Source organism: Paraburkholderia sp. RL17-347-BIC-D (assembly GCF_046027915.1).
Taxonomy (GTDB): Bacteria; Pseudomonadota; Gammaproteobacteria; order Burkholderiales; family Burkholderiaceae; genus Paraburkholderia.
This window is the reverse complement of sequence record NZ_JARESS010000022.1, coordinates 113,467-158,930: the sequence shown is the minus strand read 5'-3', so window position 1 is coordinate 158,930 and position 45,464 is coordinate 113,467. Positions and strand designations below refer to the sequence as shown.

General features: G+C 63.4%; 43 protein-coding genes (1 of these 43 running past the window's edge). 18 read left to right on the top strand and 25 right to left on the bottom strand.

Features of this window, described 5'->3' with window-relative positions; translation table 11 throughout:
* Positions 1–59: 59 nt before the first annotated feature.
* Genes kynA through kynB form a run of 3 tightly spaced genes read right to left on the bottom strand, consistent with a single transcriptional unit; the run spans position 60 to position 2,921 of the window.
* Complete coding sequence (kynA, locus tag P0D96_RS27170; RefSeq protein ID WP_408286744.1) at positions 60–992, bottom strand: tryptophan 2,3-dioxygenase; 933 nt, start codon at positions 990–992, stop codon at positions 60–62.
* 10 nt (positions 993–1,002) lie between these two features.
* Entirely contained in the window at positions 1,003–2,253 is a 1,251-nt protein-coding gene (gene kynU / locus P0D96_RS27165) for a kynureninase (RefSeq protein ID WP_408316419.1), read from the bottom strand.
* A 29-nt stretch (positions 2,254–2,282) separates the two neighbouring features.
* Complete coding sequence (kynB, locus tag P0D96_RS27160; RefSeq protein ID WP_408286747.1) at positions 2,283–2,921, bottom strand: arylformamidase; 639 nt, start codon at positions 2,919–2,921, stop codon at positions 2,283–2,285.
* A 131-nt stretch (positions 2,922–3,052) separates the two neighbouring features.
* Here kynB and P0D96_RS27155 point away from each other — a divergent pair, with 131 nt between their 5' ends.
* Complete coding sequence (locus P0D96_RS27155; RefSeq protein ID WP_012434188.1) at positions 3,053–3,568, top strand: Lrp/AsnC family transcriptional regulator; 516 nt, start codon at positions 3,053–3,055, stop codon at positions 3,566–3,568.
* 124 nt (positions 3,569–3,692) lie between these two features.
* Here P0D96_RS27155 and P0D96_RS27150 read toward each other — a convergent pair whose 3' ends face one another.
* Positions 3,693–4,202, bottom strand: coding sequence for a flavin reductase family protein (locus tag P0D96_RS27150; RefSeq protein WP_132373332.1), 510 nt, complete (start codon positions 4,200–4,202; stop codon positions 3,693–3,695).
* Positions 4,203–4,459: 257 nt separating this feature from the next.
* Between P0D96_RS27150 and msrA the strand changes: the two genes are divergently transcribed.
* Positions 4,460–5,008 carry a peptide-methionine (S)-S-oxide reductase MsrA gene (msrA, locus tag P0D96_RS27145; RefSeq protein ID WP_408179836.1) on the top strand — a complete coding sequence of 183 codons (549 nt, stop codon included), beginning with the start codon at positions 4,460–4,462 and terminating at the stop codon, positions 5,006–5,008.
* A 28-nt stretch (positions 5,009–5,036) separates the two neighbouring features.
* Here the strand turns inward: msrA and P0D96_RS27140 are convergent, their stop codons facing one another.
* From P0D96_RS27140 to pdxH, 3 genes are all read right to left on the bottom strand, one after another.
* Positions 5,037–6,455, bottom strand: a complete 1,419-nt coding sequence (locus tag P0D96_RS27140; protein WP_408316417.1) for a DUF72 domain-containing protein — start codon at positions 6,453–6,455, stop codon at positions 5,037–5,039.
* A 71-nt stretch (positions 6,456–6,526) separates the two neighbouring features.
* Positions 6,527–7,741, bottom strand: a complete 1,215-nt coding sequence (locus tag P0D96_RS27135) for a class I SAM-dependent methyltransferase (RefSeq protein ID WP_132373335.1) — start codon at positions 7,739–7,741, stop codon at positions 6,527–6,529.
* A gap of 141 nt (positions 7,742–7,882) precedes the next feature.
* Positions 7,883–8,524, bottom strand: coding sequence for a pyridoxamine 5'-phosphate oxidase (gene pdxH / locus P0D96_RS27130; RefSeq protein WP_132373336.1), 642 nt, complete (start codon positions 8,522–8,524; stop codon positions 7,883–7,885).
* 230 nt (positions 8,525–8,754) lie between these two features.
* Here pdxH and tcdA point away from each other — a divergent pair, with 230 nt between their 5' ends.
* Complete coding sequence (gene tcdA, locus P0D96_RS27125) at positions 8,755–9,612, top strand: tRNA cyclic N6-threonylcarbamoyladenosine(37) synthase TcdA (protein ID WP_408316414.1); 858 nt, start codon at positions 8,755–8,757, stop codon at positions 9,610–9,612.
* Between the two features lie 84 nt (positions 9,613–9,696).
* On the opposite strand, the gene trxA is transcribed toward tcdA, so the two are convergent.
* Positions 9,697–10,545 (bottom strand): thioredoxin, encoded by an 849-nt coding sequence (trxA, locus tag P0D96_RS27120; protein WP_132373338.1) that lies wholly within the window; start codon positions 10,543–10,545, stop codon positions 9,697–9,699.
* A gap of 91 nt (positions 10,546–10,636) precedes the next feature.
* Entirely contained in the window at positions 10,637–11,512 is an 876-nt protein-coding gene (locus tag P0D96_RS27115; RefSeq protein WP_408179832.1) for a pirin family protein, read from the bottom strand.
* Between the two features lie 189 nt (positions 11,513–11,701).
* On the opposite strand from P0D96_RS27115, the gene P0D96_RS27110 reads away from it, so the two are divergent.
* Positions 11,702–12,604 carry an EamA family transporter gene (locus P0D96_RS27110; protein ID WP_408316412.1) on the top strand — a complete coding sequence of 301 codons (903 nt, stop codon included), beginning with the start codon at positions 11,702–11,704 and terminating at the stop codon, positions 12,602–12,604.
* A gap of 86 nt (positions 12,605–12,690) precedes the next feature.
* On the opposite strand, the gene P0D96_RS27105 is transcribed toward P0D96_RS27110, so the two are convergent.
* Both P0D96_RS27105 and tsaE read right to left on the bottom strand, forming a co-directional pair.
* Positions 12,691–14,271 carry an N-acetylmuramoyl-L-alanine amidase gene (locus tag P0D96_RS27105; protein ID WP_132373341.1) on the bottom strand — a complete coding sequence of 527 codons (1,581 nt, stop codon included), beginning with the start codon at positions 14,269–14,271 and terminating at the stop codon, positions 12,691–12,693.
* A complete protein-coding gene (gene tsaE, locus P0D96_RS27100; protein ID WP_408316410.1) occupies positions 14,253–14,843 on the bottom strand; it encodes a tRNA (adenosine(37)-N6)-threonylcarbamoyltransferase complex ATPase subunit type 1 TsaE in 591 nt (196 codons plus the stop codon). Before tsaE ends, P0D96_RS27105 begins: the two co-directional genes overlap by 19 nt.
* A gap of 17 nt (positions 14,844–14,860) precedes the next feature.
* Between tsaE and queG the strand changes: the two genes are divergently transcribed.
* From queG to xerD, 3 genes are read left to right on the top strand one after another with little or no spacing between them, the layout of a single operon-like run.
* Positions 14,861–16,099 carry a tRNA epoxyqueuosine(34) reductase QueG gene (gene queG, locus P0D96_RS27095; protein WP_408316408.1) on the top strand — a complete coding sequence of 413 codons (1,239 nt, stop codon included), beginning with the start codon at positions 14,861–14,863 and terminating at the stop codon, positions 16,097–16,099.
* Between the two features lie 57 nt (positions 16,100–16,156).
* Positions 16,157–16,627, top strand: a complete 471-nt coding sequence (locus P0D96_RS27090) for a methylated-DNA--[protein]-cysteine S-methyltransferase (protein WP_132373344.1) — start codon at positions 16,157–16,159, stop codon at positions 16,625–16,627.
* Complete coding sequence (xerD, locus tag P0D96_RS27085; RefSeq protein ID WP_408316406.1) at positions 16,624–17,559, top strand: site-specific tyrosine recombinase XerD; 936 nt, start codon at positions 16,624–16,626, stop codon at positions 17,557–17,559. Before P0D96_RS27090 ends, xerD begins: the two co-directional genes overlap by 4 nt.
* Positions 17,560–17,584: 25 nt before the next feature.
* On the opposite strand, the gene P0D96_RS27080 is transcribed toward xerD, so the two are convergent.
* Positions 17,585–19,147 (bottom strand): class I adenylate-forming enzyme family protein, encoded by a 1,563-nt coding sequence (locus P0D96_RS27080; RefSeq protein ID WP_408316404.1) that lies wholly within the window; start codon positions 19,145–19,147, stop codon positions 17,585–17,587.
* A 194-nt stretch (positions 19,148–19,341) separates the two neighbouring features.
* Between P0D96_RS27080 and ybaK the strand changes: the two genes are divergently transcribed.
* Positions 19,342–19,833: a Cys-tRNA(Pro) deacylase gene (gene ybaK, locus P0D96_RS27075; protein ID WP_408316402.1), complete on the top strand. Its 492-nt coding sequence runs from the start codon at positions 19,342–19,344 to the stop codon at positions 19,831–19,833.
* Positions 19,834–19,958: 125 nt separating this feature from the next.
* Complete coding sequence (gene plsY / locus P0D96_RS27070) at positions 19,959–20,603, top strand: glycerol-3-phosphate 1-O-acyltransferase PlsY (protein WP_408316400.1); 645 nt, start codon at positions 19,959–19,961, stop codon at positions 20,601–20,603.
* 119 nt (positions 20,604–20,722) lie between these two features.
* Here the strand turns inward: plsY and P0D96_RS27065 are convergent, their stop codons facing one another.
* Positions 20,723–21,208, bottom strand: coding sequence for a YajQ family cyclic di-GMP-binding protein (locus tag P0D96_RS27065; protein WP_007180572.1), 486 nt, complete (start codon positions 21,206–21,208; stop codon positions 20,723–20,725).
* Positions 21,209–21,416: 208 nt separating this feature from the next.
* Between P0D96_RS27065 and murB the strand changes: the two genes are divergently transcribed.
* Positions 21,417–22,457 carry a UDP-N-acetylmuramate dehydrogenase gene (gene murB, locus P0D96_RS27060; RefSeq protein ID WP_408316398.1) on the top strand — a complete coding sequence of 347 codons (1,041 nt, stop codon included), beginning with the start codon at positions 21,417–21,419 and terminating at the stop codon, positions 22,455–22,457.
* A 135-nt stretch (positions 22,458–22,592) separates the two neighbouring features.
* On the opposite strand, the gene P0D96_RS27055 is transcribed toward murB, so the two are convergent.
* Positions 22,593–23,819 carry an argininosuccinate synthase gene (locus P0D96_RS27055; protein WP_132373350.1) on the bottom strand — a complete coding sequence of 409 codons (1,227 nt, stop codon included), beginning with the start codon at positions 23,817–23,819 and terminating at the stop codon, positions 22,593–22,595.
* Positions 23,820–24,069: 250 nt separating this feature from the next.
* Positions 24,070–24,999: an ornithine carbamoyltransferase gene (argF, locus tag P0D96_RS27050; protein ID WP_132373351.1), complete on the bottom strand. Its 930-nt coding sequence runs from the start codon at positions 24,997–24,999 to the stop codon at positions 24,070–24,072.
* Between the two features lie 450 nt (positions 25,000–25,449).
* Here argF and P0D96_RS27045 point away from each other — a divergent pair, with 450 nt between their 5' ends.
* The gene (locus P0D96_RS27045) at positions 25,450–25,794 is read left to right on the top strand and encodes a DUF3579 domain-containing protein (protein WP_132373352.1); all 345 of its coding nucleotides are present in this window, start codon (positions 25,450–25,452) and stop codon (positions 25,792–25,794) included.
* A 202-nt stretch (positions 25,795–25,996) separates the two neighbouring features.
* Here the strand turns inward: P0D96_RS27045 and rpsT are convergent, their stop codons facing one another.
* Positions 25,997–26,275 (bottom strand): 30S ribosomal protein S20, encoded by a 279-nt coding sequence (gene rpsT, locus P0D96_RS27040; RefSeq protein WP_020069158.1) that lies wholly within the window; start codon positions 26,273–26,275, stop codon positions 25,997–25,999.
* Positions 26,276–26,790: 515 nt separating this feature from the next.
* Here rpsT and murJ point away from each other — a divergent pair.
* Entirely contained in the window at positions 26,791–28,341 is a 1,551-nt protein-coding gene (gene murJ / locus P0D96_RS27035) for a murein biosynthesis integral membrane protein MurJ (protein WP_132373353.1), read from the top strand.
* Positions 28,342–28,346: 5 nt separating this feature from the next.
* Positions 28,347–29,189 (top strand): SirB1 family protein, encoded by an 843-nt coding sequence (locus P0D96_RS27030; protein ID WP_132373354.1) that lies wholly within the window; start codon positions 28,347–28,349, stop codon positions 29,187–29,189.
* Positions 29,190–29,309: 120 nt separating this feature from the next.
* Here the strand turns inward: P0D96_RS27030 and P0D96_RS27025 are convergent, their stop codons facing one another.
* From P0D96_RS27025 to lpxK, 5 genes are all read right to left on the bottom strand, one after another.
* Positions 29,310–30,068: a 3-hydroxyacyl-CoA dehydrogenase gene (locus tag P0D96_RS27025; RefSeq protein WP_168795051.1), complete on the bottom strand. Its 759-nt coding sequence runs from the start codon at positions 30,066–30,068 to the stop codon at positions 29,310–29,312.
* A gap of 279 nt (positions 30,069–30,347) precedes the next feature.
* Positions 30,348–31,013 (bottom strand): adenylate kinase, encoded by a 666-nt coding sequence (adk, locus tag P0D96_RS27020; RefSeq protein WP_132373356.1) that lies wholly within the window; start codon positions 31,011–31,013, stop codon positions 30,348–30,350.
* Positions 31,014–31,227: 214 nt separating this feature from the next.
* Positions 31,228–32,028, bottom strand: a complete 801-nt coding sequence (gene kdsB / locus P0D96_RS27015; protein WP_408179842.1) for a 3-deoxy-manno-octulosonate cytidylyltransferase — start codon at positions 32,026–32,028, stop codon at positions 31,228–31,230.
* A 148-nt stretch (positions 32,029–32,176) separates the two neighbouring features.
* Entirely contained in the window at positions 32,177–32,380 is a 204-nt protein-coding gene (locus P0D96_RS27010; protein WP_007180583.1) for a Trm112 family protein, read from the bottom strand.
* Entirely contained in the window at positions 32,361–33,377 is a 1,017-nt protein-coding gene (gene lpxK / locus P0D96_RS27005; protein WP_408316396.1) for a tetraacyldisaccharide 4'-kinase, read from the bottom strand. The genes P0D96_RS27010 and lpxK overlap by 20 nt, the downstream gene beginning before the upstream one ends.
* A 567-nt stretch (positions 33,378–33,944) precedes the next feature.
* Here lpxK and xseA point away from each other — a divergent pair.
* The 4 genes from xseA (at position 33,945) to P0D96_RS26985 (ending at position 39,090) form a co-directional block, all read left to right on the top strand.
* Positions 33,945–35,324: an exodeoxyribonuclease VII large subunit gene (gene xseA, locus P0D96_RS27000; protein WP_408316394.1), complete on the top strand. Its 1,380-nt coding sequence runs from the start codon at positions 33,945–33,947 to the stop codon at positions 35,322–35,324.
* A 219-nt stretch (positions 35,325–35,543) separates the two neighbouring features.
* The gene (gene sodB, locus P0D96_RS26995) at positions 35,544–36,122 is read left to right on the top strand and encodes a superoxide dismutase [Fe] (RefSeq protein WP_132373360.1); all 579 of its coding nucleotides are present in this window, start codon (positions 35,544–35,546) and stop codon (positions 36,120–36,122) included.
* A 383-nt stretch (positions 36,123–36,505) separates the two neighbouring features.
* Positions 36,506–37,063 (top strand): glycine zipper family protein, encoded by a 558-nt coding sequence (locus P0D96_RS26990; RefSeq protein ID WP_132373361.1) that lies wholly within the window; start codon positions 36,506–36,508, stop codon positions 37,061–37,063.
* A 260-nt stretch (positions 37,064–37,323) separates the two neighbouring features.
* On the top strand, positions 37,324–39,090 hold the full coding sequence (locus P0D96_RS26985) for a PQQ-binding-like beta-propeller repeat protein (RefSeq protein ID WP_408316392.1): 1,767 nt from the start codon (positions 37,324–37,326) through the stop codon (positions 39,088–39,090).
* A 210-nt stretch (positions 39,091–39,300) separates the two neighbouring features.
* Here the strand turns inward: P0D96_RS26985 and P0D96_RS26980 are convergent, their stop codons facing one another.
* Both P0D96_RS26980 and clpP read right to left on the bottom strand, forming a co-directional pair.
* Positions 39,301–40,743: an NYN domain-containing protein gene (locus P0D96_RS26980; RefSeq protein ID WP_408316390.1), complete on the bottom strand. Its 1,443-nt coding sequence runs from the start codon at positions 40,741–40,743 to the stop codon at positions 39,301–39,303.
* A gap of 243 nt (positions 40,744–40,986) precedes the next feature.
* Complete coding sequence (gene clpP, locus P0D96_RS26975; protein ID WP_408286776.1) at positions 40,987–41,634, bottom strand: ATP-dependent Clp endopeptidase proteolytic subunit ClpP; 648 nt, start codon at positions 41,632–41,634, stop codon at positions 40,987–40,989.
* 300 nt (positions 41,635–41,934) lie between these two features.
* On the opposite strand from clpP, the gene P0D96_RS26970 reads away from it, so the two are divergent.
* Complete coding sequence (locus P0D96_RS26970) at positions 41,935–42,921, top strand: sigma-70 family RNA polymerase sigma factor (RefSeq protein ID WP_408316388.1); 987 nt, start codon at positions 41,935–41,937, stop codon at positions 42,919–42,921.
* Here the strand turns inward: P0D96_RS26970 and P0D96_RS26965 are convergent.
* Both P0D96_RS26965 and mdtD read right to left on the bottom strand, forming a co-directional pair.
* On the bottom strand, positions 42,877–44,151 hold the full coding sequence (locus P0D96_RS26965; protein WP_132373366.1) for an EAL domain-containing protein: 1,275 nt from the start codon (positions 44,149–44,151) through the stop codon (positions 42,877–42,879). The genes P0D96_RS26970 and P0D96_RS26965 overlap by 45 nt on opposite strands.
* Before the next feature lie 251 nt (positions 44,152–44,402).
* Positions 44,403–45,464, bottom strand: partial view of a multidrug transporter subunit MdtD gene (mdtD, locus tag P0D96_RS26960; RefSeq protein ID WP_408316423.1) — the 3' portion only. Its footprint extends 324 nt past the window's final position; only the last 1,062 of its 1,386 coding nucleotides appear in the window; its start codon lies off the right edge, out of view — the gene reads right to left on this strand; its stop codon occupies positions 44,403–44,405.

Below are 45,464 nucleotides of genomic sequence, written 5' to 3'. Positions count from 1 at the left end.
AAAAGGCCAACACCCCAAGAGCACAGAAAAAGAAAGCGCCGCGCAGGCAAAAAATCTATCTACAGCATAGTCCGCACATGCCAAAGCTCCGGAAACAAAACCACATCCAACATCTTCCGAAGATAAGTTGCCCCACTGGTGCCACCAGTCCCTTGCTTAAACCCAATAATCCTCTCAACGGTAGTGACATGCCTGAACCGCCACTGCCGAAAAGCATCCTCGAGATCGACAAGCTCCTCAGCCATCTCATAGAGCTCCCAATGTTGAGAAGGATTCCGATAAACCTCCAACCAGGCCGCTTCAACGGAAGCATCATGCACAGTAGGCTGACTCCAATCCCGCTCCAACCGAGAAGGTGAAATCGCAAACCCCCGCCGAGCGAGCAACCGCACAACTTCATCATAAAAAGAAGGCGCTTCCAACGAAGCCTTAACCTCAGCAAGTACATCAGCCCGATGCGCATGCGGCTTCAGCATCTGCTCATTCTTATTCCCAAGCAAAAACTCAATCTGCCGATACTGATACGACTGAAACCCGGAAGAACTCCCCAGATAAGGCCGCATCGCCGTGTACTCAGACGGCGTCATCGTCGCGAGAACGCTCCAGGCCTGTACGAGCTGCTCCATAATCCGCGACACACGCGCAAGCATCTTGAACGCCGGCGGCAATTCATCACGATGCACAGCCTGCAACGCCGCGCGCAACTCATACAGCGCAAGCTTCATCCACAACTCGCTCGTCTGATGCTGAATAATGAACAGCATCTCGTTGTGATCCGGCGACAACGGATGCTGCGCATCCAGCACCGTCCCCAGCGACAGATAATCGCCGTAACTCATCGACTCCGAAAAATCGAGCTGAGCGTTATGCCAGCCATCGCCGGAATCAGCGGCAGGGGAGGCCGCTTGAGCCGCAACACTCCCATGCCCAAACGGACATCCCTGCGCCGGTTTCTCTTCCGGCAGGCCCGGCGTTTGCATGTGATCGGTCATCGCGCGCTCCTCAGGTCACTGCGCCGCGCGCGGCGAATTCGGGTGCCCGCCAGGTCTCCTTCACGAGCACCTCGCGCAACGTTTCCACCGCATCCCACACATCGACAAAGCGCGTATACAGCGGCGTCAATCCAAACCGCAACACATGCGGCTCACGATAATCGCCGATCACCCCACGCGCGATCAGCGCTTGCATCACCTCGTATCCATGCGGATGTTCAAAACTCGCATGCGACCCACGCTGCGCATGCTCACGCGGCGTAACGAGCTTCAACGGAAATTCGCTGCAACGCGCTTCGACCAGTTCGATGAACAGATCGGTCAACGCTAGCGACTTCTCGCGAACCGCCTGCATATCGGTTTGCAAAAACACATCGAGTCCGCACTCGACGAGCGACATCGACACCATCGGCTGCGTGCCGCACAGAAAGCGTCCGATGCCGTCATCCGGCTGATACGTCGGATCCATCTTGAACGGCGCGCGATGTCCCCACCAGCCGGACAGCGGTTGCGCGAAGTCATTTTGATGGCCCTTGGGCACCCACACGAACGCGGGCGAACCCGGGCCGCCATTCAGATACTTGTACGTGCAGCCAACCGCATAGTCCGCGCCGACGCCGTTCAGATCGACCGGCACCGCGCCCGCCGAATGCGCGAGATCCCACAGCGCGAGCGCGCCTTTGTCGTGGATCAGCTTCGTGAGCGCGGCCATGTCGTGCATGTAGCCGGTGCGGTAGTTGACGTGCGTGATCATCACGATGGCGGTGTCGTCGCCGATCGCGGCAGGCAGTTCGGAAGGATCGTCGACGAGGCGCAGTTCATAGCCGCGGTCGAGTTGCTCGATCAATCCCTGCGCGATGTACAGGTCCGTCGGGAAATTCGAGCGCTCGGAAACGATCACGCGACGTTTCGGATCGCGCGCATTCGCGACCCGCACAGCCGCCGACAGCAGCTTGAACAGATTGATCGAAATCGTATCGGTGACGACCACTTCGTTTTCCGCCGCGCCGATCAGCGGCGCGAGCTTGTTGCCGAGGCGGCGCGGCAGCTCGAACCAGCCGGCGGTGTTCCAGCTGCGGATCAGGCCTTCGCCCCATTCGGCGCCGATCACGGTCTGTGCGCGCTGCGCGGCGGCCGCGGGCGGCACGCCCAGGGAATTGCCGTCGAGATAAATGGTGGTCGACGACAGCGCGAACTGGTCGCGCAACGTCGCGAGGGGGTCGGCGCTGTCGAGCGCCAGTGCTTCGTCACGGTGGTTCATGGTGATTCCGTCAGTCAGATCAGAGATGTTCATTGAGACTCGGGCAGCGCGCGCAGGATCGCGCGCACCGGGCTTGCATCGAGTGTGGTCAGCTTGAGCGGCAGCGCGATCAGTTCGTAGTCGCCGGGCGCGACGTCGTCGAGCACGATGCCTTCGAGAATCGCCATGCGATGCGCGCGAATCCGGTGGTGAGCATCCATCGTCTTCGACTCCTGCGGATCGAGCGACGGCGTGTCGACGCCGATCAGCTTCACACCGCGCGCGGCCAGCAGGTCGATGGTGTCCGGCGCGACCGCGCAGAACGCGCTGTCCCATGCGGTGGTCGGCGCGTTTCTGTAAGTGCGCAGTAAGACTCGCGGCGGCAAGTCGTCGAGCGAGCCGACGAGGTGTTGTGGCGTCACAACAGGCGATGCGCCGATGCAATGAATCACACGGCATCGGCCGAGGTACGCATCGAGCGGCACTTCGCCGATGGCGGCGCCTTCGGCGTCGTAGTGCAGCGGGGCGTCGGTGTGCGCACCGGTGTGCGGCGACAGCGTCAGCCGCGCGACGTTGACGGGCGAGCCCGCCTCCATGCGCCACACGCGCTCGATGCCCACCGGCGTGTCGCCCGGCCAGACGGGCGTGGCGGTATCGACGGCGGGGGTGATGTCCCAAAGTGTTGGCATAGTCGCATCGGCAGTTTATTGTCTATCCGGGAATGATAGGTGGCTTGCCGCGAAATGTGATTGCGAAAAAATCTCCTTCTGAGCCGTGTCTTGGAACATAATTTGAGACAAACGGGAAAGGGAGACCGAATATGAACGCGATCTCGCTCGACGCCACCGATTGCCGTATCTTGACGGTGCTTCAGCAAGAAGGACGGATCAGCAATCTCGACCTCGCGGAGCGCATTTCGCTCTCGCCGTCAGCCTGTCTACGACGCCTGCGCCTGCTTGAGGAGCAGGGCGTCATCGAACATTACCGCGCGTGTCTTAACCGCGAAGTGCTGGGTTTCGAACTGGAAGCGTTCGTGCAGGTATCCATGCGCAACGACCAGGAGAATTGGCACGAACGCTTCGCGGAAGCGGTGCGCGACTGGCCGGAAGTGGTCGGCGCGTTTGTCGTGACCGGCGAAACGCACTATCTGCTGCGAGTCCTCGCGCACAACCTCAAACATTATTCGGATTTCGTGCTGCAGCGTCTCTACAAGGCGCCGGGTGTGATGGATATTCGTTCGAATATCGTGCTGCAGACGCTCAAGGAAGATTCGGGCGTGCCGGTTTCGTTAGTGAAGAAAACCGGTGGGCATAGCGCCGCGCATAACGATCGCTGACCGAGAGGACGGCCGCGCCGGCAGAACGGCGCGGGCATTTGTTTGAGACGGCGAAGTCCTCGCGCCGCCCGTCATTCCCAAACCACTTGAACCGCCCGCGCCGAATCCAACCGCGGCACCGCGTTCAAAGCGGTTTGAGTCCGTGAAACCGACCGTTCTGAAAAACCAGCGGCGAAGTCTCCGCAGCATTTTCGTGCACGCCGCAGCGCTCCACTTCACCGACGAAAATCACGTGGTCGCCCTCTTCGTAACGGCTGCGGTTATGGCACTCGAACCAGGCGAGCGCGCCGTCGAGCACCGGCATGCCGGTGTCGCCTTCCGCGTGCGACACGCCTTCGAAGCGATCGCCCTTCACGGTCGCAAAGCGCTTGCACAGTTCGAGCTGCGACGCGGCCAGCACATTGACCACGTAGTGACTGTTGGCGCGGAACACCGGCATCGATGCCGAGCGCGTGGCCAGACTCCACAACACCAACGGCGGGTTGAGCGAAACCGAATTAAATGAGCTGGCCGTGATGCCGATCAACTGGCCGGACGACGCGCGCGTTGTAATGACGGTGACGCCGGTGGCAAATTGGCTGAGCGCCTGCTTGAAGGCGTTCTGGTCGAAATTAGGCGGGCTGGCGCGCTTCATCGGGCGCAAGCCCCTGGCGCAAACCGGGTGAATCCCGGACTGAACCCATCGCGCGCACGGCTGGAAACAAATGATTCGAAAGTCATAGTGAAAATCGTCGATTTGTCCCAATTTTAACTGCAATCGCGGCGGATTGGCCGCGACCCCAGCCGGCGCATGAAAAAGCCGCTAAGCTGGAAAGCTCGGATGGTGGCATGAGCGTTGCGGCGAACCGTGGACCGGCATCGGCCGACTATGAGTTTCAAGGAGCGAGCAGCATGAGTCAGACAGGCGAAGTCGCCACCCTCGGTGGCGGGTGTTTCTGGTGCCTCGAAGCGGTGTACCTGGGCGTCGACGGCGTGAGCGCGGTGGAGTCGGGCTATGCGGGCGGCCAGACCCAGCGCCCGACCTACGAGCAGGTGTGCGACGGCGTGACGGGCCACGCCGAAGTCGTGAAGGTCGACTTCGATCCGGCGAAGATCAGCTATCGCGAGATTCTCGATATCTTCTTCGCGATCCACGATCCGACGCAGTTGAACCGGCAGGGCAACGACGTCGGCACGCAATACCGCTCGGTGGTCTTCACCCATTCGGATGCGCAGCGGGAAGCGGCGTTGCAGGCGATTCGCGAGATCGGCGAACAGCGCATTTACGATGCTCAGATCGTTACGCAAGTGCTGCCGCTCGACGGCAATTACTGGCCGGCCGAGGCTTATCACCAGAACTATTTTGCGCAGCACCCGAATCAGGGGTACTGCTCGTTCGTGGTGGCGCCGAAGGTGGCGAAGTTTCGTCAGAAGTTTGCTCACCGGATCAAGGCGAGCTAATGGGACGAGCGGCTGCTTGGCGCGTTGCTCAAACGGCGGAGTCAGGCCGCTGCTCGTTCTCGTCGGATGGCGGAGGTTCACTGTCGTGCTCATGCTCATGAGCGAGCCGCGCATACGCCTCGATAATCGCCCGCGCCAGCTCCACGCAGCTGAGCGGCGCTGATCCTTCCGCTTTATTGTTGATCGCGATCACCACCGGCTGGCCGGCCAGCGCGTAGCGCGCGGCCAGTTCGGCGAGTGACGCGCGGGTCGCCGGGTCGTGGTCGACCAACTGGTTGAACGGTTCGTACTTGGCCTTCGCCCGTTCGTATTTGAAGCCGCCGTGCAGGCTCCAGCGCACGATCAGCGGCCCAGCCGGTTCGCCGTCCAGCAACGCGAGCGCCGCGGCCTGACGCAGCGGATCGGGCATACGCGCATGAATCCCGACGCAATAACGCACGCCCGCCATTTTGAGCGTGCGGATGAAGCGCGGCGTGAGCAGGCTTCCGTCACGGATTTCAATCGCGTAGCAGGCGCTGTCCGGCAGCTTCGGCAAGGCCATCAAAAATTCAGCCAGCCGTTCGATGAATACCGCCGGCTGCGCAAGCATCTGATCCGGCAGCGGCGAAAGCTGGAACACCAGCGCGCCAGCCTTGGCGCCGAGTCCTTCGAGACACGGCGTGACGAAATCGTCGATCGCCATTTGCGCGTTCAGAAAACACGGATTCATCGAGACCGGCTCGCCGCGTTCAGCGCGCACGGTGGCGTCAGTGATCGTCATCGGCGCTTTGACGATGAAGCGGAAGTGCTCGGGCACTTGCTGCGCGTAGCGCAAATACTCAGTGACTGTGAGCGCCTGATAAAACGACCGGTCGATGCTGACCGTCTTCAGTAGCGGATGCGCGCCGTAGGCCGTGAGACCCTCGCGCGACAGTTTGCTGTTGCTGTACTCGTCGCCGTAGACGATGCCGTTCCAGCCTGGAAACGACCACGTCGAGGTGCCGAGGTGGATCTGCGGCGGCAGTTGCGCCGCGAGCGCGAGCAGTTCCGGCGAGGGCGGGGCCGCGAGGATTTCGCGGGTGCGGCGTTTTTTGGGGGCGTCGGAGGGGGCGGGCGTGGTGTTGGCTTTGGGCGGGGTGACGGCATCTTCCGGCGCTGCCGCTTCGTCTTCCTGCCACAGGGAGCCGGCGCTTGCGGCGTTCTTCGCGCGCGGCTGACGCCGGCGCTCGGGCTGCGTCGCGGCTGCGGATGCGGCGGCTGTATCAGCGGGCGAGGTTACCCGCTCCATTGGCTGGTGACCAGTGTCAGCATCTGCCCCAGCCGTCCCACGCGGTAACTTCACACCGCCATCGCCCTTCGCCGAGGCTTCCACCGGCATCCCGAACAGATCGAACTGCACGGCTTCGCCATCGGCGCCAGACTCGCCTTCTACCGGCTGATCAACTTCGCTTGTCCCGCTCTGGTCCATCGGTGTTCGACCTGCTGTTCAAAGGTTGCACCGCGTCGCCCGCTTATGCACGGCGCCGCGGCGCAACCGTATCACAGCGGTTTGTCGTACATGAAGCGGCGCGACCACGGCAAGGTTTTCGCGCTGCGGCCGGCTTTGCGGCACACCACCTGGTAGATCGACACGTCGTCGTTTTCGAACGCGTAGGCGCAACCGGCGAGGTACACGCGCCAGATGCGGAATTTTTCGTCGTCGACGAGCTTGCGGGCTTCCTCCGCATGCGCTTCGAAATTCTCCGCCCAAATGTCCAGCGTGTGCGCATAGTGACGGCGCAGGCTTTCGACGTCAACCGCTTCGAGCCCGCCGCGCTGCATCGATTCGAGCGCAAGGCTGATATGCGGCAGCTCGCCGTCCGGAAACACATAGCGGTCGATGAATTCGCCGCCGCCGAGCGCGGTCTCGCCGCTGTCCGCATCGCTCGACGTAATGCCGTGATTCATGGCGATGCCGTCGTCGACCAGCAGGTCGCGGATCTTCTCGAAGTAGCCCGGCAGATTCTTGCGGCCCACGTGCTCGAACATGCCGACACTAGTGATGCGATCGAATTGCCCTTCGACGTCGCGGTAATCCTGCAGACGAATCTCGATCTGGCCTTCCAGCCCCGCCGCTTTGACGCGCGCGGTGGCGAGGTCGAACTGGTTCTGCGAGAGCGTCACGCCCACGCACTTCGCGCCGAATTTCTGCGCCGCGCGCAGGACGAGCGCGCCCCAGCCGCAGCCGATATCGAGCAGGCGCTGCCCCGGCTGCAACTGGATCTTGGTGAGGATGTGGTCGATCTTCTTGATCTGCGCGGTGGCGAGATCTTCGTTGCCGTTCTCGAAGTACGCGCACGAGTACACCATGTTCTCGTCGAGCCACAGTTTGTAGAACTCGTTCGAGACGTCGTAGTGATACTGGATCGCCTTCTTGTCCGACGCTTTCGAATGATTGAAGTAACGCCGCACGCGCGCCAGCTTGCCCGCGCTCGTGACGGTATTGCGCGCCAGCTGGTAGCCGATATTGATGATGTCCGACAGCTTGCCCTCGATGTCGATCTTGCCCTTCACGTACGCCTCGCCGAGATTGTCGAGGCTCGGTTCGAGCAGATAGGGCAGCGCCGTGGCGCTTTTGACATGTAGCGTGACCTGAGGCGCGGCGAACTGCCCGAAGTCATGTTGCTGACCGTCCCACAGCACGAGGCGTGCAGGAACGTTAGCCCTGGTTTTTACATCTTCCACCCACTGCGCCAGCTTCTTCTCCCAGAACATGTGATCTCTCCGTGTCCGTTGAATTAAAGCAAAGCCTGTGTGGATCGCAACTCAATGCGGCGCGACTCCCATGCCGCGAGATGCCATCCGGCCGCCGCGCGCTGCTGCGTTGGCAACGCGGTGGCGGCGTTGTATTCCGATTCAAGGCGATAGGCGGGAGATTTGCCAATCGCTGTGTTCGCCTGAACGCGTGTAGAGCAAACGGTCGTGCAATCGCGACGGCCGGCCCTGCCAGAATTCGATTGCTTCGGGCACCAAACGATAACCGCCCCAGTGCGGCGGACGCGGTGGCTGGTCGCCGTATTGCAGTCTGATTTCGCGTTCGCGTGTTTCGAGCTGCGAACGGCTTTCAATTAGCTGACTCTGATTCGAAGCCCACGCACCGATGCGTGAATCGAGCGGGCGCGACGCGAAATACGCGTCGCTTTCTTCCGCGCTGGTTTTGACGATGCGGCCTTCCACGCGCACCTGGCGTTCCAGTTCGATCCAGTAGAACAGCAGGCTGGCGTAGGGATTGGCGGCCAGTTCGCGTCCTTTACGGCTTTCGTAATTGGTGAAGAACACGAAGCCACGCTCGTCGACGCCCTTGATCAGCACGATGCGCGCCGACGGCCGGCCACGCGAGTCGACCGTGGCCAGCGTCATGGTATTCGGCTCGGGCAGTTTGGCGTCGACCGCTTGTTGAAACCACGTATCGAACTGACGAAACGGGTTGCGGTTGATATCGGCAACGTCCAAAGAACCCAGCGAATAGTTTTTTCGAAGTTCGGCGAGTGAGGTCATGTTCTTATGCGAACGCTACAGTTCAATCAGTATAGCTAAGGCGCTGATTTTTTGCCCGCAGCCATGTCAAGGTCTCGCGCGGTGCTTGCATGCATGCCGGCCCGCGCGTGGCCCTTCGGCGTGGGGCTGTTCGCGGCGATGCAACTCGACGCGTTCAGGCAGAATACGAGGTTACGTACGCCTTTGCGTCGCCACTTCGTGTTTTAGCCCGACCAACGAGCCCTGCCATCATGTCCAGCACCACCGCGCAATCCGATCTTACTACCAGCCTCGACGGGAAAGAAACCGCCGACCGCGCGCGGCGCTTCGGCGGCATCGCGCGTCTGTACGGCGCGCCGGCGCTCGCCGCGTTCGAAGGCGCGCACGTCGCGGTGATCGGCATCGGCGGAGTGGGGTCGTGGGTGGCGGAGGCGCTGGCGCGCAGCGCGGTCGGCAAGTTGACGCTGATCGATCTCGACAACGTCGCCGAGAGCAACACGAACCGGCAGATCCACGCGCTCGACGGCAACTACGGAAAACCGAAGGTCGAAGCCATGGCCGAACGCATCGCGGCGATCAATCCGTTTTGCGACGTGCGCTTGATCGAGGACTTCGTCGAGCCGGACAACTTCGACGCGACGCTCGGCGGCGGCTTCGATTACGTGATCGATGCGATCGACAGCGTGCGCACCAAGACCGCGTTGATCGCATGGTGCGTGGAGAAGAAACAGCCGTTGATCACAGTCGGCGGCGCGGGTGGCCAGTTGGACCCGACGCGCATTCGCATCGACGATCTCGCGCTGACGATCCAGGACCCGTTGCTGTCGAAAGTGCGCGGCCAACTGCGCAAACAGCACGGGTTTCCGCGTGGCCCGAAGGCGAAGTTCAAGGTGAGCGCGGTGTATTCCGACGAACCGTTGATCTACCCGGAAGCCGCTGTCTGCGATATCGACGAGGAAGCCGAGCACGTCACCACGTCGCCGGGCCACACGGGGCCGGTCGGTTTGAACTGTGCGGGATTTGGTTCGAGCGTATGCGTGACGGCGAGCTTCGGTTTTGCCGCGGCCGCGCATGTGTTGCGGGCGTTGGCGAAGCAGGCGACGGTTTGAAGTGATTCACCGCCACGGTAGATGCCGCGGCGCATTCAGGCGCTGCCGGGACGCCGCGCCTGAATATCGATTGAGCCAATCAGATCAGAACAACGAAGCGCTCAGCTTGCGCCGCCATTGCGATACCAGCTCCGGCTGATGCGCAGCCAGATCGAACACCGACAGCATCGTCTTGCGGCCGATATCGTCGCGGAACGTGCGGTCGCGTTGCACGATCGCGAGCAGATGTTCGAGCGCTTCCGCGTATTTGCGGCGGGCGATGAACGCGCTAGCCAGATCGAAACGCGCTTCGAGATCGGCGGGGTCGGCGGCGACCTTTGCCTCCAGTGCGTCCGTTGGCGGCAAGTCGGCTGCGGCGTCCACCGCGTCGAGGCGAGTCTTGATCGCGTTGAATCGCGCGTCGATGCCTTGCGTCGTTTTCGGCGACAGCAGATCGACTTCGTTGCGCGCTTCGTCGATACGATTGTCTTCGAGCAGCATTTCAATGCGGTCCATACGCGCTTCGTCGAAACCCGGGTCGTAGGCGAGGGCGGCTTGCAGCGCGTCGTACGCATCTTCGCGACGGCCTTCGTCCAGCGCGGTGTGCGCTTCGAGACGCGCGGCGTCCGCGCCTTGCGGCACCAGCCGCTCGAGAAACTCGCGCAACTGGCCTTCAGGCAGCACGCCGACGAACTGATCGACCGGCCGTCCGTCGGCAAAGGCCATGACGTGCGGAATGCTGCGCACCTGGAAGTGCGCGGCCAGTTCCTGGTTCTCGTCCACGTTCACCTTCACGAGCTTCCACTTGCCGGCAGCTTCGGCTTCGAGCTTTTCCAGCATCGGGCCGAGGGTCTTGCAGGGGCCGCACCAGGGCGCCCAGAAATCGACCAGCACGGGGGCCAGTGTCGACGCCGCGATGACGTCCTGTTCAAAAGTGGCCAGAGTGGTGTCCATTGCGTCCTCGTCGATAAAACGGTCTGTTGACTATTTGGGGCCGAACACTGCGGAATCAATGCTGCCCGAAGCCGCTTGCGCTCATCTGTGCTTATTTGCGCTGGGGCAGCGGAATCCATTCGGTTTCGCCCGGCACTTTGCCCATTTCCTGATTGGTCCACGCGAGCTTCGCGGCTTCGATTTTCTCGCGCGAGCTGGCGACGAAATTCCACTCGATAAAGTGCTCGCCGTCCAGTTTTTCGCCGCCGAGCAGCATGACGCGCGCGCCGTGGGTGCTCGCCAGCGTCACCGTTTCGTCGAGCGCGAGCACCGCCATCTGGCCGACTTCGAGCGGCGTGCCGTCGATCTCCAGATCGCCGTCGACGAGATAGACGCCGCGTTCCTCGTGTTCCGGTTCGAGCGCGAAGGCGCCGCCCGGCGCGAATTCGCCGGCCACATACAGCGTGCCGGAAAACGTCGCGACCGGCGAGGTTTCGCCGAACGCCGTGCCCGCGATCACCCGCAGCGTGACGCCGTTGCGCTCGACCACCGGCAGCGTTTCGGCCGCGTGATGCGCGAACGACGGCTCGATCTCTTCGTCTTCGAGCGGCAGCGCGACCCACGTCTGAATGCCGTGCATGCTCTGGCCGCTCGCGCGGTCCTCGTCCGGGGTGCGCTCGGAGTGGACGATGCCGCGCCCGGCCGTCATCCAGTTGACGTCGCCGGGGACGATTTTCTGCTCCGAGCCGAGGCTGTCGCGATGCATGATCGCGCCTTCGAACAGATACGTCACCGTGGCGAGGCCGATATGCGGATGCGGCCGCACGTCGAGGCCGACGCCGGGTTCAAGCGTGGCCGGGCCCATGTGGTCGAAGAAGATGAACGGGCCGATCAGGCGCGCCGCCATGGCCGGCAGCACGCGCCGCACGGTCAGACTGCCGACGTCGCGCAGATGCGGTTTGAGGACTGCTTTGATCGAGGAGGACATGGGCAGGCTCGGCTGGAGTGTGGGTGGGGATTTTGGCTTAATAGACGATTCTACTGCGGTGGGCGCAATGACGACGGCTCGGCGACACGTCGACGCTCCGGCAACCTCCGGGATTCCGTAGCGCGGGCCGTCACCGCGTGCTGCCGCCTCCGCTAAACTGCCGGATCGAACAATCAATTGGAGACTGGGATGTCGCCCAGGGATTTGCTGCTCGCGCTGGTCGTGGTCGTTGCGTGGGGCGTCAACTTCGTCGTGATCAAGGTGGGTCTGCATGGCGTGCCGCCGATGCTGCTCGGCGCGCTGCGCTTCATGCTCGCCGCCGTGCCGGCGGTGTTTTTCATCAAACGGCCCAACCTGCCGTGGCGCTGGCTGATCGCGTACGGCGCGACCATTTCGCTGGGGCAGTTCGCGTTTCTGTTCTCAGCCATGTATGTCGGCATGCCGGCTGGACTCGCCTCGCTGGTGTTGCAGGCGCAGGCGTTTTTCACGCTGATTTTCGCGGCGATGTTCCTGCATGAGCGGTTTCGTTTGCCGAATGTCGTGGGTTTGCTGATCGCGGCGGGCGGACTTGCCGTGATCGGCATGCAAGGCGGCCACGCCATGACGCTGGCCGGCTTTGTCCTTACCTTGTGCGCCTCGTGTTCGTGGGCGCTCGGCAACATCGTCACGAAGAAGGTCGGCCAGGTCGACCTCGTCGGACTCGTGGTGTGGGGCAGCCTGATCCCGCCGCTGCCGTTTTTCGCGCTGTCGTACGTGTTCGAGGGTCCGCAGCGGATCGTCGCCGCGCTTTCCGGCATCAGCGCGATGTCGATCTTCGCCATTGTCTATCTCGCGTTCATTGCCACGCTGATCGGCTACGGGTTGTGGAGCCGTCTGCTGTCGCGCTATCCGGCGAGTCAGGTCGCGCCGTTTTCGCTGCTGGTGCCGATTGTCGGTCTCGCATCGGCGTCGCTGTTTCTCGACGAGCAACTGTCCGCGGCGCAGATCGCCGGCGCTTTGCTGGTGATGGCAGGCTTGGCCGTGAACGTGTTCGGCGGCTGGGTCGTCCAACGGTTGTCACCCGCGCGTCGCGCGACCGGCACGTCTGAGTGAGAACAAAAACGCGGACGAGCATGAAGACGAAAAAACGGCCGCTCATCGAGCGGCCGTTCTTCATTGCATCAAAGCAGACGCGAGCATCACGTCATGCGATTCTTCGCGAGCGGTGGATTCGCCGCGAAATAGCGCTTGATGCCGGTCATGATCGCATCGGCCATCTTCTCGCGATACGCGTCGTCGTTCAGGCGGCGCTCTTCGTCCGGGTTGCTGATGAACGCGGTCTCCACGAGGATCGACGGAATGTCCGGCGCCTTCAGCACCGCGAACCCGGCCTGTTCGACCGAGCCCTTGTGCAGCTTGTTGATGCCGCCGATTTCCTTCAGCACGAAGTTGCCGTAACGCATCGAGTCGCGAATCTGCGCGGTGGTCGACATATCGAACAGCGCGCGGTTCACGGTGGCGTCGGCGGACTTGATGTTGATCCCGCCGATCTGATCCGACGAGTTCTCCTTGTTCGCCATCCAGCGCGCCGCGGCGCTCGAGGCGCCGTGCTCGGACAGCGCGAACACCGACGAACCCTTCGCGTCGGGGGTGGTGAACGCGTCGGCATGGATCGACACGAACAGGTCCGCGCCGACGCGCCGCGCCTTTTGCACGCGCACGTTCAGCGGCACGAAAAAGTCGGCGTCGCGGGTCATCATGGCGCGCATGTTCGGTTGCGCGTCGATCTTGGCGCGCAGCTTCTTCGCGATGTCGAGCGCGACATGCTTCTCGTACGTGCCCGAACCGCCGATCGCGCCCGGGTCTTCGCCGCCGTGGCCCGGATCGATCGCGACGGTCAACAGACGCACCGTGTTGCTCTTGCCGGACTTGGGATTGGTGAAGGCGTAGGTATCGTCGCTGCCGGCATCGTCCGCGCCCAGCGTGCTGGCGCTGTTGCCCTTGTTGCGGGCGATGGCCGTGGGCGGCGCCACTGGCGCAGCGGGCGTGGCGGGCTTGCCGAGGATCGGCGGAACGGGTGTGGGCGCGACATGTACCGGCGGACGCGGCACGCTCGGCGCGGACCCACTGCCGCTGTTCTGCGCGTAACGCTCGAAGAACGCCTCGCTGTTGTCGGCGGTGGGCGGCGTGGTGCCCGGACCACTCAGCGTGGCGGGCGGCGGCGCGGCGTTCTCTTCGTTCAACGTCTGCTGCTTGTGTTCCGTCTGCGCGAGCAGATCCATCAACGGATCAGGCGCGACCGCGGGATACAGGTCGAACACCAGCCGGTACTTGTACGCGCCGACCGGCGGCAGCGTGAACACCTGCGGCTTCACCGAACCCTTCAGGTCGAACACCATGCGCACCACATGCGGCTGATATTGCCCGACCCGCACCGACTGGATCTGCGGATCGTTCGGCGTGATCTTCGAGACGAGGTCTTTCAAGGCCTGGTCCAGATCGAGGCCGCTCAGGTCGACCACCAGCCGGTCCGGCCCCTGCAGCAACTGCTGGGCGTTCTGCAGCGGCTGATCGGATTCGATCGTCACGCGCGTGTAGTCGCGCGCCGGCCAGACCCGCACGCCGAGCACCGAGCTTGCCCACGCGAGACGCGGCGCGACGAGGCCGAGCACGAGCGTGGACGCACCCGCGCGCAGAATCTGGCGGCGCCGCCAGTTATGCGTTGCGGTAGCCGCCGATTCGATCGAGCGGAACGGTTTGATCAACATCTTTCGAGACATGCCTTTCCTGATTCGCTGTATGCCCGTGCGACGAGGACACGGCCGTCGCCTTCGTTCTCGCCATCATTGTCGTTGTCGAGGTCGAGCGAGAAGACAAGATCCGGCACGCCCAGGAGACGCCCCGCGCGTTGCGGCCATTCGACGAGGCAGACGGCGCCGCTGTCGAAGTACTCGCGAAAGCCCGCGTCGGCCCATTCGGCCGGATCGGTGAATCTATACAGATCGAAGTGATAGAGCGCGAGTTCCCCGACGGGCCGCTCGAGCACGTAGGGTTCGACGAGTGTGTAAGTGGGGCTGCGCACGCGGCCGGTGTGGCCGAGGCCGCGCAAAGTTGCGCGCACGAGGGTGGTTTTGCCGGCGCCGAGGTCGCCGACGAGTTGGACTTGCAGTCCGTAGAACGCCTTGTCGCCGTCGGCGCCAGGCGCGTGCCGCGCGGCCTCGCGCACGCTGTCGATCGCCTGCGCGAAGCGCTCGCCGAAGGCCATGGTGGCGGCTTCGTCCGCGAGCGCGAAGGTGCGTTCGAGCAGGACATTGGCGGGCGGTTGGATCGCGAGATCGGAATTGACAGGCATTCTCGTAAAATGGCGTGATGAACCGAAGTCCGGAGTCCCCTGTTTCCTGCACGCCTGCGTCTAACGACGATGCGCGTGCCGAGCGTCATTTCGATGAAGCGGCGCTGCACGCGCTCGCGCTAAACATCAAAACGTGGGGCCGTGAACTGGGTTTCGGAGCGATCGGCATTAGCGACACCGATCTCTCCGCCGCCGAAGCGCCGCTTGCAGCCTGGCTGGAAGCGGGTTGCCACGGCGAGATGGATTATATGGCGAAACACGGCATGAAACGCGCGCGGCCCGCCGAGCTTGTGGCCGGCACGCGACGTGTGATTACGGCGCGCATCGCTTATTTGCCCGCGCAGACATTGAGCGGAAAGGCGCACGAAAGCGCTTTGCAGGACGGTCCGCTCACGCAAGAATGGCGCGCAGCCGAGCATGCGCGGCTCGCGGACCCGTCGGCGGCGGTCGTGTCGGTCTATGCTCGCGGCCGCGATTATCACAAGGTGATGCGTAACCGTTTGCAACATCTGGCCGAGAAGATCGAGGCCGAGATCGGCGCATTCGGCTACCGCGTATTTACCGATTCGGCGCCGGTGCTGGAAGTAGAACTTGCGCAGAAGGCCGGCATCGGCTGGCGCGGCAAGCACACGTTGCTGCTGCAACGCGACGCGGGTTCGCTGTTTTTTCTCGGCGAAATCTATGTCGATGTGCCCTTGCCGACCGACGCCGAGACTTTGCCCGAGGCCGCGCCCGAAACGCCGGGCTCGCATTGCGGGAGTTGCACGCGCTGTATCGGCGCCTGTCCGACCGGCGCGATCGTCGCGCCTTACAAGGTCGATGCGCGCCTCTGTATTTCCTATCTCACGATCGAATTGAAGGGCAGTATTCCCCTGGAAATGCGGCCGCTAATCGGTAATCGTGTGTATGGCTGCGACGATTGCCAGCTCGTGTGTCCATGGAACAAGTTCGCGCAGGCCGCGCCGGTCGCCGATTTCGACGTGCGGCATGGGCTCGATCGCGCGTCGCTCGTCGAGTTGTTCGCATGGAGCGAGGACGAGTTCGATACGCGTATGCAGGGCAGCGCGATTCGCCGCATCGGCTACGAGTGCTGGCTGCGCAATCTCGCGGTGGGCATGGGCAACGCGCTGCGTGCGTCGCCTGACAGTTTGAGCCAGCTGGCGCGCGAGGCGATCGTGCGGGCGCTGAGAATGCGGGTCGATGACGCTTCCGCCGTCGTGCGCGAGCATGTGGAATGGGCTTTGGAAGCGGCGTAAAGTAGCGGCAAACTTGGCGATGCGTTGCAACGCCGCGCCAGTGAGGAGCAGGCAATCATGTTCAATGCAGTGATCGATGCGCCGTTCGGCAAGGTCGGCATCCGCCTTGAAGGCGCAGCCGTGCGCGAGATCGTCTATCTGCCGGATTCGATGCAAAACATCGAGCCCGACACGCCGTTGGCGAAACAGGCCGCCGAGCAGATCGAGCGATATTTCGAGCGCGCGTCCGCGAAGTTCGAGTTGCCGCTGGCTTCGGTCGGCACCGCGTTTCAGAAGCGTGTGTGGCAGGCGATCAGCGACATTCCGCCGGGCGTCGTGCTGACCTACGGTCAATTGGCAAGACAACTCGGCAGCGCGCCGCGCGCGGTCGGTCAGGCGTGCGGCGCCAACTACTTTCCGATTGTGATTCCATGTCATCGGGTGGTGAGTTCGAGCGGCATCGGCGGTTTCGCGAATCACGCCGAAGAGGGTTTCTTCCGCAACATCAAGCGCTGGCTGCTGGCGCATGAAGGCATTCCCTACGCATGAGCGAAACGTTGATCGACGACGCGGCCGCCGCGTCACCTCTGTTCGTCGCCAGTTCGGCGTCGATCGATGCATTCTGCGACGCGCTGTGGCTCGAACACGGCCTGTCGCGCAACACGCTCGACGCGTACCGCCGCGACCTGCGTCTCTTTTGCGCATGGCTCGCGCAGAGCCGCAAGGCTTCACTGGACACCGCGAGCGAAGCCGATCTGAACGCGTATAGCGCGGCGCGCCAGAAAGACAAATCGACATCGGCGAACCGGCGGCTCTCGGTGTTTCGCCGCTATTACGGGTGGGCCGTGCGTGAGCATCGCGCGAAGGTCGACCCGACGGTGCGCATCCGCTCGGCAAAACAGCCGCCGCGTTTTCCGTCGACGCTCAGCGAGGCGCAAGTCGAAGCGCTGCTCGGCGCGCCCGACGTCGATACGGCTTTAGGGCTGCGTGATCGCACGATGCTGGAGTTGATGTACGCGAGCGGTTTGCGCGTGACAGAGCTTGTCACGTTGAAGACGGTGGAAGTGGGCCTGAACGAAGGCGTGGTGCGCGTCATGGGCAAGGGCTCGAAGGAGCGCCTGATTCCGTTCGGCGAGGAAGCGCATAGCTGGATCGAACGCTATCTGCGCGAAGCGCGGCCGGCGTTGCTCGGCGCGCGCGCGACGGACGCGCTGTTCGTGACGAGCCGCGCCGAAGGCATGACGCGCCAGCAGTTCTGGAACATCATCAAGCGTCACGCGACGGCGGCCGGCGTGAATGCGCCTCTCTCGCCGCATACGTTGCGGCATGCGTTCGCGACGCATCTGCTCAATCACGGCGCCGACCTGCGTGTCGTGCAACTGCTGCTCGGCCACACGGATATTTCGACCACGCAGATCTACACGCACGTGGCCCGCGAACGGTTGAAGTCGCTGCATGCGCAGCATCATCCGCGAGGCTGATGCTGGGTTTGCGATTGCGCGCCCGTCAGAGAAACTCACGCAGCCGATGCTTGAGAATCTTGCCGGTCGATGCGGCCGGCAGGGCGGCGAGCACTTTGACTTCGGCCGGCCGCTTGTACGGCGCTAGACGCTCGCCGCACCAGTCGATTAATTCAACGGGTGTCACCGTCGCGCCCGCAACCAACTCGACGAACGCGACCACTTCCTCGTTACCTTCCACCGCGCGCCCGATCACCGCCGACTGCACGACCTGCGGATGCGCGTTCAGCACATGTTCGACCTCGGCCGGGTACACGTTGAAGCCCGAGCGGATGATCAACTCCTTGCTGCGCCCGACGATATGCAACGCGCCGTCCGCGTCCTGTCGCGCGAGATCGCCGGTTTTGAGCCAGCCGTCTTCGGTTACGACCGCACGTGTCTGCTCGGGGCTGCGGTAGTAGCCGAGCATCACGTTCGGACCGCGCACCCATAGCTCGCCGATTTCGCCCTTCGCGGCGTCAATGCCGTCCAGTCCGACGAAGCGCACGTCGACACCCGGAATAACGTCGCCGACGGAACAATCGCTGCGCGGCGCATCGAGCATGGTGTGCGACACGGTCGGGCTGCTCTCGGTCATGCCATAGCCGTTGTGCAGCGGCAGACCGTAGACGCTTTCCACCTGCGCTTTCAAGGCGGCGTCGAGCGGCGAGCCGCCTGAATAGGCGAAGCGCAATTGCGGCGCGGACCACGAGTGGCCGTGCGTCTGCAGATGTTCGAGCAGTTTGGCGTGCATGGCCGGCACGCCCTGGAAGATCGACACGCGTTCCTCGGCGAGGGCGCGGCGCACGGCTTCCGGCGCGAAGCGCGGCACGAGCCGCAAGGTCGCGCCTGCCTGCAGGCTGCCCAGGCACACCGACGCGAAGCCGTACACGTGCGAGATCGGCAGAACGGCATAGACGACGTCGTCCGGGCCGACTTTGCGCAAGCGGCTCGAGATCGCGGCAATGAACAGCAGATTGCGATGCGACAGCATCACGCCCTTCGGCGCACCGGTGGTGCCGGTGGTGTAGATTAGCGCGGCGCATTGGCGGTCGTTTGCGGCTTCCACGGGCTCGGCTATTGCCGCGCTGTCCACGGTGTACGACCAGGCGCCGATGTCCGGCGTGATAGCCGGCGCTGCCGTGGCTTGATGCCGCTGCGCGTGCTGCTTGGCATCGCTCGAGCTTTCTGTGGCGTAGGCGACCACGCGAGGCTGCGCGTGCGCGCGGATCGAGTCGAGTTCGGCCGCGGACAGGCGCGCGTTCGACACCAGCGCCCACGCGTCGAGTCGGGCGGTCGCGAACAGCAGCACGATCTGCACGATGCTGTTTTCCGCGACGATCATCACGCGATCGCCGCCGCGCACGCCCCATTCGCGCAGCAGCGCGGTGGCGGCGTCGACGGCCTCCAGCAGTTGCGCGCTGGTCAGGCGGCGCGCATCCTCGATCAAGGCGACGTGCTGCGGATCGCGGGCGGCGGCCAGTTCTGGAATGTCGGCGATGCGCGCGGGCAGGGCAGCCAGCAGCGCGGGAATGTCGATCGCGGAACGGGAGGATGAATCGAAGCTCAACGCTGTCTCCTTTGTCGACCGGAGTTGGCGCTTTAGCGCCTTACTCCGGTCCCATGCCTGTGTGCAAGAACAATGCGGTGCCCGGCGTACATTGCGCCGGAAGATTTTCGAACGATCGTGCCACAATCGCCGCACCCGCACAATTGACCATTCGGCAAATAGCCGTTGTGCAAAGTCGCCATTACAATGCGCCGATGAGCAAATCCAGACACGTCTCCGAAACGCCGGCCACGCAGTTTCTGCGCCGCCACGGCGTCACTTTCGGCGAACATCCTTATGATTATGTCGAGCACGGCGGCACCGGGGAATCGGCGCGCCAGCTCGGCGTGGACGAACATCACGTCGTGAAGACGCTGGTGATGGAAGACGAGCACGCCAAGCCGCTGATCGTGCTGATGCACGGCGACCGCACCGTCAGCACCAAGAACCTCGCGCGGCAGATCGGCGCGAAGCGAGTCGAACCGTGCAAGCCCGAGGTGGCGAACCGCCATTCCGGCTACCTGATCGGCGGCACCTCGCCGTTCGGCACGAAGAAACAGATGCCGGTGTACGTCGAGTCGAGCATTCTGGAGATGGGCAAGATCTGGCTGAACGGCGGCCGGCGCGGGTTTCTCGTCAGCATCGACCCCAAGGTGCTGACGGAATTGCTGGCAGCGAAGGCGGTGCAGTGCGCGAGCGTCGATTGACGTTTGCCTGAATGTTTTGCGGGCGCGCGGGTTCGGTAGAATGTGCGCCGCCTCGTTCCGAGTTGCGCGCCCTGTTGCGGTTGGGGTATCGAGTTTCAGACCGCCGATCCTTATAAGAGTCCCAGATGCAAAACCTGATCGTTGCTGTGGTTGCCTACCTGATCGGTTCGGTGTCGTTCGCCGTGGTCGTGAGCGCCGCAATGGGCCTCGACGACCCGCGCTCGTACGGCTCGGGCAACCCGGGCGCCACCAACGTGCTGCGCAGCGGCAGCAAGAAGGCCGCGATTCTCACGCTGATCGGCGACGCATTCAAGGGCTGGCTGCCGGTGTGGTTCGTCGTGCACTACGGCGCGGGCTACGGGCTCGACGAGACGTCGGTGGCGATTGCGTCGGTCGCCGTGTTTCTCGGCCACCTCTACCCGGTTTTCTTCCGCTTCAAGGGCGGCAAGGGCGTGGCGACCGCGGCGGGCGTTCTGCTCGCGATCAACCCGATTCTCGGCGTGGCGACCTTGCTGACGTGGCTGATCGTGGCGTTCTTCACGCGCTATTCGTCGCTGGCGGCATTGGCCGCGGCGGTGTTCGCGCCGATCTTCGACGGTTTCCTGTTCGGGCCGCATGTCATCGCGCTGGCGATCGTCGTGATGAGTTCGCTGCTGGTGTGGCGCCATCGCGGCAACATCGCCAAGCTGATGCGCGGGCAGGAAAGCCGCATTGGGGATAAGAAGAAGGCGGATGCGGCGGCGAAGGCGGCGGGTGGCAGCGATCTTTGAGTTGTGGTGCTTTAGCGCTTCCAGTGTGCGGTGCGCCAGTCCGCCCGTCATGCGTGGTGCCGCCCGCCGTGTGCTCGGATCGCCGCGCGCGCGTTTGACGGGAGCGCGCGCCCGGTAGATCAGTCGCGGAAGTTGTTGAAGTCGAGCGGCGTGTCCGTCACGTCTTTGCGCAGCATGGCGATCACGCTTTGCAGGTCGTCGCGCTTGCCGCCGGTGATGCGCACCGCGTCGCCCTGAATGCTCGCCTGGACTTTGATCTTGCTGTCCTTCACGAGGCGCACGATTTTCTTCGACAGATCGCCCGACACGCCTTTCTTGATCTTGATGACCTGCTTGACCTTGTCGCCGCCGATCTTCTCGATCTTGCCGTAGTCGAGAAAGCGCACGTCCACGTTGCGCTTGGCCATTTTCGACAGCAGCACGTCTTTCACCTGGCCGAGTTTGAAATCATCGTCCGCGTAGGCCGTGATCTCGTTTTCCTTGTGTTCCACCCGCGCGTCCGACCCTTTGAAGTCGAAGCGCGTTGAAATTTCCTTGTTGGACTGCTCGATCGCGTTCTTGACTTCGATCATGTTCGCTTCGCAGACGACGTCAAACGATGGCATTTTTTTCTCCCAATAGTGCTGCGGTGCGTGACGCAACCGGGCGGCTGCTCACGGGGCACTCGCTATAATCACGGACCGGACGTCATTTTACCGACGCCGCTCCCTTTTGCCCAAGGCCGCCGCGCATTGTCGCCCGGCCGGGGCCCGAAGCCGGTTTCGTCGGCTGCTTTATTCGTTGTCTCATTGGTCGTTCACTGTTCTCATTCCGATGTCTCAATCCGACTCCGCCGCGTTCATTGCCGGTTATCCGCTGAAGGCGCACAACACCTTCGGCTTCGACGTTCGTGCGCAGTTTGCGTGCCGCATCGAGCGTGAAGAGCAACTGATGGCCGCGGTGCGCGACCCGCGCGCCGCCGGCCTGCGGCGGCTCGTGCTGGGCGGCGGCAGCAATGTCGTGCTGACCGGCGACTTTGGCGGTGTGGTGCTGCTGATCGCGCTGCAAGGCCGCCGCGTCGTGCGCGAGGACGATGACGCATGGTACGTCGAGGCGGCCGGCGGCGAGCCGTGGCATGAGTTCGTCGGCTGGACTTTGTCGCAAGGATTGCCCGGGCTCGAAAATCTCGCGTTGATTCCGGGGACGGTGGGCGCGGCGCCGATTCAGAACATCGGCGCGTACGGGTTGGAGATGTGCGAGCGCTTCGCGTCGCTGCGGGCCGTGGAGCTGGCTTCCGGTGACGTGATCGAAATGGATGCGCAGGCGTGCCGCTTCGGCTATCGCGACAGTTTTTTCAAGCGGGAAGGGCGCGACCGGTTCGTGATTATGTCGGTGACGTTCCGTTTGCCGAAGGTGTGGCAGCCGCGTGCCGGCTACGCGGATCTCGCTCGCGAACTGGCCGCCAACGGCCATGCCGAGACGCCGCCGACCGCGCAGGCCATTTTCGATGCGGTGGTGGCAGTGCGGCGCGCCAAGCTGCCTGATCCGCTGGAGCTCGGCAATGCCGGCAGCTTCTTCAAGAATCCGGTGATCGACGCGGCGCAGTTCGACGCGCTGAAGGCCAGGGAGCCGGACGTCGTGTCGTACGCTCAGCCGGATGGGCGGGTGAAACTTGCCGCGGGCTGGCTGATCGATCGATGCGGCTGGAAAGGCCGCGCAATGGGCGCAGCGGCGGTGCATGAGCGGCAGGCGCTGGTGCTGGTCAATCGCGGCGGCGCGAGCGGGGCGGAAGTGCTGGCGCTTGCGAAAGCGATTCAGCGCGATGTGCTGGAGCGGTTTGGGGTCGAGCTGGAGGCGGAGCCAGTTTGTTTGTGACGATTGGCTGATGATAAAAAAGGCGCCGGGAGTTTCCTCCCGGCGCCTTTTTTGCATCTGCGTTTTGGCTTCAGCCGAGCCTCGCGGCGCTTAACTTCGCTTGCGCGAAGTTAGCCTTCACCAAAACGCCCGCCGTCAACCGCGCTGACGACGCGCATTCTCCGCAATCCGCATACGCAGCGCGTTCAGCTTGATGAACCCGCCAGCGTCGGCCTGGTTGTAAGCGCCGCCGTCGTCGTCGAACGTGGCGATGGTCTTGTCGAACAGCGTTTCCTTCGAATCGCGCGCGACCACCGACACGCTGCCCTTGTACAGCTTCACACGCACCCAGCCGTTGACCTTCTCTTGCGTATGGTCGATCAGCACCTGAATCGCGCGTCGCTCCGGGCTCCACCAGTAGCCGTTATAAATCAGCGACGCGTAACGAGCCATCAGGTCGTCTTTCAGGTGAGCGACTTCACGGTCGAGCGTGATCGACTCGATGCCGCGGTGCGCCTTCAGCATGATCGTGCCGCCCGGCGTTTCATAGCAGCCGCGCGACTTCATGCCGACATAACGGTTTTCCACCAGATCCAGACGGCCGATGCCGTGCTTGCCGCCCAAACGGTTCAGTTCGGTGAGCATTTCCGCAGCCGACAGACGTTTGCCGTTGATCGCAACCGGATCGCCGTGCTCGTATTCGATGTCGATGTATTCAGCCTGGTCCGGCGCCTGTTCCGGCGACACGGTCCAACGCCACATATCGGCTTCGGCTTCCGCCTTCGGGTCTTCCAGGTGACGGCCTTCGAACGAGATGTGCAGCAGGTTCGCGTCCATCGAATACGGCGCGCCGCCTTGCTTGTGCTTCATTTCGATCGGAATGCCGGCCTTTTCCGCGTACGCGAGCAGTTTTTCGCGCGACAGCAGGTCCCATTCACGCCACGGTGCGATCACCTTGATGCCCGGTTCCAGCGCGTAGTAACCGAGTTCGAAGCGAACCTGGTCGTTGCCCTTGCCGGTTGCGCCGTGCGACACCGCCTGTGCGCCGCTGGCGCGGGCGATTTCGATCTGACGCTTGGCGATCAGCGGACGCGCGATCGACGTGCCCAGCAGGTACTCGCCTTCATAGATCGTATTGGCGCGGAACATCGGGAACACGAAGTCACGCACGAATTCTTCGCGCAGGTCTTCGATAAAGATGTTGTCCTGCTTGATGCCGAGTTGCAGGGCTTTCTTGCGCGCCGGTTCCAGCTCTTCGCCCTGGCCGATGTCGGCCGTGAACGTGACGACTTCGGCGTCGTAATTGTCCTGCAACCACTTCAGGATGACGGAGGTGTCGAGGCCGCCCGAATAGGCGAGCACGACTTTCTTGATATCGCTCATGGTGAACTCGTAGCTGGAGAAAGCGGGAAAACAAGGCGCGCCGGCGGTCCCGGAGCGCGGAAAACCACTATTTTGACACTAAACCGCAGCGTGCCCGCGTTTTTGGGGCAGTGCGGTATTCAAGCCGGGTCCGCTTATCGCCTCGGACGCCGGCTCGATGCGTGGCGCTAAACGTGGATGCCTTGCCTCGTATTCAAGGCCCCGTCGCGCTTCACGCAGATGCTGCTCAACGTGCCGGCCAGCGGCTCGCTCAGTGATTCAGCTTGCCGAGCAGCAGGTATTCCATCAAGGCCTTTTGGACGTGCAGACGATTTTCCGCCTCGTCCCACACGACGCTTTGCGGGCCGTCGATCACTTCCGCGCTGACTTCCTCGCCGCGGTGGGCGGGCAGGCAGTGCATGAAGAGCGCATCGGCATTGGCGCGCGCCATCATGTCGGCGTCGACGCACCAGTCGGCGAAGGCTTTCTTACGCGCTTCGTTTTCGGCTTCGAAGCCCATGCTGGTCCAGACGTCGGTGGTCACGAGGTCGGCGCCGGAGCAGGCCTCGTTCGGATCGTCGAATTCTTCGTAGAACGGCGCGCTTTCGGCGGCGACCATGGCGCGGTCGAGCTTGTAGCCCGGCGGCGTGGACAGGCGCAGCTTGAAGCCGAGAATCTGCGCGGCTTCGATCCACGTGTACAGCATGTTGTTGGCGTCGCCGACCCACGCGACCGTCTTGCCGCGAATCGGTCCGCGATGCTCGAAGTACGTGAAGATGTCCGCCAGCACCTGGCACGGGTGATATTCGTTGGTCAGCCCGTTGATCACCGGCACACGCGAGTTCTCGGAAAAGCGCTGGAGTATGTCCTGGCCGAACGTGCGGATCATGATGATGTCGACCATGCGCGAGATCACTTGCGCTGCGTCTTCGATCGGTTCGCCGCGACCGAGCTGCGTGTCACGCGTGCTCATGAAAACGGCGTGGCCGCCCAACTGGAAGATGCCGGCTTCGAACGACAGTCGCGTGCGTGTCGAATTCTTTTCGAAGATCATCGCCAGCGTGCGATCGTGCAACGGATGGTAGGTCTCGTAGTTCTTGAATTTGCGTTTCAGAATGCGCGCGCGTTCCAGCACGTACTCGTAGTCTTCCAGCGAGAAATCCTTGAACTGCAGGTAGTGGCGAATTTTCTTGGCGGTCATGAAACAAATACGGCGGTCTCACCCGGCAGGATTGCCGGACGGCGCCGCCGTCGTTTGTGGTAACTCAAAGCAGCATAAAGGATTTCGCCCGGTTTGACGAGTCGGCCAAAAGGCCGGGAAAGCTGTCTGAAAGCCTTGTGGAACGCTCCTGGAACCGTTGCATATGTCTTGTGTGCGCTGCGGAAAAAGGTCCGCTGCGCTATAATCTACGGGTTATCCCAAAGCCCAGCAGGCCGGTATTCCGCTTGTGGGACACGGCTCGCGCGGTTCGGAACAACCTGCTTGCGGTGCGCCGTCATGACGAGCGACAAGGTGGCTTGGCCGGCTCTTCGCGGTTTCTGGCGATGCGGCTCGCCATCGTGGCACGGTCGGCGAGTCCCAGGCAATTCAGAGCCGTTTCGTCGTCCGCTTTGCCGTCATCCCGCTGGGCAGTCACACAGGTATTCCTACATGGCCGAAGCAGCTCCAACCGAATATTTCATTCAGGGCATCACGTCGACGGGAAAAAAGTTTCGGCCGAGCGACTGGTCGGAGCGTCTCGCAGGCGTCATGGCCTGTTTCGGCCCCGGCGCAAGGAAGGGGCCGAACGCCTATTTGCAGTACTCGCTGTATGTCCGGCCGACCATGATCGGCGACCTCAAGTGCGTGATTCTCGATTCGCGCTTGCGCGACATCGAGCCCATGGCTTTCGACTTCGTCCTTAACTTCGCGAAAGACAACGACTTGGTCGTGACCGAGGCGTGCGAGTTGCAACTTGAGCACGCCGCGCCGCAAGAGAAAAGACACGTGATCTAGCGCGAACCTGCTTGATTGGCGAAGGCAAAAAGTAAAAAACCCGCTGGCAGCGGGTTTTTTTATGGGCAGTCCGTTAGTCATGCGCGCGACGAATTGCGCGAGACAGTGCGGATCTGTCGGTCCGAAGCAAAAAAGCCCGCCGAGGCGGGCTTTTCTGTGCAGCGGAAACAGGAGGTAGCCCACCGAAGCGGGCTGACCGGAATTACTGCGCTGCGGACGCTTGCAGACCCTTGATGGCTGCAGCGAGACGGCTCTTATGGCGAGCAGCCTTGTTCTTGTGAACGATTTTCTTGTCGGCGATGATGTCGATGGTCTTCGACGATGCCTGGAAGATCTCAGCGGCCTTGGCCTTGTCGCCGGCGTCGATCGCCTTGCGGACAGCCTTGATAGCCGTGCGGAACTTCGAGCGCAGTGCCGAGTTGTGCGAGTTTGCCTTGGCGGCCTGGCGGGCGCGCTTGCGTGCTTGTGCGGAGTTAGCCATGACGGTTCCTTATCCTGTTCCTGTTTCCAGTACCTGACCTTCAAGTGGTGAGGTGCTGCTTTTAGATCGAACTCTTGGAAGCGATTGCCCAAGAGCGCAAAAGTGTCGAAAAAAATCGATCGGACTACGCGAAGGCAGGCCTGTGTTTTCGGGGTGCGCGAGGGTCTTGGCAGGCGCTGTGGCGCCGCTCCAAACCCCGTCCGAAAGTTGAGCGAGCTTCGAAACCGGCGATTATAGCAACAAAATCAGGCACGTGGCAACGGGAAAGCGCTATGACGCTGCGCCGCCGTGTTGCGTAAAGACCTGCGCCCAGTCGGCGGCGCATCGGGCGCGAGCGTGTCGCCCCCGGGGCACAAGGCGGGCGCGGGGCGAGTCCAGCGGTCCCAGGACGGCGCGGCCGGGCCACAAAAAACGCGCCGATCCATTCATCGGATCGAACGTCCGCGCGGCAAATCGGTCCGAATCGCGTTCCGGCTCGTCGTCCGCACTCGCGGCACCCGTATAATAAGCGCCCCATGAATCTATTCCGAGCCCTGCTGACGGTCAGCGGCTTCACGCTGCTGTCGCGCGTGACCGGACTGGCCCGCGAAACGCTGATCGCACGCGCGTTCGGTGCCAGTCAATACACTGACGCGTTCTACGTCGCCTTCCGCATTCCGAACCTGCTGCGCCGTATCTCCGCCGAGGGCGCGTTCTCGCAGGCCTTCGTGCCGATCCTCGCCGAGTTCAAGAACCAGCAGGGCCACGACGCCACCAAAGCGCTGGTCGACGCCACGTCGACGGTGCTCGCCTGGGCGCTCGCAATCCTCTCGCTGATCGGCGTGGTGGGCGCGTCGGGCGTCGTGTTCATCGTCGCCTCGGGCCTTGCGCATGAAGGTCAGGCGTACGCCCTCGCGGTCACCATGACGCGCATCATGTTCCCGTACATCATTTTCATTTCGCTGACGTCGCTGGCGTCGGGCGTGCTGAACACGTACAAGAACTTCTCGCTACCCGCGTTCGCGCCGGTTCTGCTGAACGTCGCGTTCATCGTCGCGGCGGTGTTCGTCGCGCCGCGTCTGCAAACGCCGGTTTATGCGCTTGCATGGGCGGTGATCGCCGGCGGCGTGCTGCAATTCATCGTGCAGCTGCCGGGGCTGAAGAAGATCGACATGATTCCGCGCATCGGCCTGAATCCGGTGAAGGCGCTCGCGCATCGCGGCGTCAAGCGCGTGCTGTCCAAGATGGTGCCCGCGATGTTCGCCGTCTCGGTCGCGCAGATCAGCCTGATCATCAACACGAATATCGCGTCGCGCATCGGGCCGGGCGCCGTGTCGTGGATCAACTACGCCGACCGGCTGATGGAGTTTCCGACCGCGCTGCTGGGCGTCGCGCTCGGCACGATCCTGCTGCCGAGCCTCTCCAAGGCGCACGTCGATGCCGATCCGCACGAATACTCGTCGCTGCTCGACTGGGGCTTGCGCGTCACCTTCCTGCTGGCCGCGCCGAGCGCCGTCGCGCTATTTTTCTTCGCGCAGCCGCTGACCGCCACACTGTTCCACTACGGCAAGTTCGACGGCAATTCGGTGGTGATGGTCTCCCGCGCGCTGTCGGCGTATGGCGTCGGCCTGATCGGCCTGATCCTCATCAAGATCCTCGCGCCGGGTTTCTACGCGAAGCAGGACATCAAGACGCCGGTGAAGATCGGGGTCGGCGTGCTGATCCTCACGCAGTTGAGCAACTATCTGTTCGTGCCGATTTTCGCGCATGCGGGCTTGACGCTGAGCGTCGGGCTCGGCGCTTGCGGTAATGCGCTGCTGCTGTTTCTCGGTCTGCGCAAGCGCGGCATCTATACGCCGTCGAGCGGCTGGCTCAAATTCTTCGTGCAGTTGTTCGGCGCCTGTCTGGTGCTGGCCGGCACGATGCACTGGCTGGCCATCAGCTTCGACTGGATCGGCATGCATAGCCGCCCGGTCGACCGCATGGTGTTGCTCGCAGCGTGCCTCGTTCTGTTCGCCGCGCTATATTTCGGTATGCTTTGGCTGATGGGCTTCAAGTACGCGTATTTCAAAAGGCGAGTGAAGTGATCACGATGACGCGAGTTCTCGACTATTTCAGCACGCTCGTCGCCGAAGACGACAGTCTTCCGCTGACCGAGGCGGCGCTCTCGCTCGCGCAGGACGCCTATCCCGATCTCGATCTGCAAGGCACGCTCGCCGAGATCGACGAACTGGTGGTGCGCCTGCAGCGTCGCATGCCGGACGATGCCGACATCAAGCAGAAGGTCGGCATTCTGAACCGGTTCTTCTTTCGAGAGCTGGGCTTCGCCAGCAATCTCAACGACTATTACGACCCCGACAACAGCCATCTGAACGCGGTGCTCAAGCGCCGCCGCGGCATTCCGATTTCGCTGGCGGTGCTGTATCTGGAAATGGCCGAACAGATCGGCGTTCCAGCGCGCGGCGTGTCGTTTCCCGGCCACTTCCTTTTGCGCGTGACGACGCCCGACGGCGACGTCATGCTCGATCCGACCAGCGGACACTCGCTGTCCGAATCGGAGATGGTGGAGATGCTGGAGCCGTATGTGGCGTCGGCGGGCGAATCGGTGAGCAGGGCGCTGCGCATGCTGCTGCAACCGGCCACGCGCCGCGAGATCATCGCGCGAATGCTGCGCAATCTGAAGTCCACGTATCTTCAGACGGAACGTTGGCAGCGTCTGCTGGCGGTGCAGCAGCGTCTCGTGATCCTGCTGCCGGAGAGTATCGAGGAAGTGCGCGATCGTGGCTTCGCTTATGCGCGGCTCGATTACCTGCGGCCCGCGCTCGAAGATCTCGAGCGCTATCTCGGCGACCGGCCGGATGCCGAGGACGCGACCGTGGTGGAGTCGCAATTGCACGAACTGCGTCAGCGCACACAGCACGACGACCGCGAGTAAACGAGCAAGCGGCCACGCGTCGCACCAGAACCATGCAAAAGAAAACGCCTGCACATGATGATCATGTGCAGGCGTTTTTCATTGGCGCGGGCTATACGAAACCGCGCGCCGCACGCAGGCTTACTTCGGCTGCATCCGAATCGCGCCGTCCAGACGAATCACTTCGCCGTTGAGCATCGGATTGTCGAAGATCTGCTTGGCGAGCATCGCGTACTCCGCCGGTTTGCCGAGACGCGGCGGGAACGGCACCATCGCGCCCAAGGCGTCCTGCACTTCCTGCGGCATGCCGAGCAGCATGGGCGTTTCGAAAATGCCCGGTGCGATCGTCATCACGCGGATCGCGTTGCGCGACAGGTCGCGTGCGATCGGCAGCGTCATGCCGACCACGCCGGCCTTGGACGCTGCATAAGCCGCCTGGCCGATCTGGCCGTCATACGCGGCCACCGACGCCGTGTTGATGATCACGCCGCGCTCGCCGTTCGCGTTCGGCTCGTTCTTCGACATAGCCGCGGCGGCGAGCCGGATCATGTTGAAGGTGCCGATCAGATTGATCGAGACGGTGCGCGCGAACGAGTCGAGCGGATGGGGGCCGTCCTTGCCGACCGTTTTGACGGCCGGCGCGACGCCCGCGCAATTGACGAGGCCGCGCAGCGTGCCGAGCTTGGTGGCGGCTTCGACGGCTTGGGTGGCGTCGTCTTCGCGGCTCACATCGCATTTGACGAAGACGCCGCCGAGTTCTTTCGCGAGCGCCTCGCCGGCATCCACATTCAGGTCGGCGAGCACGACTTTGCCGCCGTTTTCGACGAACAGGCGCGCCGTGGCTGCACCTAGACCCGATGCACCACCGGTGATCAGGAAAACGTTGTCACGAATCTCCATGTCTTCTCCTTTGCTACGGTTCAGTAATGTCTAGATCGAATATCTTTTCGATGATCGATTGTAACGGCTATGCTGCAATGCGGAAAGCGAAGCGGGCCGGCGCCCGATTCACGCGCTGTCAGCGGGCGCAGGCAGAGCAAACCATTACGGATGGCTAATTAATACTGAGCGCGGACGGATAGAGAAAGCGCACCGCACTCGCGCCACGCGTTGCATAAAAAAACCCGCCGGCAAGGGGCGGGTTTTTGCAGAAGCGATCACAGACAGACGCAAACGAGCTTACTTCAACGCCTCGAACGCGCGGTCACGAATTTCGTCGACGCTGCCGAGGCCTGAAATGCGCCGATACTGCGGCGCGGTCAACGGGGTCGACGAATCGCCGTTCTTCGCCCAGGTGTTGTAGTACTCGATCAGCGGTTTGGTTTGCGCCTCGTACACTTCCAGACGCTTCTTGACGGTTTCTTCCTTGTCGTCGTCGCGCTGGATCAGCGGTTCGCCGGTCACGTCGTCCACGCCTTCGACCTTCGGCGGATTGAACTTGACGTGATACGTACGGCCCGACGCCGCGTGCGAGCGGCGGCCGCTCATGCGCACGATGATCTCGTCGAACGGCACGTCGATTTCCAGCACGTAGTCGATCGGAACGCCGGCCTGCTTCATGGCTTCAGCTTGCGGAATGGTGCGCGGAAAACCGTCGAACAGATAGCCGTTCGCGCAGTCCGGCTGCTGCAGACGCTCTTTCACCAGGTTGATGATCAGTTCGTCCGTGACCAGTTCGCCGGCATCCATGAAGCGCTTGGCTTCAAGGCCGAGCGGCGTGCCTGCCTTGACGGCCGCGCGCAGCATGTCGCCAGTGGAAATTTGCGGAATGCCGAACTTTTCCTTGATGAAGGTCGCCTGAGTGCCCTTGCCCGCGCCGGGCGCACCCAAAAGGATCAAACGCATGTGATATCTCCAGATCTATGTGAATTCTTTGGTGGCGCTGCGGACGTCCCACGATGCGTCGAGGGGACCCGCATCGGCTGCCGTTCCAGGTCTCGCGCTGCACGTCGAAGACGACGGCGCTGCAAGACGGCGACGGCGCGACCGGGCAAACCCTGACTCTCGCGTGTAGCGGGAGGCGCGCACAACCGTCCGATTATGCCATGGGTTTTTCCGCTCAAGACCCGAATAAAGCCTGCACGCGCGCGAGATCGGCGGGTGTGTCGACACCGGGCAGCGGCACGTCGTGCGTGACGAGCACCGCGATGCGCTCGCCGTGCCACATCGCGCGCAGTTGTTCGAGCGCTTCGACCTGTTCGATCGGCGAGATTGCGAGGCTGGGATACGTGCGCAGGAATTGCGCACGATACGCGTACAGCCCGATATGCCGATGAACTACCGCGGGCGCGGGCGGCGCGGGCATCGATGCGACATCGGGCCAGTGCGGCTGATAGGCGTCGCGTGCCCATGGAATCGGCGCGCGCGAAAAGTACAGCGCGACGCCGCGCGCGTCGAGCACGACCTTGACGACGTTCGGGTTGAAGATTTCGGCGGGGTCGGTGATCGGGTGCGCGGCGGTGGCGATCGCGCAGCCGTGGCTCGCCGCAAGGTGCGACGCAACGCCGCACACGAGCGCCGGATCGATCAGCGGTTCGTCGCCTTGCACGTTGACCACGATCGTGTCGTCGCTCCAGCCGAATTGCGCCGCGACTTCTGCGAGACGGTCGGTGCCGGACGGATGGTCCGCGCGCGTCAACACCGCTTCGAAGCCGTGGTCGCGGGCGGCGTCGAGCACCGCTTGCGCGTCCGAGGCGACCAGCACCTGCTGCGCGCCCGATTCGCGCGCGCGTTCGGCGACCCGCACCACCATCGGCTTGCCGCCGATGTCGGCGAGCGGCTTGTTGGGCAGACGCGTCGAGGCGAGCCGCGCCGGCACGACGGCGATAAACGGGGGAGTGGTGGTGTTGGCGTGGGTCATCGGCAAGGCAAGCGCAAAGACGGGCGGCGATGAAGCCGGAAAAAATCGGCCGCGCATGCAGCGCGGCCGCGAACGGACAAGTCGACGGATTCAGCTCGCGACACGCGCCACACTGACATGGCGGCCGCCCGCGCGAGCGCAGTCTGACTCAGGCCACCGAGCCCGGATTCAGATCGACCGGCGTGCCTTCCACGGTCTGCCGCGCTTCGTCGACCAGCATGACGGGAATGCCGTCGCGAATCGGATAGGCCAGCTTGTCCGCATTGCAGATCAGCTCCTGCGCGGCGCGGTCGTAGCTGAGCGGGCCCTTGCAGATCGGGCAGACGAGAATTTCAAGCAGGCGAGCGTCCACGGACTTTCTCCACAACTAATGCAATGAGGCGATGATCGAGCGCGGCTTCGACCGGGACAACCCAGATGCGCGCGTCGTGCCAGGACCCTAATTTTACCGCATCCTTTTCCGTTATCAGGATGGCGTCGGCGTCCACGTCCGTAAACGGATTGCGCTCGAACGCGTAGTGATCCGGCAGTGCGCGCGTGGCGGGCGTGAGGCCGGCGGCGCGCAGCGTAGCGAAAAAGCGCTCCGGCGCGCCGATGCCTGCTGCCGCGAGCACGCGATCGCCGCTGAACTGCGCGAGCGGACGGCGCAACGCGGGATTGTCCAGATGCCACGCGTCGGCGGGCGCGAGTTGCAGCGCGAAGGTGTTCGGCCACGCCGGCAGCGTGCGCGCGTAAGGATCGTTGATGAGCGTCGCGTCGCGGCGGCGCGACAGCGGCTCGCGCAGCGGACCGGCCGGCAGCAGGAAACCGTTGCCGCCGAGCCGGTGATCGAACACGACCAGTTCGGCGTCGCGCTCGAGCCGGTAATGCTGCAAGCCGTCGTCGCTCACAATCACGTCGACTTCGCGGTGCGCGGCGCACAGCGCCTGCGCGGCCGCCACGCGATCCGGACAGACCCACACCGGCGCACCGGTGCGGCGTGCGATCAGAAGCGGCTCGTCACCGCCGACACTCGCCGCAGAGGTGGAAGTGACCCGCGTCGGCGTCTTCACGCGCGCGCCGTAGCCGCGCGACACCACGCCGGGCTTGAAGCCCGCGGCGCGCAACGCCTCGACCAGCGCGATCACGGTCGGCGTCTTACCGGTACCGCCGACGGTCACATTGCCGACCACCACCACGGGCACGCCGATGCGCACCGATTTCAACCAGCCGAACGAAAAGGCCGCGCGGCGCGCGGCGGCGATCGCGCCGAACGCGCAGGCGAGCGGCGACAGCGCCCAGGCGAACGGGCCGCGCTGTTGCCATTCGCGCGCGAGGCGTGCTTCGAGACGGTTGCTGACTTCGCTCATGGGCACGTCGCGCAGACGAGTGGCGCGCCGCTCGCTAAAAGGCGCCGGGACGGCGGCGTGAAGGAGCTAGGCGCAATACGCGGGGCAAGCATCAACGCGGTTCTCCGGACTATCGAAAGTGAGGCGAAAAATGAAGCGAGGCGGCAACGGACGCACTCTCGCAGTGTGCCGCAATGCCGGGCGCCGCGGGGCGTTCGGCATGCCGTCGAACCCGCCACTCTAGCGCGCGAGCGTCACGCCCGGCAAGCCGCGCACCATGCGCCGCGCGACGAAACGGTGCTTCCGGCGTCGCTCACAGCCTGTGGATAACTTTGTGGAGAACCTGCCGTCCGACGGGCGGAGAAGGCCATTCGGCGCGCCCGGTATCGGCAATCATTCTCTTTGACGAGATGTAAACACCATATAAATCAACGACATGCCTGGAATTCGTGCGGCCTCGCAGGCAATTTGGCGGGATCCGTCTGGCGGGTCCCGCCATGTGGACACTTTTAACAATTCGAGCGCCGCGCTGGACGCGGATGGCCGGTCGGTCTATCGTCTGTCCGGCCAGCCACCCATATTCCTCGCATGAATCCCGAAAGCCCTTTTTCCTCGTCGGCGACGCCCGACGGTGAGGTCGTCGTTCCCGTTTCGGCGCTCAGTCGCGCGATCGGCACGATGCTCGAACGTTCGTTTCCGCTCGTCTGGGTCGCCGGCGAAGTGTCGAACTTCACGCGCGCCGCGAGCGGCCATTGGTATTTCTCGATCAAGGATGCGCAGGCGCAGATGCGTTGCGTGATGTTCCGCGGGCGGGCGCAATACGCCGAATTCACGCCGCGCGAAGGCGACCGCATCGAAGTGCGCGCGCTGGTGACGATGTACGAACCGCGCGGCGAACTGCAACTGAATGTGGAAGCGGTGCGGCGCACCGGACAGGGGCGTCTCTACGAAGCGTTCCTCCGGCTGAAAGCGCAGCTCGAAGCCGAGGGGCTCTTTGCCGCCGAACGCAAACGCGCGTTGCCGACGCATCCGCGGGCGATCGGCATCGTCACGTCGTTGCAGGCCGCGGCGTTGCGCGACGTCCTGACCACGCTGTCGCGGCGCGCACCGCACATTCCGGTGATCATTTATCCGGCGCCGGTGCAGGGCGCGGGCGTGAGCGGCAAGCTCGCCGCGATGGTCGACGCCGCCAACGCGCGGCGCGAAGTCGACGTGCTGATCGTGTGCCGCGGCGGCGGCTCGATCGAAGACTTGTGGGCGTTCAACGAAGAAGTGCTGGCGCGCGCGATCGCCGAAAGCGCGATTCCCGTGGTCAGCGGCGTGGGCCACGAAACCGATTTCACGATCGCCGACTTTGCCGCGGACGTGCGCGCGCCGACGCCCACCGGCGCCGCCGAACTCGTCAGTCCGCAGCGCGTGCTGCTGTTGCGCGAGTTGGATCACCGCCACGCGACGCTCGCGCGCGGCTTCGGCCGCATGATGGAGCGGCGCGCGCAGCAACTCGACTGGCTCGCGCGCCGGTTAGTGTCGCCGGCCGAGCGGCTCGCGCGGCAACGCACGCATCTGCAGCAATTGAGCGTGCGGTTGGCGTCGGCGGGCGCGCGTCCGGTGCGCGACGCGCGAGCGCGGTTTTCGCTGCTGCAGATGCGCTGGCAGCGTTGGCGTCCGGATCTCGCCGGGCATCAGGCGAAACTCGGCAATCTTTCGCAACGTCTCGACGCGGCTTTGTTACGCCAGCATGAACGTCAGACCGCGCGCATCGACACGCTCGCCGCGCGTCTCGAAGTGCTCAGTCCGCAGCGTACGCTGGAGCGTGGCTATGCCGCCGTGCTCGACGCCCAGAGCGGACGCGCGGTGCGCGCGCCGTCGTCGTTGAAGCCGGGACGGCGCCTGACGGTGCATCTTGCGGAAGGTGCCGCGGATATCGCGCTGGCCGATGTGCAGCCGCGCCTGACCGACGGTTTCTGACACTTCGCCGACCGCCTCGGCGCCTGTACTTTTGACTGTTGCGAAGGCCGGGCACACCGGGTGCGCAAGCACTAATTACGCTGTGCGCGCGGCGTGTTCGCCAATGCCGGGCATAAAGTCCGTTGGTTTGCGGGGTTATTCCAAGTCGCCTACAATCGAGTGCTCAAAAGCGTTATCCGCAGACTCCCCCACAACAGATACAGACAGAAGGAAAGCACCATGGAACATACGCTCCCGCCGCTGCCGTTCGCGAAAAACGCACTCGTGCCGAACATGTCGGAAGAGACGCTCGAGTATCACTACGGCAAGCATCACCAGACCTATGTGACCAACCTGAACAATCTGATCAAGGGCACGGAGTTCGAGAACCTGTCGCTCGAAGAAATCGTCAAGAAGGCATCGGGCGGCGTGTTCAATAACGCAGCTCAAGTGTGGAACCACACGTTCTTCTGGAACAGCCTGTCGCCGCAAGGTGGCGGTGCGCCGACCGGCGCGCTCGCTGACGCGATCAACGCCAAGTGGGGTTCGTTCGACAAGTTCAAGGAAGAGTTCGCCAAGACCGCGGTCGGCACGTTCGGCTCGGGCTGGGCATGGCTGGTGAAGAAGGCCGACGGTTCGCTCGACCTCGTGTCGACGAGCAACGCCGCTACGCCGCTGACCACCGACGCGAAGGCTCTGCTGACGATCGACGTGTGGGAACACGCTTACTACATCGACTACCGCAATGCGCGTCCGAAGTTCGTCGAAGCGTACTGGAACATCGTCAACTGGGAATTCGCGTCGAAGAACTTCGCGTGAGATTGCCGGTGAGTTTGAAACTGGCGCCGCCGGCTGGCTGATCCGGTCGCGGCGTTGATCGTCGAACTCCGTAGCCATTGCAGGAAAGAAAAGCCCTCAAATGCGAGGGCTTTTCTTTTCCCTGGCGTGGCTTGCTGTCGCGCGTCAGTGCGTCGAAGGGTCTCGACGGGGCTCGCGCCCGAGATGCATAGGATTGCTTTTCACACGCCGCGGCGCATGAATCTTTGTCACAGTTGGTAACGGCACGCCGGCTTCCAATTCGCATTCAGCCTGCCGACAGCGTGTCCAGATGCAGGCGGAAAAAATACGGTAACTATCTCGTAAACAAAGCGCCCGCAAATTGGCCTAACGTATGTTTCCCCTATGAAGAAACGTGCGCCACCATGATCTCAAGTCCTCAATCGATACGCGTCGCATTGCCTGTGGCTGCGGTCGCACTGGCGCTCCTCGGCGGTTGCGCGGTGGTGCCGCCGAGCGGTCCATCCATCGTCGCGCTGCCGCGCAGCGGCGAGCCGCTCAATCAGTTCCAGCAGGACGACTACAACTGCCGCGACTACGCTTATCGCTCGACCAACGCCACCGGCGCCTCGCAGGCCGCGACCACGAACAGCGTCAATAGCGCGGCTATCGGCACGCTAGGCGGTGCCGCTGTCGGTGCGCTCTTTGGCGCAGCGGCAGGCAATCCCGGCGCGGGCGCGGCCATTGGCGCGGGCAGCGGCTTGCTGATCGGCGGCGCGACCGGCGCCAACGGCGCACAGTACGCGGGCGGTAGCCTCCAGGCGCAGTACGACGCGGCGTACGCGCAGTGCATGGTATCCAAGGGCAACACGATTTCGCAGCCGCGGATGCCGGTCTATGCGCCGCAACCGGTATATGTTGCTCCGCCGCCCCGTTATTACGGGCCGCCGCCGGTAATGTATGCGCCCTATCCGTACTACTGATCGAATTTCGCCGAGCGTCCGGGGCCACTGAATCGTATCGCCGTCACGTATTGCCTCGTATGGCGGAGAGAGGCGACACGATGGCGATAAACGCCTTTGCAAACAGCGTACGGTTAATCAGCCGTAAGGGCGATGACTGTGTTCAGCGAGCGGGAGACGCGCGTGGCGGGCTCCTCTCTTGCGGCACGCGACGTGAGTCACGGCGCGCACCGTTGGTTGTGCGGAGCTGACCGTCGCATCGTTCAAGAGGCGAGGCGAAAATGCGAATCTCGCAAGCTGGCGCTGAGACATCCGGGCTCGGCGCATGGACCCGTCGGGGCACGGTAGTGGCGCTGATTGCCGTCGCCTCCTGTTTCGCGTCGTGTGGCGGCGGTGGTTCGGGCGCCACGTCGGGGTCGGCGAGCGGAAGTGGCACGTCGAGCGGCTCGGATACAGGTTCCGGTAGCGGTACGGGTTCGACCACCGGCACGGGCACCGGCACCGGAACGACCGGCACGGGCAACACACCGGCAGCGGTGACGGCCTACGCCACCGACGTCCTCATGCATCACAACGATCTCGGCCGCACTGGTCAGATGCTCGCCGAGACCACGCTTACACCGGCGAACGTCAACTCGGCGAGTTTCGGCAAGGTCGCGTTTCTTGCCGCGGACGGCAAGGTCGACGGACAGCCGCTCTTCGTCACCAGCCTGTCGATCGGCGGCACGGCCCACGACGTGGTCTACGTGGTCACCGAACACGATAGCGTCTACGCCTACGACGCCACATCTTTCGCGCAACTGTGGAAAGTCTCGCTGATCGGCAGCGGCGAAACGCCCAGCGACGACCACGGATGCCAGGACATCACCCCTGAGATCGGCATTACGTCGACGCCGGTCATCGACCGCAGTCGCGGCACGAATGGCGTGCTGTATGCCGTGGCGATGACGAAAGACAGTGGCGGCGGCTACCATCACCGGCTGCATGCGCTCGATCTGGCGACCGGCGCCGAAGTGCTCGGCGGTCCGACGGAAATCGCGGCGACTTATCCGGGCAACGGCGCGGGCAGCGTCAACGGGGTGATTACCTTCAACCCGTCGCTGCATACGGAGCGCGCGGCACTTACGCTGGTCGGCGGCAACATCTACATGGGTTGGACCGCGCACTGCATGGGGGGCTCGTACACCGGCTGGATGATGGCCTATAGCGCCGACACGCTGAAACAGACCAGCGTGATCAACATCACGCCGAACGGCAGTCAAGGGTCGATCTGGATGGCCGGCTCGGGCATGGCGTCGGACGGCACGTCGCTTTACGTCGTGGACGGCAACGGCACGTTCGGCACCACGCTGAATGCGCAGGGCTTTCCCGTCGACGGCGACTTCGGCGACTCGATGATGAAGCTCTCCTTGGGCAACCTGCAGGTCACCGATTACTTCGCGATGTCAGACGTGGTCACGCAAGCGGCCACCGACAACGATTTCGGCTCGGGCGGCGCCATGGTGTTGCCGGATCAGACCACGACAGGAGGCGTCGTCAAGCATCTCGCGGTGGCGGCCGGCAAGGACAACCGCATCTACGTCGTCGATCGCGACTCGATGGGCAAATTCAACCCGACGGCCAACAACATCTGGCAGGAGTTGATCGGCACGTTGGCGGGTGGCATCTGGGGATCGCCGGCTTACTACAACGGCGTGGTCTATTACGGCGGGCTGAACGACAACCTGAAGGCGCTGCCGGTCTCGGGGGCGTTCCTTGCGACTACCGCGGCGTCGAGGAGTCCGACCACTTTCCCGTATCCGGGCGCGACACCGGCTGTGTCGGCGAACGGCGCGAGCAACGGCATAGTCTGGGCGGCGGAAAACGGCACGACCGGCGCGTTACACGCGTACAACGCGGGCAATCTCGCCGTCGAGTTGTACAACAGCAACCAGGCCGGCACGCGCGATCAATGGGGCGCGGGCAATAAATTCATCACGCCGATGATTGCGCGCGGGAAGGTGTATGTCGGCGCTACTAATGGGGTGGCGGTGTTTGGGTTGTTGTAAGCGGAAGGGGGATGGTTTCGCGTTGGGTGAGATGCGGCTGTAGTTGAGTGTGTTCGCGTGGGTGTCGGTGATTGGCTTGCGGGTTATCTGGATCGCGGTATGAAAAAGCCCTTGCTCCTTTTTTTGCGGAGCAGGGGCTTTCTGTTTGGCGCTGGGCTAATGCAGTTGCAGCGACATCGGCACGGCTACACACCGCGCCAGATATCACGCTCACTCCGCATCGCTCGTAGCGGCCGTCTTACGCGGACGACGACTGCGCGGCGCCGACTTGCGTGCGGCCTTTTTTGCCGGCGCAGGCGCTTCTTCCGCTGTGGCAGAAGCGGCCGGCGCTTCAGCGGGCGCTGCGATCTCCGGAATATCGTCGATGCTTCGCGGCGCAGCTTTCTTTGCTCGCTTCGCAGCCGTCTTGCGCGGCGCGCGTTCGCTGCGGCGCTTGGGTTGCTTGCCGCTCGTCTCTCGCTCGTCTGCTTCTGCCGACCTCTCCGAGCCACCGGATTCTTCAGCGTTCGCGGTTTCAGCCTCCGCGAAAGGCGCTTCCGGCAGTTCAAAAGCGAACTCAGCATTTTCCGGCGCTTGCTCGCGCACATCGTCCGCTTGAGCCTGAGCGCCACCGCCATTTTCGACGGTCGTACGCTCTTCGTACACGGTCTCCTGCTGGCCGCGTCCTGCTTTGCGATTGCCTCGTCCTCGACGGCGCGACTCGTGTTTGCCACCCGACTCGGCGATCACCGTTTCGGCGACCTGCGCCTCATACAACTGTTCCGCCGACTCCACGACTTCGACGGGCTCGCCCGTGTTGTCGCCGGCCACATTCGCGGCGGTGCTTCGATACACATACGCGCCCGACTTCTCGTCGCGGCCGAACTCGAGCAGCCCGCGAGCATGAGCTTCTTCGAGCAGATTGCCGAAAGCGCGAAAGCCGTAGTACGTTTCGTTGAAATCCGGCTTGCGGCGCTTGATCGCGTTCTTCAGCACCGACGCCCAGATCTTGCCGCTATCGCCGCGTTCGGACGCAAGCGCGTCGAACGTTTGCACCGCGATTTCGACCGCCTTGGTGCGGCGTTTCTCGAGGTCTTCCTTGTTGCGGGTCTTCTCCTCGTCGGGCGCGCGTTTGGCCGCCGGCTGGGCGGACTGTTGCGGGCGCGACGACTCGCGCTTGGCGACCGTGCGCTGACTCTCCCGCACGAGGTCGTCGTAAAAGAAGAACTCGTCGCAGTTCGCGATCAGCAGATCGGACGTGGATTGCTGCACGCCGACGCCGATCACCTGCTTGGCGTTCTCACGCAGCTTCGACACCAGCGGCGAAAAATCCGAATCGCCGCTGATGATCACGAATGTATTGACGTGCGATTTCGTGTAGCAGAGGTCGAGCGCGTCGACCACGAGCCGGATGTCGGCGGAATTCTTGCCCGATTGGCGCACGTGCGGAATCTCGATCAATTCGAAATTGGCCTCGTGCATCGCGCCTTTGAAACTCTTGTAGCGGTCCCAGTCGCAATATGCTTTCTTCACGACAATGCTGCCCTTGAGCAGCAGACGTTCGAGCACCAGCTTGATATCGAACTTGTCGTACTTCGCGTCACGCACGCCGAGCGCGACGTTTTCGAAGTCGCAGAATAGCGCCATGCTGACAGTTTCGTTGGATGACGCCATGTATATCTCCATTGAAGCGATCGTCGAATTGGACGAATCGCGACCATGATAGCGATTCCAGCGGAGGTGATCAGCTTTTGTGTTCCGGGCGCACCGATACGGGCGGCGCGAACCCCCGACGGCGCGCGCTTTTTGTGACGTTCTCCAGGGTTCTTGCAGGCATGCCGACACCGTGCCTAAACAGTCTCAGCGTTACAGCCCTACGGCGTTGGTTCGCAGTGGGTGACCACACGGGCCACCGTGCTACCTATCCTGGTGATACGGCGCGACATTCAGCGCCGCGCGTGTTTCAAGCACTTCATCGACGAGACCGTACGTCTTCGCGGCCTGCGCCGACATGAAGTTGTCGCGGTCGGTGTCGCGGGCGATTTCCTCGATGCTGCGCCCGGTGCGCTCGGCCGTTATCGCATTCAGGCGCTCTCGCAGATAGAGCACTTCCTTCGCCTGAATCTCGACGTCCGCCGCCGTGCCCTGGCTGCCGCCCGACGGCTGATGAATCATGATGCGCGCGTTCGGCAAGGCATACCGTTTGCCGCGTTGACCGGCTGTCAGCAGAAAGGTGCCCATGCTCGCGGCGAAGCCGGTGCACAAGGTCGATACCTCCGGTTTGATGAATTGCATGGTGTCGTAGATCGCGAGGCCGTCGTACACCGAACCGCCCGGCGAATTGATGTAAAAAGAAATATCCTTGTCGGGATTCTCGGACTCCAGAAACAGCAACTGGGCGACAATCACACTGGCCGATTGCTCGTTGACGGGCCCGACCAGAAACACGATGCGCTCGCGCAGCAAGCGCGAATAGATGTCGTAGGCGCGCTCGCCGCGGCCGGACTGTTCGATCACGGTGGGCACGAGGCCAAGGCCGGTGATGGTTGAATGGCTGGACTGCATATTGACCTCGCGTATGCGGTCTGGGTGACCGCGGTTTGTGCGGAGCGTGTGGCTTCATGGCGCGAAGCCTCCAGGCTGCGCCTTAGCCGTTCCGTAACCTGCGCATTCCTTGCGCTGGTTGTTGTCCCTATGACGACGGGACACAGGGCGCCGTGACAGAAATATTTTTTTGCGGACCTGTCACATCGCTCGATGCCCAGCCGTCAAGACGAAAAGAATCAGGATGTCGGCGCGCACCCGGATCATTTCGCAGGCAGGGCGCCGCGCGCTTTTCACCACGCACGATCTGGAGGTCTACGTATGACAGAACAAGGAATCGACAAGGCATCCAGCTTCGAGGCCGTGCGCGCCCGCCTGCTCGCGCTGGCGTACCGGATGCTCGGCAGCCGCGCCGAAGCGGAAGACGTGGTGCAGGACGTCGGATTGAAATGGCACCTCGCGGACACGCAGGAGGTGCAGCTACCTGTCGCCTGGCTCACCACGATCACCACGCGCGTGGCGATCGACCGGCTGCGGCGTGTGCAGCGCGAACGCGCGTCGCAGGCCGCCGGCTGGTTGCCGGAGCTGTGGCTCGACGAGGTGGCGCCATCGGCCGAAGAACTGGCCTTGCGCGCGGCGGAGATGTCCTATGGCGTGATGCTGCTGCTCGAGCGTCTGAAACCGGACGAACGGGCAGCGTTCGTGCTGCACGAAGCGTTTGATTGTGACTACGCGGAGATCGCGGCCATTCTCGAGCGAACGCCGGCGGCCTGCCGGCAGATCGTCCATCGGGCCAAGGCGCGCCTGCAACGCGCGGGTGCACCGGTGGAGCCCGCCGATCCCGCAGCGCATGCGCGGATCGTCGAGCGCTTGCGCACGGCGTTGGAGGCGCAGGATCGAGTCGGCTTGTTGCGGCTCTTTAGTGACGCGCCGGAAGTCGTCAGCGACGCGCCTGTGTGCGCGCCGGTGAGCACGTCTGAACCGGCGGTGGCAGGGTGGATGGATACGGTAACGTCGCTCGTCGAACACGCGAGCAACGCCGAGACGGTATCGGTGGCGGGCACATTGTGTATCGCCGTGCTCTTCGAGGGCGAGGTGGTCGGAGTACTCGACGTGTCCACGAATAGCCTGGCGGATGGCTCCACGAAGATCGTGGCGATGCGCGTGGTGACCAGCGCGGCGCGTCTGCGAGCCACCAACCGCATGCTGGGCCGCGCGGCAGTCTCGCAACTGCTCGCACGGATCCAGCAGAGCGCCATGAGCTCAGTTGCGGTGGGCTGCGACTTCCCAGTTGATGTCCACGCATAGCACCTGCGTGCCCGTCGGCGTGTGCGCGGCGATCGAGGCGGTCACGCACAGATGCGCTTCGTTGATGGATAGATAAGGCGGCGTGAGATGCACGTGGCCGGGTGTGCGCATCGCCTGGATGAAGTATGGCCGGCGCTCCCAGCTTGCGCCTTCCGAATGCAGCAGCGGACGGAAACGCTTGGCGCGTTGCGAGGCGCGCCCCGGCGGGAGCACGTTGTCGCCGATCTGCCGGCCCGACCCGTCGAGCACGAAGCAGCGTGCCGTCTCGCCGAGCATCAGAAGCGGCGCAGTGGCTTGCGCGACCGACTCGCCGGCCACCAGTTGCGCGGCGGCCGTCTCGAGCGCCGTGACATACGGTGCGAGCCGTGCCGATTGTGCGTGTTCGCGCGCGGTGACCCGTTCGCGCAGCGCCGCGGAAAGCGAGTCCATCAAACCGGCCGCCGCTTGCGGCTTGACCGGTTCGACGCTCGGGCCCGCGAAGAACGCGCCTTGCACGAAGTCCACGTTGCATTCGAGCGCGATCAGCGCGTCGCGTTCGGTGCTCAGGCCACCCATCAGCACCAGTTGGCCGGATTCGTGCAGCAGCGAGACGAGGCCCGGCAGCACGCGTTCAATGTGCGAATGTTCGCTGGCTTGCGCGAGAATGCAGCGGTCGAGAGTGACGATGTCCGGCCGCAGATTCCACACGCGGTCAATGTTCGAATGCTTCGCGCCGAAGCCGTCGAGCGCGATCAGGAAGCCGGATTTGCGCAGCGCGTCGACGATTTCGGCAAAGCGCGTGGTTTCGCCGCCCGCCTGTTCGGACACTTCGAGCACCACGCGCTGCGGCGGCAGGCCGAGCGCCTTGAGGCCTGCGAGCAGCGCGTCGCCGTAACTGGTGTCCATCAGCGCGGCGGGGTGCAGGCTCAGGAAGAGCCATTCGTCGTGACTGTCGAACGCGTTGAAGTTGCCCAGATGCAGCGATTCGGCGAGCCGCCCGAGTTCGAGCAGGTCGCCGCGTCGTGCGGCTTGCGTGAAAACCTCGTGGGACGGCACTTGCAGCGCGTGTTCGTCATGGGCGCGCAGCGACGCGTGATAACCGATCGCGCGCCGGTGCGACACGGAGAAAACCGGCTGGAACACGCTGAAAACAGTGTAGCCGCCGTACAGAACGGTGCGCCGGGAGCCTTCGTCGCCGGCCATCGGGCGCGGTGGCTGGAAGCCGGGAGGATCGAGTTCGATCATGCTCATCATGTCAGTCGTGTGGAGGTGGCTGCGCGCCTGCATGCTCGACACAAGTTCGCACGCGCAAGATGTGAGTTTACAGGATTGGCGAGCAAGAACTATGCGCGTGCGGAAACACAGCACGCATGCCCGATTGTCACACTCAGATTAGACGATTGTGCGCCAGCACGGGTGCGAAGGCGACGGTTCGCACTTCGCTGGTGCGGCCCGCGCCCCGTTGCGGGTCGGTGGCGGGCGCGCAGCCGGGTAGACCCGCATCAGGTCCGTTCGGAAGGATCGGTCTTTTTCGCGGGCGTGCGGATGTCCGGCGACAGTTGCGCAAAGATCCACGACGAGCCTGCCGTGATGATGCCGACACACAGGAAGGTCGCGTGGAACGCGGGCAGCGAATTGGCGGCCGTCACGCGCGGCAGCAGGCCGGTGAAGGTCGCGAGCAGGGCGCCGGCCACCGTCACGCCGAGACTCATCGAAAGCATCTGGACCAGCGAAAACAGGCTGTTGCCGCTGCTCGCGCCGCCGGTGCCCAGGTCCTTGAGCGTCAACGTGTTCATCGCGGTGAACTGGATCGAGTTGACGCCGCCGAAGAACGCCAGTTGCACGAGCCGCAGCCACAGCGGCTGGTTCGCGGTAGTGAGCGCGAAGCTTGCCATGGTCAAGCCGACCAGCACCGTGTTGATGATCAGCACGCGCCGATAGCTGTGCTTGATGATCAGGCTCGTCACCAGGCGTTTGGACGCCATGCCCGCAGCCGCCACCGGCAGCATCATCATGCCGGCTTCAAACGCGCTATAGCCGAGGCTCACCTGCAATAGTAGAGGGATCAGATAGGGCATCGCGCCGCTGCCGATCCGCGCGAACAGATTGCCGAGCAGGCCGACGCTGAAGGTGTGGATCTTGAAGAGATCGAGCGAGAAAATCGGCGTGGGCTCGCGCACGGCGTGCAAGCCGTAGGCGACAAAGCAGGCGAGGCTGAGGATCAGCAGCACCAGCACCGTGGCGTGCTGAATGCCGAACTCGGTGCGGCCGTCGAGCGCGAACGAAATCGCCACCATGCCGACGATCAGCAGCAGATAGCCTTTCATGTCGAACTTGCCGACGTGTTCATTCCGGCTATCCGGCATGTAGATGAACGTGGCGATGCAACCGACGATTCCCACCGGCACGTTGATCAGAAAGATCCAGTGCCACGAGGCGATCTTCACGAGCCAGCCGCCGAGCGTGGGGCCGATCAGCGGGCCGATGAGACCCGGAATCGCCACGAACGAGAGCGCCGGCAAATAGCGTTCGGCCGGAAAGGTGCGCAACACGGCGAGCCGCCC

Bases quoted from the DNA above. Each gene is read 5' to 3' on its own strand.
- kynA (WP_408286744.1), bottom strand. From the start codon at position 992: ATGACCGATCACATGCAAACGCCGGGCCTGCCGGAAGAGAAACCGGCG.
- kynU (WP_408316419.1), bottom strand. From the start codon at position 2,253: ATGAACCACCGTGACGAAGCACTGGCGCTCGACAGCGCCGACCCCCTC.
- kynB (WP_408286747.1), bottom strand. From the start codon at position 2,921: ATGCCAACACTTTGGGACATCACCCCCGCCGTCGATACCGCCACGCCC.
- P0D96_RS27155 (WP_012434188.1), top strand. From the start codon at position 3,053: ATGAACGCGATCTCGCTCGACGCCACCGATTGCCGTATCTTGACGGTG.
- P0D96_RS27150 (WP_132373332.1), bottom strand. From the start codon at position 4,202: ATGAAGCGCGCCAGCCCGCCTAATTTCGACCAGAACGCCTTCAAGCAG.
- msrA (WP_408179836.1), top strand. From the start codon at position 4,460: ATGAGTCAGACAGGCGAAGTCGCCACCCTCGGTGGCGGGTGTTTCTGG.
- P0D96_RS27140 (WP_408316417.1), bottom strand. From the start codon at position 6,455: ATGGACCAGAGCGGGACAAGCGAAGTTGATCAGCCGGTAGAAGGCGAG.
- P0D96_RS27135 (WP_132373335.1), bottom strand. From the start codon at position 7,741: ATGTTCTGGGAGAAGAAGCTGGCGCAGTGGGTGGAAGATGTAAAAACC.
- pdxH (WP_132373336.1), bottom strand. From the start codon at position 8,524: ATGACCTCACTCGCCGAACTTCGAAAAAACTATTCGCTGGGTTCTTTG.
- tcdA (WP_408316414.1), top strand. From the start codon at position 8,755: ATGTCCAGCACCACCGCGCAATCCGATCTTACTACCAGCCTCGACGGG.
- trxA (WP_132373338.1), bottom strand. From the start codon at position 10,545: ATGGACACCACTCTGGCCACTTTTGAACAGGACGTCATCGCGGCGTCG.
- P0D96_RS27115 (WP_408179832.1), bottom strand. From the start codon at position 11,512: ATGTCCTCCTCGATCAAAGCAGTCCTCAAACCGCATCTGCGCGACGTC.
- P0D96_RS27110 (WP_408316412.1), top strand. From the start codon at position 11,702: ATGTCGCCCAGGGATTTGCTGCTCGCGCTGGTCGTGGTCGTTGCGTGG.
- P0D96_RS27105 (WP_132373341.1), bottom strand. From the start codon at position 14,271: ATGTCTCGAAAGATGTTGATCAAACCGTTCCGCTCGATCGAATCGGCG.
- tsaE (WP_408316410.1), bottom strand. From the start codon at position 14,843: ATGCCTGTCAATTCCGATCTCGCGATCCAACCGCCCGCCAATGTCCTG.
- queG (WP_408316408.1), top strand. From the start codon at position 14,861: ATGAACCGAAGTCCGGAGTCCCCTGTTTCCTGCACGCCTGCGTCTAAC.
- P0D96_RS27090 (WP_132373344.1), top strand. From the start codon at position 16,157: ATGTTCAATGCAGTGATCGATGCGCCGTTCGGCAAGGTCGGCATCCGC.
- xerD (WP_408316406.1), top strand. From the start codon at position 16,624: ATGAGCGAAACGTTGATCGACGACGCGGCCGCCGCGTCACCTCTGTTC.
- ybaK (WP_408316402.1), top strand. From the start codon at position 19,342: ATGAGCAAATCCAGACACGTCTCCGAAACGCCGGCCACGCAGTTTCTG.
- plsY (WP_408316400.1), top strand. From the start codon at position 19,959: ATGCAAAACCTGATCGTTGCTGTGGTTGCCTACCTGATCGGTTCGGTG.
- P0D96_RS27065 (WP_007180572.1), bottom strand. From the start codon at position 21,208: ATGCCATCGTTTGACGTCGTCTGCGAAGCGAACATGATCGAAGTCAAG.
- murB (WP_408316398.1), top strand. From the start codon at position 21,417: ATGTCTCAATCCGACTCCGCCGCGTTCATTGCCGGTTATCCGCTGAAG.
- P0D96_RS27055 (WP_132373350.1), bottom strand. From the start codon at position 23,819: ATGAGCGATATCAAGAAAGTCGTGCTCGCCTATTCGGGCGGCCTCGAC.
- argF (WP_132373351.1), bottom strand. From the start codon at position 24,999: ATGACCGCCAAGAAAATTCGCCACTACCTGCAGTTCAAGGATTTCTCG.
- P0D96_RS27045 (WP_132373352.1), top strand. From the start codon at position 25,450: ATGGCCGAAGCAGCTCCAACCGAATATTTCATTCAGGGCATCACGTCG.
- rpsT (WP_020069158.1), bottom strand. From the start codon at position 26,275: ATGGCTAACTCCGCACAAGCACGCAAGCGCGCCCGCCAGGCCGCCAAG.
- murJ (WP_132373353.1), top strand. From the start codon at position 26,791: ATGAATCTATTCCGAGCCCTGCTGACGGTCAGCGGCTTCACGCTGCTG.
- P0D96_RS27030 (WP_132373354.1), top strand. From the start codon at position 28,347: ATGACGCGAGTTCTCGACTATTTCAGCACGCTCGTCGCCGAAGACGAC.
- P0D96_RS27025 (WP_168795051.1), bottom strand. From the start codon at position 30,068: ATGGAGATTCGTGACAACGTTTTCCTGATCACCGGTGGTGCATCGGGT.
- adk (WP_132373356.1), bottom strand. From the start codon at position 31,013: ATGCGTTTGATCCTTTTGGGTGCGCCCGGCGCGGGCAAGGGCACTCAG.
- kdsB (WP_408179842.1), bottom strand. From the start codon at position 32,028: ATGACCCACGCCAACACCACCACTCCCCCGTTTATCGCCGTCGTGCCG.
- lpxK (WP_408316396.1), bottom strand. From the start codon at position 33,377: ATGAGCGAAGTCAGCAACCGTCTCGAAGCACGCCTCGCGCGCGAATGG.
- xseA (WP_408316394.1), top strand. From the start codon at position 33,945: ATGAATCCCGAAAGCCCTTTTTCCTCGTCGGCGACGCCCGACGGTGAG.
- sodB (WP_132373360.1), top strand. From the start codon at position 35,544: ATGGAACATACGCTCCCGCCGCTGCCGTTCGCGAAAAACGCACTCGTG.
- P0D96_RS26990 (WP_132373361.1), top strand. From the start codon at position 36,506: ATGATCTCAAGTCCTCAATCGATACGCGTCGCATTGCCTGTGGCTGCG.
- P0D96_RS26985 (WP_408316392.1), top strand. From the start codon at position 37,324: ATGCGAATCTCGCAAGCTGGCGCTGAGACATCCGGGCTCGGCGCATGG.
- P0D96_RS26980 (WP_408316390.1), bottom strand. From the start codon at position 40,743: ATGGCGTCATCCAACGAAACTGTCAGCATGGCGCTATTCTGCGACTTC.
- clpP (WP_408286776.1), bottom strand. From the start codon at position 41,634: ATGCAGTCCAGCCATTCAACCATCACCGGCCTTGGCCTCGTGCCCACC.
- P0D96_RS26970 (WP_408316388.1), top strand. From the start codon at position 41,935: ATGACAGAACAAGGAATCGACAAGGCATCCAGCTTCGAGGCCGTGCGC.
- P0D96_RS26965 (WP_132373366.1), bottom strand. From the start codon at position 44,151: ATGAGCATGATCGAACTCGATCCTCCCGGCTTCCAGCCACCGCGCCCG.